The sequence below is a fragment of the Citrobacter sp. C1 genome (assembly GCF_014596895.2).
GTDB classification, from domain to species: domain Bacteria; phylum Pseudomonadota; class Gammaproteobacteria; order Enterobacterales; family Enterobacteriaceae; genus Citrobacter; species Citrobacter gillenii.
The window spans coordinates 2,871,547-2,928,190 of sequence record NZ_CP115035.1; the positions used below are offsets into that span (position 1 = coordinate 2,871,547).

Sequence of the window (56,644 nt, forward strand, 5' to 3'; positions counted from 1 at the left end):
TGGCAACGATGACTCCATCGTGACATCTGATGACTGCGTAGCCTTTTTTGGGCAATCCTAATTTTTCTTTCACTTAAACTCCCCCATGCAAACGGGATAAAAGTAACACCCAAAATAATTAATAAAACCAGTCGTCAGCACTTTCCCAGGTTTCCTGGAGGATAGTCTCTATTTTCTTTTTATCTTCCTTGTCACCACCAAGAACACTTAAGCCATCAGAGCCTGTACGACGTATGCTCAGGCTGCAGTTCTCATACTGATTACCCAGCCTTTTAAGTAACTCTTTCTCCAGCGCCGGCACTGCTCCCTTTGGAAGTTCTTTAGTACGATCAATGGTGAGTTCAACTTTCATATTAGCCTCCACTGCATATACTGTATATTTGTACAGTACACCGATACATTGAAATGATCAATGACTTAAGAGCACAAATTGTTAACCTTAGCCTATAAATGAGATGCAAAAAAAACCCGCCGAAGCGGGTTCAATCCAATGCGGACTTGTTGTTTTGACACCATTGTAAGTATTGAGATATCAACGTCCTTAAATTTGGATAACTGCTTTGATTGGGATTGATTGCGCAACTTTCATATGCTCGTCTCCCCCTGCAACTTTTTCAGGTTCTGTCTAACATACCCAATCAAAATAACAACTGTGTCAGGTATCCCATAATAATCGCCATGCCCAAAATAACGGTCAGAAATGCAGCAATCAAGGGTGTTTTGAACATTGATTTAAGCAGTATTACTTCCGTCAGACTAGCTCCTGCGCTACCAATAATCAGAGCCATTACTGCTCCCGTTCCCATGCCTTTATCCATCAAGACTGATGCCAACGGAATTACTGCCTCAGCACGTATATACAACGGTATTCCAATAATTGCACTTAGTGGAATCGCAAACGGATTATCATTCCCAGCATGAGCAGCAATCCACTCTGCAGGTATAAAACCGTAGATAAACGACCCTATAACAATACCTAACATCAGATAAGGTAATACATCTTTAAATTGAGTCCAGGCATCCTGAAATGCCAGTCGTATCGCACCAGGCTCTCTTACTACACTTTTCGGGAAGAATTGTTTATTTGTTTGGCCCGTCTCGCAGCTCAATTCACAATTTGTGCCCCGAAATGCTGAGAAACTCTTAAACGTTTCTTGTGGTTTAGAACAACTATTAGCCCCTATGTCCTGTTGATTTGATACAGAACAGCAAGCTGAAACACTCTGTAGTTTAGTTTCAGGAGTTTTTCCACTGCTAACACCACAACAGCTAGCCAGCGGTTTTGATGTTTCGACAATATGTCGGTCAAAACCAAGCACATCTAACAAAATACTTGCCAGTACGGAAACTGTTGCAGCTATAACAGCGTATAGCAGGGTAACTTTCCAACCAAAAGTAACCCACATCAGACCAATGATTATCGGGTTAAGCAGAGGTGAAACAAACAAGAATGTAAGTGTTGGACCGAAGCCTGCTTTTGCTGATAACAGTCCGCGTAACATGGGAATTGTAGAGCAGCTGCAAAACGGTGTTACAGCTCCTAACAGCGATGCAAGTATGTAACCTCTCCCCTTTCTCGCCCCTAACATTCTTTGAATCTTTTGGTCCGGAATTTTTTGCCTGATAAGGCTAACACCCGCACTAATCAGAAAAAAAAGCGCAGACAACTCGACAGCAAGAAACAAGAACATCTCTGCCGCGTTAGTAAACATAGAAATCCAGTTATTCATGAAACCCCCTATAAACCATATTTCTAGAATAATCGAATTATTGAGGTTAGATCAACATATTTCTGGTATTATCGAAATATCAATAGATGAGGAAGGTACCATGCAACTAGAAGAAGTAGCTAAAGCTATGAAAGAATTAGGACATCCAACACGTTTGTTTATTTTCAAACACCTTGTTAAAGCCGGTGAACAAGGTTTACCTGTAGGTGATCTACAAAAACAACTTGCGATTCCATCTTCAACACTGAGTCATCATATATCCGCACTTGTTTCCGTAGGTCTGGTCAAACAAAATCGCGAAAGCCGCTCCTTAATCTGCGTTTCTCAATATGACAAGTTAGAGTCGATTATTGATTTTCTACGCGAAGAATGTTGCATCAACAGTCCAAAGATTTAAATCGAGGCAATCCATTGTTTTTATTTGATAAAGGAGCCGCCTAAATAACAGGCGGCTCTCCTGTCGCTTATTTCAATTTTTTGCCTGCATCATCAACGACTTTCTCGCCATCTTCCTTGGCGAAAGCCCCTTTCTGAGCATCAGGAAGGATATCCAGAACAACTTCAGAAGGACGGCACAGTTTGGTTCCCAGCGGTGTTACAACGATGGGGCGATTAATCAGGATCGGATGCTGCAACATAAAGTTAATTAACTGGTCGTCAGTAAATTTATCTTCGGCAAGACCCAGTTCCTCATATGGCTCGACGTTCTTACGTAGTAACGCCCGGACGGAAATGCCCATATCAGCAATGAGTTTGACCAGCTCATCGCGTGAAGGTGGAGTCTCAAGGTAAAGAATAACGGTCGGCTCATTACCGCTGTTGCGGATCATCTCCAGCGTGTTACGCGATGTGCCGCAGGCTGGGTTGTGATAAATGGTGATGTTGCTCATATCAGTATCTCATTACAAAGTGAAAGAGAGACGTAGCGCCAGCGCGGCCAGCGTTACAAACAGCACAGGCAGAGTCATGACGATCCCGGTGCGGAAATAGTATCCCCAGGTGATGGTCATATTCTTCTGTGAAAGTACGTGTAGCCAGAGCAGCGTTGCCAGGCTACCAATAGGGGTAATTTTCGGCCCCAGATCGCAGCCAATGACGTTGGCATAAATCATTGCTTCTTTGATAACGCCCGACGCGGTACTGCCATCAATCGACAATGCGCCAATCAATACGGTAGGCATGTTATTCATGATAGAAGAGAGGAATGCGGTCAGGAATCCCGTTCCCAGCGTGGCTGCCCACAGGCCTTTATCTGCGAGTAAGTTCAGCACGTCAGACAAATATTCTGTCAGCCCTGCGTTACGCAGCCCATAGACCACCAGATACATTCCCAGCGAGAAGATCACGATCTGCCATGGTGCCCCACGCAACACTTTACCGGTGTTAATGCCGTGACCTTTTTTTGCCACAGCAAACAGGATTGCTGCCCCTACTGCTGCAATGGCACTGACCGGAATACCCAGTGGTTCGAGTACAAAAAAGCCCACTAATAAAAGAATTAATACAATCCAACCTGTTCTGAATGTTGCCAGATCTTTGATGGCTTTTGCGGGCTCTTTCAGTCGTGCAATATCATAAGTGGGCGGGATATCTTTGCGGAAAAATAGATGCAGCATCACCAGAGTGGCGACGATGGCGGCGATATCCACCGGCACCATTACCGAGGCATATTCCGTGAATCCCAGTTTGAAGAAATCAGCCGAAACGATATTGACCAGGTTCGATACGATAAGCGGCAAGCTGGCGGTATCGGCAATAAACCCTGCGGCCATCACGAAAGCAAGTGTGGTGCTTTTACTGAAGCCAAGCGCCAGGAGCATAGCGATAACAATCGGCGTCAGAATAAGTGCCGCGCCATCGTTGGCAAACAGTGCCGCGACTGCCGCGCCGAGCAGAACGATATACGTAAACAGAAGGCGGCCACGACCGTTCCCCCAGCGAGAAACGTGCAGCGCTGCCCATTCGAAAAAGCCTGACTCATCAAGCAACAGACTGATGATAATAACGGCGATAAATGTTGCCGTCGCGTTCCAGACGATATTCCACACCACCGGAATATCAGCAATGTGAATCACACCCGATGCCAGAGCCAGTACGGCCCCCAGCGTGGCGCTCCAGCCAATCCCTAATCCCTTTGGCTGCCAGATAACCAATATGATGGTCAGGATAAAAATGGCTCCTGCCAGTAACATATAACCTCCTGAAAGGGCAGCAATGCTGCCCCGAATGATGGTAATAACTAACCCGCGAGTTGTTTGAGTTTATCGATGCCGGTTGGTTCTGACGCCAGTACGGGTACAAGTGCTACACGGCTGGCATGTAGATTTTTAACGCTCTCGATCTGCGGACGTTCCTGCTGCGCTCGCAAGCGGAGCAGCGGTGAACGGGTATCCGCGATGGAAAGGCTGTTATTGATAATCCAGCCCCAGGGGTGAATTCCTGCACGTTCAAGGTCGGCCTGTAAATTTGCCGCCTCAAGTACCGGCGTGGTTTCCGGTAGCGTGACCAGTAACACTTTGGTTCGCTCCGGGTCCTGCAGTTGCATCATCGGTGTGGTGAAATGGCCTTTTTCCCCCATTTTTCTGGCAATCTCGCGGTGATATGCCCCGGTGGCATCAAGCAGCAAGAGCGTGTGTCCGGTCGGTGCCGTATCCATCACCACGAAGCGCTTACCCGCCTCGCGAATCACCCGTGAAAAGGCCTGGAATACCGCAATTTCCTCGGTGCAGGGTGAGCGTAAGTCCTCTTCCAGCAGGCGTTTTCCCGCATCGTCCAGTTCTTTTCCCTTCGTCTCAAGAACATGCTGACGATAGCGTTCAGTTTCCTCGAGAGGATCGATCCTGCTGACCTGCAGATTGTTGAGGCTGCCGTTGAGGGTTGTGCTGAGATGCGCTGCAGGATCAGATGTTGTCAGATGGACATCAAATCCCATTTCGGCCAGTCTGACAGCAATGGCAGCCGCCATCGTGGTTTTCCCTACACCACCTTTACCCATCAGCATGATCAGGCCATGCTCATTACGGGCAATATCATCGACCAACGCAGAAAGTGACGGAATGTCAGGGCGCTGTTGAATGTATTCTTCAGAGAATGACGCCTCTATAGGCTGAGTGGAGAGAAGTCCGCTGAGTGCAGACACGCCGACCATATTGACCGGCTGGAGGAATAACGTGTCAGTTGGCAGACCGGAAAGATCAGAGGGAAGATTGGACAGCGCCTCCTGTTCACGGTCCCATATTGCCGCAGCCAGTGTATCGTTTGCTGCTTCAGTTTTGGGCAGAACGCCGTTGATGACCAGGTACTGATTTTTAAGACCGATGGCGGCAAGCTCCAGATGAGTCCGGGCAACTTCCTGCAACGTGGATTTTTGCAGACGAGCAACCAGAACCAGTCGGGTACGTGCTGGATCAGATAATGCTTCAACAGCCTGGGCATACTGTTCACGCTGTTTTTCCAGACCGGCCATCGGGCCGAGGCAGGACGCACCCTCGGGATTGCTATCAATAAAGCTACTCCAGGCACCTGGCAACTGGAGAAGGCGAATGGTATGACCCGTCGGTGCGGTATCAAAAATGATATGGTCAAACCGGGTCAGTAGAGAAGCATCTGTCAGTAATCCGGTAAATTCATCAAAAGCCGCAATCTCTGTTGTGCATGCCCCCGACAGTTGTTCGTTGATGCTGGAAACGACGTCATCAGGCAGGATGCCTTTAATGGGGTCAACGATTCTGGCCCGGTACTGTTGTGCAGCGGCCTGAGGATCAATCTCAAGAGCCGATAATCCTGGAACAGAAGCTACTGGCTGAATGGTATTGCCAATCGTCTGTCCAAACACCTGACCTACGTTTGAGGCCGGATCGGTACTGACCAGCAGCACCCGTTTCCCCTGTTCTGCCAGACGGATCGCCGTGGCGCATGAAATAGAGGTTTTACCAACGCCTCCTTTACCAGTAAAAAACAGATAAGGGGGGATATTCTGTAAGAAGTTCATATGTCCTCCTGACATACTTAACAACAAGAAGTATTACCACCACAGCAGATTGTTGGCGCTAATCCCACTTTCTCCAGTGGAATGCCAAACCAGCGAGCCAGCTCAGCGCGTTTCGGATAACGCCCAGCCATCACTGTTTCGCCATCCAGTAACAACAATGGCAAACCTTCTGCCCCGGAAGCCTCTATAAACGCTTTGACCTTCTCGTTCTGTACAAAGCTCATCGGTTGTTGTGCGAGATTGAAACGCTCAATTTGTACACCACGTTGTTTGAGCCATTGTACATCCGCAGAAAAATCGACCAGAGCCTGATCAACATCTGTACCGCAGACTCCGGTGCTGCAACACATCGCTGGGTCAAATACCGTTAACGTTTTCATTTCAATACCTCACATTTGAAAAAACATATATGTTCAGGCAAATTTTTTAGATGCAGACAGCCTTCCCGCTACCAGAGCAGTTGGCTGAAGCCAGCTTACGGGCGATGGCCTGAACGTCGTCCTGTTGGCTTAACCAGGCCTGCTCAATAATCTGAGCAGCCCAGGAAGGAATATGCGGGGATAAGCGGTAATGAACCCATTTCCCCTGCTTGCGATCCAGCAATAATCCACTTTCCCGAAGCATCGCCAGATGGCGGGAGATCTTGGGCTGAGATTGTTCCAGCGCAGTGCAGAGATCGCACACGCACAACTCTCCCATCTCTCTAAGCAATAACACGATACCCAACCGGGTTTCATCTGAGAGATTTTTGAAAAGTTGTAGAGAAGTTAGTTCAACCATTTTAATCTCCTGAATTCTCTCCGTAGTTTCCTGCAATAGTTGAGTGCCGTCAACTATCATATTCGAAAATTCAAATATGATAGTTACGTGAATTTCATTTCGTGTTTACAATTTGTTTATTCTTCAATTCGTTAACCCTGCCGCTTTTCGACGCCTGTATTCATCCATCAGTAGTTGCGCTGGCGTTGGTCCCGCCGGATGGTGCGGCGCCGCCAGTTGACGTCGAATTGGTGGCACACTTAGTCCGTTACCAACATGCTTCGACCACTTCGTAAGTAACTTTTCCGCCAGTCGTTTCAGTTCCCCCTCTGTCATTTGTCGTTCAACGCCCGTTCTGCGCATTTCGATGCAGATGTGATACAGCACGGGCTGAGGCCATGGATATTTATCGCTTCCTGAATACCGATATGACTCATTGCGCCAGCGCCGGTATTCCGTCATAACCTGCTCCGATGTCAGTCCGAATGGATTCGCCCCACTCTCTGAAACCAGAGAAACAAACTCAGCCAAGTCAGGCGGCCATGTATTTCCCATCGCGCAGCGCTCCATGCACTGCTGACAGACCAGCCGAATTTGAGGTTCAGTCATCGAACCTATCTGGGCTATCCAGATAGGCGAAGGCTCCGCCCCGTTTTTCTGGGTCCATCGGTTCGAATACACCTCCCCCATGACCTGCCACAGTCGCCAGGCTGTTTCCGTCGCCATCAAGTCCATTCCTGCGGCGCCACTCTGCGTGTGCTGACTGAATTTGCTGAACTGCCCGGGATGCTGTTGGTTCGGATCCTGCTCCCACATGACTGTTACCTCCGGTTTCTGGTTTTACCTGCGTTCTAACCCGGGCTACATGTCGGGCAAATTTTTGTTCCCACTGGATTTGTGTAAAAACTTTCCCTTCCGACTCCCAATACGCGGTGAATTCTGCGAGTTCAGTCAGAAGGTAATCTGGTTCAGGCAGGGAGATACCCCACGATGCAGCGCGCTGTCGGAAGTCTCTGGAGGGAAGCCAGCTATCTGTCATGCTGAATTTCCCGATCGGTTCATCAACACCGTCCAGGTATCGGGGCATGGCCGGGGATGGCAGTACATCCCCATTCGGATTTTTCATCGCGCCCGCGTTAAGAGAGGGGTTTAAGATCTGTTTACTGCTTACTGCTTTCTGGATACCTGATGGCAAAGGTTTAGCCAAAGACTTAGCCTTATCCTTAGGCAAGGCGAAAGCCTTATCAAAAGCCGTCCCCATAGCGTCAGAAACCCCGTAGCAGGCGGCTTTGAGAGCTTCATATGCTTTATCTTTCAGTGAACATTCAGGCAGTAATTCAAACGATCTTGCCCATGATTTGATCACGTTCACTGATGCTGGCGGGTTATGTTTCACCGCGTTAGGCAACCAAAAAACTCTGGCTTTAAGGTCGGCTTCCACCATACCTAACGCTATGGCTTCGCCTAAGGCTAAGTCGAAGGCTTCGACATCCCAGTTTAATTCTTCGGCCATAGCCGCCCTTCCCGCCTTATACAGCCCGGGAATAATCCCTGTGAATGGACCCGTAAGCAGGTAAATAAACAGACTCTGCCCACTTGGCGGGAGTGGTGATAAGGCTCGAAACTTAGGATCATCCCACATGGTGATCTTCACCTTACGGTAAGGCTCGTTACTAGCCTTACTCTTAGGCATGGCCTTAGCCAAAGGATTAGGCATACTTCACCCCGCGAGTTGCAGTAATAATGGTCATTGGTCAAAACTCGATTAAAACAATTGCGGCGCTACGGCGCTTATGCTCGCCAGTAGTGGTCCCGCCGCATCAGCAGGTAACATGTTGAATAATGCGATTGCCGCCTCACGAATTTCCTTCTCGAGCTTTTGTAATGGCGCGCCAATTAATTTCGCATGGTGTGCCTCACTGCATTCTTTGATAGCGTTCGCCACCAGCTCTGCTTCTGTGCTCGCATTACTTAATCCGTGCTTTCTGGCAATCTGAACTGGCATAGCAGCAATAATTGAACCTGACAGTTGCATAACGTAAGCCGTGTACTTTTCCGAACCGCCCTCGTTTTTCAGATATCGGAATAAATTCTGTTTATTAACAGCAATTCCACGGCCATCTACTTTGGCCCACTCTTCAGCCACCAGCTGAGCGATCCGTTCCTGTGCCTGTCCTGGTAATGTCGATTCCCATTCACGAACGGCGACCCAGATTTTTTTGCACTTCATCCAATCCCGGCGACAAACAGAAAACTGATTTTTTGTTTTCTGAGTTCTCACCATCGTCGGGGTATGGTTTTTAAAAGAGATGGTTTGCATGGTCACTCCTTAGGTAATCCATCCGTTGGATTTGGGTATAAGTCGGGTCTAAGTTCGTGGGGGGTAACCCCTGTAGCGCTAAAGACTTGAAGTACCCGTGACGAAGGAACAGTACCTTTTGCTTTCCACTGACTTACTGCCATTCCGCTTACACCAATCGTGCAAGCTAATTTATTGGCCGAGCCAGCTAGTCGAATTGCGTTATCAATGGCTGTCATAACTATCTCCTTTTTAAATTGGGAGTAATAAACCATAGGTTTACATCAATTGCAAACTTTAAATTTATTGTGACTATAAACCAAACATTTACAATGGGTGTATGAAAAACACTGACGATCTCAATAACCAACTGGTAGCCCGCTTAGAAGAAATTACTCAAAGAGGGATCAGCAAAGCTGATATGGCTCGCATTGCAGGAGTTACGCCTCAAGCTGTGAATGGGTGGTTTAAGAAGGGAGTTATCAGTAAGAAGTCCGCCATAGCAATTGCGGAAGCCGCCAACGTGTCCGTTACTTGGTTGTTAGGTGAGAAAGTATCAGAAGATTCAGGTCTCAAGCCTAACGAGAGCAAAATGCTTAACTTGTTTAGGCAGCTACCAGAGGCAGAGCAAGAGCGAATGATCGATACCTTTGCACTGCGGTTAAAGGAAATTGATGATTACGTGGAGAAATATCTTCGTGGTCGTTTTAAGGCTAACGATGTGAACTAAGAGTTTATTCCCATCCATTGAAACCGGCGTTTGCCGGTTTTTTTTCGCCCTTTTGTCAGAACCTCCCTCCCCTTAGTTTTTCACGACTGATAAAGCAAATGTTTGCCTCTACATCAATTGATGATTGACACAAACATTAAACCAATGATTTAATCATTCTATCGAAAACGTCATCGAGGCAGGACGCCCACGAAGTAGCTGCCGGCGGCATACGAATCACCGGATGAGATGACAGGCATTAACACGCAGCAGGTTCAACGTTCCGCCAGCCTGGCGACAAGGGCAACACAAGAGGATAAATCCATGATCGATTTCGCACGTAAACCAGTGCGGTGTCAGGCCGTACATCTAAATCGCATTGAAGTAATCATTCGACTGATTTGCTACACGCTTGCCCAGAAGGGCGACCCGTCTGCCGACCAACAGACTGCTGTTCGTTCATAACGAGTTTGACCAATGGCTGTTGCCAGCCTCATGCCCGGTGCACAGGGCATTGTGATGGTAATACCACCATCGTAACCAAACAGGAGACGAAGACCTGTTCTGGTTAAATTGGAAAAGTGTTCTTTGCCCGTCCCGTGGCGGGCTTTTTTCCGGAGGTTTTTATGTCAGCTAACGATCTGGCATTGCGCTTCAGCAGCGCACCAGCCGAGGCATTAATCGGGGTTTTGCCTGTTCTGGAAGTAAAAGAAGCATTACGTGAAGAAGTTGAAAGTGATGTGATGGATGAAATCTGGACTGAGCACAACTTTGAAATGGAAGCGATGGGTGAACAAGTTGATGAAACAGCCAGGCTCGCTCGTAAGTTTGAATGTGCGGCTGAAGCTCTTGGAACGGCGATCAAACTTGCTCTGACTCTCCCACATAATGAGGCAATGCAGGTTCTGAATGACGCCTTAAACGATAACCCGGGATACGGTCGCGAACCGGCAAAGGATGCATGATGGAGTTTGGAATGAAACGCGTGGTGGCTTCTGTTCAGGTCGTTGCCATCCTCAACAGGATTTACAACGGCAGTCCGGTTTCCATCGCATCTATCAGTAAAGAATCAAAGCTGTCTGTGTCTTACCTCGAGCAGATTTTCTCGAAGCTGCGCAGCAGTGAAATCGTCACCAGCCAGCGTGGCGCTGGTGGCGGGTACCACCTTAGCAAAGCAAACCCCAGCGTGGCTGACGTCGTTCGCGCCGTTACTCACACGCCTGATTCATTTGAGCCCGTGCTGAATGCTCTGGAGTGGGTCCCCGTCGCACAGCTGGCGCAGGGAAAATCCCCTACCCCATAAAGCACAAAACCCGCGCAAGGCGGGTTAAGTACCCGGTCAGCCGACCAAAGCTTTCCGGAACGAGTTTTGACCAATAACCACTACCTTAGGCGGCGATCATCAGCTGCCGGGTATCTTACAATCCTATGGAGCCCGAACGCAATGTTAACGTATGCGTATCTTATTAAAGCCAAAGCGAAAGCAACTGAGGCAAAAAACCTGTTTTGCTGGTTCTCTGCGAAATCAGATTCCCGTGCAGAACGCGAAATCCTCAATATTCTCGAAGACAATGATATTGCCGTCGGTCGTGGCGCCGACTATCAATTACCTGTCCGCACCAACTGGTTTGTTGTTGACGATCTTCCTGAGGAAAGCAAACTTGATGACACATGGTGCGATCGTTACGAACTGGCAGAAGACCAGCAAACGTGGCAACTGAAACAGAAGCCTGATAATGAGAATCAGGAGACTTCCTGTCAGCAAAAACCTGAAACTTCCAGCGACAATGTACCCAACAGCGATGCGCCAGCATTGCTCCGCCCCATATCTCGCCTGCGCCTGTCTCAGCGACTGATTGCGCACCTGGTCAATGACACTGAAGAGAAGGAAATCAGTGAAGCGCAGCACATCCAGATCGGGCAAATGGTACTGAACGAAAATGATCTCTATGTACAAAACCTGTTACAGGCCGTTTCGAATGTGCCAGCGGTGAAAGAGCTTTCTGCTCATGTCGAGTGGAAGCTGACAAGCGCTGTAAAAGAAGTCTTCGACCGTGAGCAGGTCTATACCGTTGCTTCATTTGAGCAATTTATTACCGAATGGATTGAAGAACCAGAAAAGCGAGCTCTTACCGTTCAGGAGTGGGTTAATCAAAAGAAAGCAGGAGTTGCGGGTGATGAACATGCCACTCCACCTGTAACGCCAGAGCTTATTACCGTTGCGACTCTGCCGCTACGCCAGCGCCTCTTAGCTCAGTTTATTTCTGAAGAATATGCTTACCATATTGATACTGAGCAGAAGAAAACCATTCAAGAACTCGAGCTGGATGTGGATAACAGCTATGTGCAGAACCTGCTGCTTGCCGCCGAGAATGTAGAACCATTCAGGAAGGCGCCAGAGATCGATATCTGGAAGATTGTCAGCGCGCTGAAAACCGTTTTTCCGGTTGATGGAAAACGAGTTGAACTGGTCACCGTCATTCAGTTCTTTAAGGCCTGGTTCAATACTGAGCACATTGACCGTGGGCTGCTGGTTAAAGAGTGGTGTAAGGGCAATCGTGTGTCGCAGATTCAGCGCACTGACTCCGGAACCAACGCTGGTGGAGGCAATAAGACCGATCGCAACCCGGAACTTGTCCACACGCTGGATACTCTGGACATTGATATTGCGCTGGCCACACTTCCAATGGATTTCAACATCTACGATATTCCTGGTGGCGTTTTCCGTCGTGCAAAAGAGATCATTTCTAAAAACGAAAGCCCTTTCAAAGAGTGGTCCGCCGCCCTGCGCAAACGCGCTGGTATCCTGGATTATTCCCGCGCCGCTATTTTCGCGCTTATTCGTAGTGCAGAAGAAAACACTCACCATTTCCCGGAACTGCTGAGCCGTTACATCAACAAAAACCTGACTGAAACCGACCACCAGCACCCAACTGAAGAAACTCTGGCGGCAGCCGGTCACGTACCAGAAAAAAGCTGGGAAAACGAGATTAAAGAGAAGTCCACAGCTGAACAGAAGGCAATAACCGAGCAACCAGAAATCGCCAACATGGGCAACGGTGTTTTCTCCATTGATGGCCTGATGGGTAACCAGCCGGCGCCAGCGCTTTCTGTCGTAGACCAGGTACGCCAGCGCGCGGTCGAAGAAAAATTACATCAAGCCAATACCGAGGAAACCACCAGCGATGTGCAGATGGAAAAAACTGACAACAGCGAAATCAAAGCCAATCCTGATGTGCCTCAGGGCGAAGCAGCAGCTTTGCCAGTTGAAAGCACTGATGCAACTGGTGAGCCTCCAGCTTCCCTGAATAATGAACCCGTTCACCATATAGATACGGATCACCTGAACGCTTTTTATACTCACCTGATGGTTGATTTGGAAACTATGGGCAGCGGTCCTGATGCACCAATAGTCTCTATCGGCGCCGTATATTTTGATCCTTCAACTGGTAACACTGGTGCCGAATTTTACCAGGTTGTCAGTCTTGAATCATCGATGTCGTTTGGCATGAAACCGGATGCGTCAACAATTCAGTGGTGGTTGAAACAATCATCTGAAGCCCGCTCTGCAATTCTGGTTGATGAGGCCATGGGGCTGCGTGAAACCCTTGAACTACTGGCTGACTTCATTGCTGAAAATGCTGCTAACGGTAGTCACACTGTTCAGCTGTGGGGTAATGGATGCTCGTTTGATAACGTCATTCTCCGCCGCGCATATGCATTAGCAGAGACTCCCTTCGCTGTTCCGTTCTGGAATGACAGGGACGTAAGGACCATGGTTGAACTGGGTAAATCTGTCGGTATCAACCCGCGCTTCGACATCCCGTTTGAAGGCGACATGCACAATGCGCTTTCTGACGCCCGGCATCAGGTCAAATACGTATCTGCAATCTGGCAGCGCCTGACAAAAAACTGATTTTAGGTTTTCACTTACAGCCAGCTGCAGCATGTACTGTTGTGGCTGGCGGCATCGGAGTTATGTATGTCGCAACTCATTTTCAGCGAAGAGTGGATGGTTGAAGCGCGACTAACAGAAAAGACCGGCTTGTCGGAAAGACAAATTAAAAGTTATCGGTTGAATTTGTGGATCGAAGGCGTGCATTTCAAACATCTGACAGCTCTCGGGGAAACTGACAATTCTAAAGGTCTGCTTTGGTACAACTATCCAAAGATTAACCAATTAGTACAGGATGCATGATGGACTTTCCAACCGGCGTTGAGCTGCATAATGGAAAAATACGGATCACATTTACCTATCGCGGCAAACGTTGCCGCGAAGTCCTTCGCGGCTGGACGGTGAACAGCAGCAACATCAAAAAAGCTGGAAATCTTCGTGCGCTCATAACAAGTGAAATACAGCTCGGTAAGTTCGACTATGCGGAACGTTTCCCGGAATCCAAAGCGCTTAAGAAGTTCATCACAACCAAAAAAATTACCACGTTTAAAGAACTAAGTGATTTTTTTACAGACACCAAAGCCTTAGAGGTATCTGGTGCAACACTGCTATCGCTTACTTCGGTCGTAAATACGTTACTGCGTGTAGTCGGAGAAAATACCCGTCTGGTAGATATTGAGCATGCCGATATTTTGCATTACCGAAAGGAGTTATTGACCGGGACAATTATTAACCCGGCAATGCCGAATCTGACCAGGCAGGGCCGCGCGCCCTCAACAGTCAATAAACAGATGGCAGTTTTATCAGAAATGCTTAAGCTCGCAAACCGAAGCCAGTTTATATTGCATGCTCCTTATGAAGGAGTGTCGCGACTCAAGTTATCTAAAAATGATCCCGACCCACTTTTACTTCATGAGTACCAGGCTCTGATAGCCGCCCTTCCCCGTAGCCAGGCATTAATCATTATTGTTGCCGTACATACGGGGATGAGGCCGGGCGAGATATGCGCCCTGGCATGGGAAGACATTGATTTGGTAAAAGGTGAAATCCACGTATCCAGAAGTTTGACGAATAAGCGAGTATTTGTACCCCCTAAGACAGATGCCGGAATAAGGACGATAACGTTGCTTAAACCTGCTCTGGATGCACTGAAGGAACAATACGAAGTCACCGGCGCTAATCCGAAGCAAGAAATTCGATTTCACCATCGGGAGATCGGAAAAACTGAGCAGCAATCTCTTCGCTTCGTTTTTTCACCGACAGCATATTCGTCAAAAAAAGGCAGTTACTTCTCCAAGAACTCGATTGCCTATGGCTGGAAGCGAGGCACTAAACTTGCCAATATCCGCGAAAGGAATCCTTATCAGTCACGGCATACCTACGCATGCTGGACGTTGATGGCCGGAGCGAATCCGTCATTCATAGCGAGTCAGATGGGACATGAAGATGCGCGAATGGTGTACGAGGTTTACTCCAAGTGGATTGGCGACATGAACCAGGATCAGGTCAACATGCTGAACAATCAGATGCCAACGGCATTGCCCCCAGGACGCCCCCACGGGCAGGGGAGCATGAGAAAAGTTATTTAATTTCATAGCGCTGCTTTCAATCCACATAATCAGCGTTAAACTATTCATACCGTCAATTTAGGGAGAAACGAAGATGCGCGTACTGGTTGTTGAGGATAATGCCTTATTACGTCACCACCTGAAGGTTCAGTTACAGGATGCAGGCCACCAGGTTGATGATGCTGAGGATGCAAAGGAAGCAGATTATTACCTTAACGAACATCTGCCAGATATTGCGATCGTCGACTTAGGTCTGCCCGATGAAGATGGCTTGTCACTGATCCGCCGCTGGCGCAGCAATGACGTTTCGCTCCCCATTCTGGTGTTGACCGCCCGCGAAGGCTGGCAGGATAAAGTGGAAGTGCTCAGCGCTGGGGCTGATGACTACGTGACAAAACCTTTCCATATTGAAGAGGTGGTCGCCCGCATGCAGGCACTGATGCGCCGCAATAGCGGCCTGGCCTCGCAAATTATCTCGCTGCCGCCTTTTCAGGTTGACCTTTCCCGCCGCGAATTATCAGTGAATGATGAGGTTATCAAACTCACCGCGTTTGAATACACCATCATGGAAACGCTGATCCGCAATAACGGCAAAGTGGTCAGCAAAGACTCACTGATGCTACAACTTTATCCGGATGCAGAACTGCGTGAAAGCCACACCATCGATGTACTGATGGGACGTCTGCGCAAAAAAATTCAGGCGCAATATCCGGATGACGTGATCACCACTGTACGTGGACAGGGCTACCTCTTCGAACTGCGCTAATGAACAAATTATTGCGTCATTTTTTCCCGTTATCGCTGCGTGTACGCTTTTTGCTGGCGACCGCTGGCGTTGTCCTTGTGCTTTCACTGGCCTATGGTATGGTCGCGCTGGTGGGTTACAGCGTAAGCTTTGATAAGACCACATTTCGTCTTCTGCGCGGTGAAAGTAACTTGTTTTACACCCTCGCGAAATGGGAAGACGGCAAGCTCCAGGTCGAACTGCCTGAACATCTCGATATGCAAAGCCCCACCATGTCGCTGATCTACGATCAACATGGCAAATTGTTGTGGGCACAACGCGATGTCCCCTGGCTGACGCACAGTATTCAGCCGGACTGGTTAAAAACGAATGGTTTTCATGAAATAGAAGCCGATGTCGATGCCACCAGCACGTTACTGCGCGAAGATCACTCCGCGCAACAGCAGCTTAAAGAAGTCAGAGAAGATGATAACGATGCCGAAATGACCCACTCGGTGGCGGTAAACGTCTACCCTGAGACCGCCCGCATGCCTCAGCTTACCATTGTCGTTGTCGACACTATCCCCATTGAGCTCAAGCGCTCGTATATGGTCTGGAGCTGGTTTATCTATGTATTGGTCGCCAACTTGCTGCTCGTGATCCCGCTGCTATGGGTCGCCGCCTGGTGGAGTTTACGGCCTATCGAGTCACTGGCGCGTGAGGTCCGAGAACTTGAGGAGCATCACCGTGAGATGCTCAATCCCGCCACCACGCGGGAACTAACTAGCCTGGTACGTAACCTCAACCGACTGCTGAAAAGTGAGCGTGAGCGTTACGATAAATACCGCACGACCTTAACCGATCTCACCCATAGCCTGAAAACACCGCTGGCGGTATTGCAAAGCACGCTACGCTCGATGCGCAATGAAAAGATGAGCGTAACGGATGCCGAACCCGTGATGCTGGAACAAATTAGCCGCATTTCCCAGCAAATTGGCTACTACCTGCATCGCGCCAGCATGCGCGGTGGTAACGCCCTGCTCAGCCGCGAACTGCACCCGGTTGCCCCTTTGCTGGATAAGCTAACCTCCGCCCTCAATAAGGTGTATCAGCGTAAAGGCGTCACTATTAGTCTCGATATCTCACCCGAAATCAGTTTCGTCGGCGAGCAAAATGATTTTGTCGAGGTCATGGGTAACGTGCTGGATAACGCCTGTAAATACTGTCTGGAGTTCGTCGAGATCTCCGCTCACCTGTCCGACGATCGCCTACATATTCTGGTGGAAGATGACGGTCCAGGCATTCCACAAGCCAAGCGCGAAGTGGTTTTTGATCGCGGCCAGCGTGTGGATACCTTACGCCCCGGGCAAGGCGTGGGGCTGGCGGTAGCTCGCGAAATTACCGAGCAGTATGACGGGCAAATTATCGCAGGCGACAGCCTGTTAGGCGGCGCGCGCATGGAGGTCATTTTTGGCCGTCAGCATCCGGGGCATAAAGACGAGTAAGTTGTTTGTAATATTTATGTACCGGGATCACTTATCCGGTTAAGCATCCGTTATAATCGGAGCAACCAACAGTCTGCGGATGCGCATTATGGAATACCAATTAAACCTCAACTGGCCCGACTTTCTCGAACGCCACTGGCAAAAGCGCCCGGTGGTCTTAAAGCGTGGTTTTACAAACTTTATCGATCCGCTGTCCCCTGATGAACTGGCCGGACTGGCGATGGAAAGTGAAGTCGACAGCCGACTGGTCAGCCATCAGGACGGTAAATGGCAGGTGAGCCACGGTCCATTCGAAAGCTATGACCATCTCGGCGAGAACAACTGGTCGCTGCTGGTCCAGGCCGTCAACCACTGGCACGAACCGACCGCCGCGCTGATGCGTCCGTTTCGCGAATTACCGGACTGGCGTATTGATGACCTGATGATCTCCTTTTCCGTGCCCGGCGGCGGCGTTGGTCCGCACCTGGATCAGTACGATGTGTTTATCATTCAAGGCACCGGTCGTCGTCGCTGGCGCGTAGGCGAAAAACTCCAGCTAAAACAACACTGCCCGCACCCGGATCTGCTGCAGGTTGATCCGTTCGAGGCCATCATTGATGAGGAGCTGGAGCCGGGTGATATTCTGTATATCCCGCCAGGATTCCCGCACGAAGGCTACGCGCTGGAAAACGCGATGAACTATTCTGTCGGTTTCCGCGCCCCGAACGCCCGGGAGTTAATCAGCGGATTCGCCGATTACGTTCTGCAACGTGAGCTGGGCAGCACCTATTACAGCGACCCGGACCTGCCGCCGCGCGACCATCCGGCGGATGTTCTGCCACAAGAAATGGATAAACTGCGTGAAATGATGCTGGGGCTGATTAATCAACCTGAACATTTCAAACAGTGGTTTGGGGAGTTTATTTCCCAGTCGCGTCATGAGCTGGATGTCGCCCCGCCGGAGCCACCTTATCAGCCCGACGAAATCTACGACGCGCTGAAACAAGGGGATGTGCTGGTACGTCTGGGCGGATTACGCGTTATCCGTGTCGGCGACGAGGTTTACGTCAACGGTGAAAAAATTAACTCACCGCATCGCCCTGCCCTCGAGGCGCTGGCCAGCCATATTGTGCTGACAGCCGAGAACTTTGAAGATGCGCTGGAAGATCCGTCTTTCCTCGCCATGCTGGCCGCGCTGGTTAACAGCGGATACTGGTTCTTCGAAGGGTAAATTAGTAGTGACTGCGCCGGATGGCGCTTCGCTTATCCGGCCCACGGAATGAGGTATCTGTAGGCCGGATAAGGCGCAAGCCACCATCCGGCCTCTACACACTCTTTATTTTTGTTTCGCGGCCAATTCGGCAATACGCACGATCACCTGCACCGCTTTTTCCATTCCTTCCAGCGTCACAAACTCATGTTTACCATGATAGTTGTAGCCGCCGGTGAACAGATTCGGGCACGGTAATCCCATAAACGACAGCTGCGCACCGTCAGTGCCGCCACGAATAGGTTTCAGCACAGGCTCAATGTCGCAATCACGCATCGCCTGCTGGGCAATATCCAGCACGTGGGGGTGCTCAATCACTTTCTCGCGCATATTGTAATAGCTATCTTCAATCACCAGTTCGATATAGCAGTCCGGGTGTAACCCTTTGCCAACCTTTTTGGCGATCTCCATAATTTTACGTTTGCGCGCTTCAAACTGTTTACGGTCAAAATCACGGATAATGTAGTGCATGTCCGCCCGGTCAACGGTGCCTTTCATACTCGCCAGATGGTAAAAACCTTCGTAACCTTCGGTCGTTTCCGGGCTTTCATCTGCCGGAACCTCTGCGTGGATACGAGCAGCCAGCGACAGCGCATTCACCATCACCCCTTTTGCGGTACCAGGGTGCACATTGTTACCAACGATTTTGATATTGACCGACGCCGCGTTGAAGTTTTCAAACTCCAGTTCACCCACGCCACCCCCATCAACGGTGTAAGCCCACTTCGCATCAAATGCGGCGACGTCAAAGTGCTTCGCCCCTTTACCCACCTCTTCGTCGGGCGTAAAGGCCACACGAATATCGCCATGGGGAATGTTTTTATGCTTCAACACAGCCAGCGCGGTCACTATCTCCGCCACTCCGGCTTTGTCGTCCGCACCCAGCAGGGTTTTACCGTCGGTGGTGATCAACGTTTGTCCCAAAAGTTGATGTAACACCGGGAACATCACCGGCGACAGAACTTCGTCACCAATGCCTAACGCAATATCGCCCCCACGGTAGTTTTCAACAATTTGCGGGTTGACGTTTTTACCCGTGAAATCCGGTGAGGTATCGACATGAGAAATAAAGCCAATCGCGGGAATATCACCGGCAACGTTTGCGGGTAACGTTGCCATCAGTGTTCCCTTCTCACTTAATGAAACGTTAACCAGCCCCATTTCTTCAAGCTGTTGTTTGAGCAGCTGTAATAGCTTCCACTGCCCCTCAGTGCTGGGTACCTGCCGCACACCCGATTTGGACTGAGTGTCCAGCGACACGTAGTGTAAAAAACGCTCAAGTAGTTTATCCATGCAGTCACCCTCACTTTTCGTGACAACATTATCAATAAGCAAGAAAAGACAAATATTGCGTCAGGTCATTTTTATCCCCGCAAGTGAGAATATTTGTCTCTGACACCCCTTCTGACTATAAGGGTAAGTCAGTAATTCGCAACAAGGATTGGCGATTACAATGGTTTGCCGTAGAATAATCGCCCTCATTAAGAGTCATCAAGGTGGTTAACCACAAACCCCGCAGCGGTCAGCCATCCGTTGCGTTTACATGGGACAGAGTAAAAAATTGAATAAACAACCGCGTTCGCTTTCTCCACTGGTGCAATTAGCGGGAATTCGCAAAAGTTTCGATGGCAAAGAGGTGATTTCCGACCTGGATTTGACCATCAACAATGGCGAATTTCTCACGCTGCTCGGCCCCTCTGGCTGCGGTAAAACAACCGTTCTTCGCCTGATTGCGGGTCTTGAAACGGTTGATTCCGGTCATATCATGCTGGACAACCAGGATATCACTCACGTACCTGCGGAAAACCGCTATGTGAACACCGTATTCCAAAGTTATGCGTTATTCCCCCACATGACCGTGTTCGAGAATGTGGCCTTCGGTTTGCGCATGCAAAAGACCCCGACTGCCGACATTCAACCTCGCGTCACCGAAGCCTTGCGCATGGTGCAACTGGAAGAGTTTGCCCAGCGTAAACCCCATCAACTCTCCGGTGGACAGCAGCAGCGTGTGGCAATTGCCCGTGCAGTGGTCAACAAACCTCGTTTGCTATTGTTAGATGAATCGCTCTCCGCGCTGGACTACAAACTGCGCAAGCAGATGCAGAACGAACTGAAAGCGCTGCAGCGTAAGCTCGGTATCACCTTTGTCTTTGTCACTCACGATCAAGAAGAAGCGCTGACCATGTCAGACCGTATCGTGGTGATGCGTGACGGCAAAATTGAGCAGGACGGCACGCCGCGAGAAATTTACGAAGAGCCGAAAAATCTGTTCGTCGCCGGGTTTATCGGTGAGATCAATATGTTCAACGCGACGGTGATTGAACGTCTGGATGAACAACGCGTTCGTGCTAACGTTGAAGGTCGAGAGTGCAACATCTACGTGAATTTCGCCGTTACGCCGGGACAAAAACTGCATGTTTTGCTGCGTCCGGAAGATCTGCGCGTAGATGAGATCAACGATGACAACCACATCGAAGGACTTATCGGCTACGTGCGTGAGCGCAACTACAAAGGCATGACGCTGGAGTCGGTTGTCGAACTAGAAAATGGCAAGATGGTGATGGTTAGCGAATTCTTCAACGAAGACGATCCTGACTTCGATCACTCTCTGGACCAGAAAATGGCCATTAACTGGGTAGAAAGTTGGGAGGTCGTACTGGCTGATGAAGAACACAAGTAAATTCCAGAGTGTGGTGATCGTCACCATTGTCGGTTGGCTTGTGTTATTTGTCTTCCTGCCCAACCTGATGATCATTGGCACCAGCTTTTTGACCCGTGACGATGCGAATTTCGTCAAAATGGTCTTTACGCTGGAAAACTATGCTCGCCTGCTCGATCCGCTCTACTTTGAGGTGTTGATTCACTCCCTCAATATGGCGCTGATTGCCACGTTCGCCTGCCTGGTGCTCGGCTATCCGTTTGCCTGGTTTTTGGTAAAACTGCCGGAAAAAGTGCGTCCACTGCTGCTGTTCCTGCTGATTGTTCCGTTCTGGACCAACTCGCTTATTCGCATCTATGGACTCAAAATTTTCCTCAGTACCAAAGGCTATCTCAACGAGTTTCTGCTGTGGCTCGGGGTCATTGATACCCCTATTCGCATTATGTTCACCCCCAGCGCGGTCATTATCGGCCTCGTTTACATCCTGCTGCCGTTTATGGTTATGCCGCTTTATTCCAGCATTGAGAAACTCGATAAGCCGCTACTGGAAGCCGCGCGCGATCTGGGTGCCAGCAAATTTCAGACCTTCACCCGCATCATCATTCCGCTGACCATGCCGGGAATTATCGCCGGTTGCCTGCTAGTGATGCTGCCAGCCATGGGGTTATTTTACGTGTCTGATCTAATGGGCGGCGCGAAAAACCTGCTGATTGGTAACGTGATAAAAGTTCAGTTCCTGAACATTCGTGACTGGCCGTTTGGTGCCGCCACCAGCATTACCCTGACCATCGTGATGGGACTGATGTTATTAGTTTACTGGCGCGCCTCCCGCTTGCTGAATAAAAAGGTGGAACTCGAATGATCGGTCGACTGCTTCGCGGTGGTTTCATGACCGCCATCTACGCGTATCTGTACATTCCAATCATTATTTTGATTGTGAACTCCTTTAACAGCTCGCGCTTTGGCATCAACTGGCAAGGCTTTACCACTAAATGGTACGGCCTGCTGATGAACAACGACAGCCTGCTGCAGGCGGCACAGCATTCACTGACGATGGCCGTATTATCCGCAACCTTTGCCACCCTGATCGGCTCACTGACGGCGGTTGCGCTTTACCGCTACCGTTTTCGCGGTAAACCGTTTGTCAGCGGTATGCTGTTCGTGGTGATGATGTCGCCGGATATCGTGATGGCGATTTCACTGCTGGTGCTGTTTATGCTGATCGGTATTCAACTGGGGTTCTGGTCGTTGCTGTTCTCGCATATCACCTTCTGTTTACCTTTTGTGGTGGTGACAGTGTACTCACGCCTGAAAGGATTCGATGTGCGTATGCTGGAAGCCGCAAAAGACCTGGGCGCCAGCGAAGTCACCATTCTGCGCAAAATCATTCTGCCGCTGGCGATGCCAGCGGTCGCTGCGGGCTGGTTACTGAGCTTTACCCTGTCGATGGATGACGTAGTTGTTTCATCGTTCGTCACTGGACCAGGTTATGAAATTCTGCCGTTAAAAATCTACTCAATGGTTAAAGTCGGCGTGTCACCAGAAGTTAATGCGCTGGCCACCATTTTGTTGGTTCTGTCGCTGGTCATGGTTATCGCCAGCCAGCTTATTGCACGTGATAAAACTAAAGGCCGCTAACAGGCCCATACCCTATGGATTTCGAGTTGCATTGAGGCGGCAAGCTCGTGAGTCCCCAGGAACATAGATAACTATGTTCCTGGGGTGAACTAGCGTAGCCAACAAAAATGCGGCTTGAAAGACGACGGGTATGTTATTCAGGGGACGTTAAATGATGAAACAATGGTCACGCCACCTGCTCGCCGCGGGTGCTCTGGCACTGGGTATGAACACCGCCACAGCCTCCGACAACAACACGCTCTATTTCTACAACTGGACCGAATACGTTCCGCCAGGACTGCTGGAGCAGTTCACGAAAGAGACCGGTATTAAGGTTATCTATTCGACCTACGAGTCGAACGAAACCATGTATGCCAAACTCAAAACGTATAAAGACGGCGCCTACGATCTGGTGGTTCCCTCCACCTACTACGTGGATAAAATGCGCAAAGAAGGCATGATCCAGAAGATTGATAAGACCAAGCTCACCAACTTCAACAATCTCGATCCGGACATGCTCAACAAGCCGTTTGACCCAAATAACGACTACTCCATTCCGTATATCTGGGGAGCAACGGCTATTGGCGTCAATAGCGATGTCATTGATCCGAAAACTGTGACCAGCTGGGCCGATCTGTGGAAACCGGAATACAAAGGCAGCCTGCTGTTAACCGATGATGCGCGTGAAGTGTTCCAGGTAGCGCTACGCAAGCTGGGCTACTCCGGTAACACCACCGACCCGAAAGAGATTGAAGCCGCGTATAACGAGCTGAAGAAACTGATGCCTAACGTCGCGGCGTTTAACTCAGACAACCCGGCAAACCCGTATATGGAAGGTGAAGTCAACCTCGGTATGGTGTGGAACGGCTCGGCATTCGTCGCGCGTCAGGCAGGCACGCCGCTGGAAGTCGTGTGGCCGAAAGAAGGCGGCATTTTCTGGATGGACAGTCTGTCTATTCCGGCGAACGCCAAAAACAAAGAAGGCGCGCTGAAGTTGATTAACTTCCTGCTGCGCCCGGATGTCGCAAAAGAAGTGGCCGAAACCATCGGTTACCCAACGCCAAACCTGGCGGCACGTAAACTGCTCAGCCCGGAAGTGGCCAATGATAAAACGCTCTATCCTGATGCAGAGACTATCAATAAAGGGGAGTGGCAGAACGATGTCGGCTCCGCTAGCACAATTTATGAAGAGTACTATCAGAAGCTGAAAGCAGGACGCTAATCCCCTTATAACCCGGCGACACTTAGCTGCGCCGGGTTATTACCTGCATTCCTGTGTCGGCTAGATCATACCCAGGCTCCGGGGAAAATACCTTTTCTACACCTTTTGACTGATATCACCTACTCTGCCAACGGCTACGCTTACACTATCCCAACTCTGCTTTGAGGCTCCCAATGGCAACGCTATGGATGCTACTTGAGCTGGCTAACCTCATCATATTCACCCTTTTTATACTGCCCCGTCGGCAGCCAGCTGACGCTCGCCCGTTACTGCCGTTCATCGCAACGCAACTGCTACGGCTCACTTTTTTTATACCGATTCTGGCGTTTGGTTACAGCCTGTTTTTCGAGCACCTCATTAGCGCTGTGGATTGGGTATATCTGGCGATTGCCATTATCGGCAATGTGTTAGTCATCAAAGGGAAATGGGATCTGGGCGGGAGTCATACATGGACAGGCTACTATTTACCGAACGCAAAACGCGTCTCGCGCGGCATTTTCGCCTGGATTGCTCACCCAATGTACACCGGAATTATTTTAGTCATTATTTCATGCAGTATGGTCTACATCACCCGGCTGCCCATGTGGTTGAGCGGGTTGGCATTGACCTGCTGTTTTTACATTATTGGATTTTTGATTCTGGCGGCTCTGCGTGAGAACCGCCATCTGACACAAGCTTAAACAAGGAGGGATTTAAACCGATTACAGCCCTTTCAATAACTTCTCAACAAACTCAGGCACCACCTGGCTTGCCGGACCGTAATACTTTTCTTCGAACTCGCTGCCTACCTGGCTCGGCTCAAGGTTAAGTTCCACCGTATGCGCCCCGTGCAGGCGCGCTTCGTGTACAAATCCGGCCGCCGGATAAACATGCCCGGACGTACCGATCGCGATGAACACATCCGCCATCGCCAGCGCCATATAGATTTCATCCATCCCCAAGGGCATTTCGCCAAACCACACGACGTGCGGGCGCAACGGTGCCGGAAACTGGCAGCAATGGCACTTATCTTCCGGGGTCACATCTCCCGTCCAGTCCAGGATCTGTCCGCTTTGCGAACAGCGCACTTTGAGCAGTTCACCGTGCATATGGATGACGTTCTGGCTACCGGCGCGCTCATGCAGGTTATCGATATTCTGCGTCACCAGTAAAAAGCGGTCGCCCAGCTCTGCTTCAAGTTTTGCCAGCGCAATGTGCGCCGCGTTGGGTTGGATTTCAGGCTGTTGTAGCTGAAGACGACGTGCGTTATAAAACGACTGCACAAGTCCGGGGTTACGCGAAAATCCTTCCGGAGTCGCCACGTCTTCCACCCGATGTTCTTCCCAGAGACCATCCGCAGCGCGGAAGGTACGAATACCCGATTCGGCGGAGATCCCCGCCCCCGTCAGGACTAATACTCTTGGTTTTTCCATCAATTCAGGCACCACTCTGTCTCTGAAAAAGATCCGTTGACGCAGGCGATCGCGCATATGGCGTTTATTTTTACGAAAACGGCTTAACCGATGACCCCGACGCGACAGCATAACAACCTCTTTGTATTAATCGGTAAGATGTAGGAAAGCAGCTCCACGCATTCCACCCGCATCACCATGGCGTGCCCGTTCAATACGCGGCACGCGGGCAACCGGCAATAAATGGCGTGGCAAACGGTCTGCCAGTTGCGCCGTTATCGCGGTAAAATTCGACAAACCACCGCCAATGACCACTAAATCCGGATCAACGATAGTCAGAATATTCCCCAGACACACCGCCAGCAAATCGAGATAGCGTTCGACGTGGGCAAGCGCCTGTTCATCACCCTGCTCCCAGAGCGCGATAATTTCACGGGCGTCCAGCGGTTGATGGGTGTAATGCTGATACAGCCAGGCAAATCCGCCACCGGAAAGGTAGCTCTCGATGCAGCCTAACTGACCGCATCCACAGCGACGCAGCGGGAAGTCAAATCCCATTAGCGTTAACGCATCTACCGGCAGGCGTATGTGACCAAACTCACCGGTAATATAGCTGCGTCCGGTGATGGATTTACCGTTCAGCACCAGGCCGCCGCCAACCCCCGTGCCGAGGATTAACCCCATCACTAACGGGTACTGGGTGAATTCATCATCCCAGGCTTCGGAGAGGGCAAAACAGTTAGCATCGTTGTCCAGACGCACATCGCGGTCCAGTCGCGCGCTGAGGTCGGTACGCAGAGGTTTTCCACTGGCAGCAGGAACGTTAGCGGCATATAACGTACCGTCTTCGGTTTCTGGCATACCGGGAATACCAATTCCCACTGAACCTTTAACGCCAAATCGCTGGTCGGCCTCCGTCACCAGGTCGCACACCGCATCGAGGAAAGCATCATAGCTATCGCGCGGCGTAGGAACACGTTTTTCCCATTGCAAACGGCGTTGATTATCGAAGACGCCTAACGCAATTTTTGTCCCGCCAATATCAAACCCGTAGTACATCACCGCTCCTTTTTATTGTTACTGGCCGCTTAGCACTCTCGCAGGATCAATATTACTGGCGCGACGCGCCGGATACCAACTCGCCAACAGACTCAGCAATAATGCTGTAACCAGCACGTAAATAACGTCCAGCCAGTGTAATTCCGATGGCAAGAAGTCAATAAAATAGATATCACCGGACAGGAACTGATGGCCAATAAGCGCCTCAATACCGTTAATAATCGGCGTCAGTTGCAGCGAAACGACGATGCCAATCACGACGCCAATCAGGCTACCAAACAGTCCTGCCAGCAAGCCATACCAGACAAAAATGGCACGGATCAGCCCGTCTTTCGCGCCCAATGTTCTTAATACCGCAATATCGCCGCTCTTGTCTTTTACCGCCATCACTAACGTCGAAACAATATTAAAACAGGCGACACCTATCACCAGCACCATCGCCAGGTACATAATGGCGCGGATCATCTGAATATCACGATACATATAGCCGTAAGTACCAATCCAGCTTTTAATGTAAACGTAATTATTGGTCACTTCACCGGCATCTCTGACCAGCTTATTCGCATTGAAGACGTCGTTAACCTTCAGCGCAATACCCGACACGCTGGACCCCATATCCAGATACTGCTGCGCATCTTCCATTGGGATCATTGCAAAGCTGTGGTCAAGCTGGCCGCTCAACTGCAAAATACCGATGACGTGTAACCGTACGCGCTTGGGTTGCATCAGTTTGTGATCGGCACTGGCGTTAGGGATCATGATTGACACCCAGTCACCCTGCTTCACCTTCAGCGCATCAGCAATCCCTTTCCCTATGATTATCTGCTGCTCACCGGCTTTGAAATTATCCCAGGCATGGTTCTGTACAAACGTAGGCAGCGCACTCAAACGTTGTTCCTGTTTGGGATCGACACCTTTCACCTGCACCGCGCGTAAATTTGCGCCACTTTCCACCAGCCCGGTAAAGTTGATATAGGGCGCCGCAGCGGCAATGCCCGGCACTTTCTGTACTTTATCCAGCGCTTCCTGCCAGTTGTTCCAGGGCTGGTTAACCGCTTCAATCTCGCCGTGCGGGACAACGGCCAGAATGCGGTTGTTCAACTCGCGCTCAAATCCGTTCATCGCGCTCAAACCGACAATCAAGACCGCCACACCCAACGCGATACCGATGGTAGAAATCACAGAGATCAGCGAGACCATGCCCCCACGCCGCCGACCACGGCTAAAGCGTAAGCCAATCAATAACGATAAAGGCGCAGCCATTACTCAGCTCCCATCAGGCTCAGTTCGGCCGTCAGGCGACCATCGCGCATTTCAAGCTGGCGGCTCATGCGCTTCGCCAACTGCAGATCGTGGGTCACCACCAAAAATGCCGTCCCCTGAGAGCGATTCAGCTCACCCAGAAGCTCGAAAATACTGTCAGCGTTGCGCGCATCAAGGTTACCGGTGGGTTCATCTGCCAGCACCAGACGTGGGTTATTGACCAGCGCACGGGCAATCGCCACGCGCTGGCGCTCACCGCCCGACAGCTCAGACGGGCGATGGCTGGCACGATGATCCAACCCTACCGCTTTCAGCATATTGCGTGCACGCTCGGTAATTTCAGCCGGTTTTTTCTTGCCAATAAGTAGCGGCATCGCCACGTTTTCCAGCGCGGTAAAGTCCGGCAGCAGATGGTGAAACTGGTAAATAAAGCCGAGCTTTTGATTACGCAGTTCCGCTTTTGCCGTCGAAGAGAGTTTACTCATCGGCTGTCCGCTAAAAATAACGTCGCCCGACGTTGGCGTATCCAGTCCGCCCAGCAGATGCAGCAACGTACTCTTACCGGATCCAGAGCTGCCGACAATCGCCACCGTTTCACCCTCGCCAACGCTAAAGCTGACATCGTGCAGCACATCAGTTTGCACGGTGCCTTCCTGATAGCGTTTGCACAGGTTGTCGCATTGCAACAGGATCTTATTCATAACGTAAAGCCTCAGCGGGTTGAGTGGCGGCGGCGCGCCAGGAAGGATAAAGCGTAGACAGCAGCGCAATGGCCATGGCCACCAGCGCAATGACGACAACCTGTAACGGCTCAATGGCAACCGGCAGCGCAGCGCCATCCAGTAATGCCCCAATGATCGGCATCAGGTTGTTCAGTTGGCTGGCAAGTAATGCCCCCAACGCGGCACCCAGTAGCGCGCCAATAATCCCGGCGCTGGCCCCCTGCACCATAAACACCATCATGATTTGCCGCGGCGTAAGTCCCTGGGTTTGTAAAATCGCCACTTCGCCTTGCTTCTCCATGACCATCAGGCCCAACGAGGTAATAATGTTAAACGCCGCGACCGCCACGATCAGGCTCAACAGCAGCCCCATCATGTTTTTTTCCATCCGCACAGCCTGGAATAATTCCCCTTTGCGCTCACGCCAATCCTGCCATTTGGTGCCTTGCGGCAGCGTTTGCTGGCTCAACGTGTCGACCTTCAGCGGTTCATTCAGCCACAAACGCCAGCCGGTAATATTGCCCGCCGGGTAGCGCATCAGGCGTGACGCATCCTGAATATTGGTCAACATCTGATAGCCATCGACTTCACTGTTGGCGGCAAAGGTGCCAATTACCGTAAACAAACGCTGGCTTGGCAGACGTCCCATCGGCGTGAACTGGCTGGCTGACGGCACCATAACGCGGATTTGATCGCCACGATTCACGCCCAACTGACCGGCAAGCTGCTCGCCAAGGATGACATTATACTTACCCGGCTCGAGATCGGTTTGCTTCACATTGACCAAATACGGCGTAAGCGGATCTTTTTGCGTCGGGTCGATGCCCAGCATCACGCCAACCGCTACGCTGCGCGCGCTTTGCAGAACCACATCACCGGTTGTCAGCGGGGCAATACGATTGACACCGCTCAGCTTCACCGCGTTTTCCGGCAGCTGTTGCGGGTTCAGAGAACCCTGCTCTGACGAGAGAATGGCCTGAGGCATCAGGCCAAGAATATTATTTTGCAGCTCACGCTCGAAACCGTTCATCACCGACAATACCGTGACCAGCGCCATTACCCCAAGAGTAATGCCAATGGTGGAAAGCCAAGAAACAAAACGACCGAAGCGATCTGCTGCACGCCCACGCATATAACGCAGGCCGATGAATAGAGCGACAGGTTGATACATGAAATCCGTCTGGTTGCTGTTAGCAAAGTCACGAGTATATAAGCGAAAGCGGAATGGGTAAATGACTGAACCGTAAGTGTTCGTCAGCATTATTCTGAAAAGCATAAACAAATCAATTCGCTAAAGTGAACCACCTGCTCATCAAGCCTAATACCTGATCTTTATCTGAAAAAACAAAAATGCAGACGGTTACGCATTACAGCGACGCCTGCCATCCGCAGGATAGCAGGTCATGTTTAACACTACGGATACGTCGACGTAATGATAAAAAAAGAGCTATGGATTAACCAAATCAAAGGGTTATGTATTTGCCTGGTGGTCATTTACCATTCCGTGATTACCTTTTACCCCCATCTCACCAGTTTTCAGCATCCGCTGTCAGAACTGCTGACCAAGTGCTGGATTTACCTCAATCTTTACCTGGCTCCGTTTCGCATGCCGGTGTTTTTCTTTATTTCGGGATATCTGATCCGTCGATACATCGATGGCGTGGGCTGGACGACCTGCGTAGATAAACGGATCTGGAATATTGCCTGGGTACTGCTGCTGTGGGGAATGGTGCAATGGCTGGCACTCACCATGCTCAATCACTGGCTGGCACCAGAACGCGATCTGAGCCAGGCCGCCAACGCCGCGTATGCCGGTTCCGTCGGCGACTTTTCCTGGGGCATGCTGACCGCCAGCACCAGCTTATGGTATCTGTATGCGCTGCTCGTCTACTTCATTCTGTGCAAACTGTTCAGCCGCTGGGCGCTGCCGCTGCTGGCTCTGTTCGTATTGCTCAGTGTGGCGGTCAATTTTTTTCCGACGCCGTGGTGGGGAATGAATAGCGTGATACGTAATCTGGCGTATTACAGTCTCGGGGCATGGTTTGGCAGCACGCTGATGTCAGGGATTAAAGAGGTTCCGCTGCGCCGCCACCCGATCCTGTGCTCGTTGACGATGATTCTGGCGGTCATCGCATGGCTGGCCAACGTTTCGCTGCTGCTTTCATTGGTTTCCATTGTGCTGATCATGAAGCTGTTTTATCAGTTCGAGCAACGCTTCGGTATGCGTGCGGCCAGCCCATTAAGCGTGATCGGCTCTAACACAATCGCCATCTACACAACCCACCGAATTTTGGTCGAACTGTTCAGCTTAACGCTGATTCCCGTCATCAATCATGCTAAATGGTCTGCGCATGCAGAACTGGCCCTGCTGCTGATTTATCCGTTTGTCTGTTTGCTGCTGTGTACTTTGTTTGGCCTGCTGGTACGCAAAATTTCACAAAAAACCGTTGCCGACCTGCTGTTTTCCCCACCCTCTTTATCGGCCGCCTCGCGCTAACCTTAACGCGCTTTTTGCCCCCATCAGGGGGCGAATCAATTTGCTTATGAGAAACGTTTGCGGATAATAAGAACATTGCTTATCAGACGTATATCTAAACGAGATCCTGACAACCTAATGCCTGAACAACATCGTTACACGCTCCCGGCGAAAGCTGGCGATCAGCGCCAGTTAGGTGAACTTACCGGTGCCGCCTGTGCCACGCTGGTGGCAGACATTGCCGAACACCACGCCGGCCCCGTGGTACTCATCGCACCTGACATGCAAAATGCCCTGCGCCTGCATGACGAAATTCGCCAGTTTACTGACCAGATGGTGATGAACCTCGCGGACTGGGAAACGCTCCCGTACGACAGTTTTTCTCCGCATCAGGAAATCATCTCCTCGCGGCTCTCCACGCTATATCAACTGCCGTCCATGCAGCGCGGCGTGCTGATCGTACCGGTCAACACGCTGATGCAACGTGTGTGTCCGCACAGCTATCTGCACGGTCACGCGCTGGTGATGAAAAAAGGTCAGCGTTTATCGCGTGACGCGCTGCGTGAACAGCTGGAAAGTGCCGGTTATCGCCACGTTGATCAAGTCATGGAACACGGTGAATATGCCACGCGCGGTGCACTGCTGGATCTGTTCCCGATGGGCAGCGAGTTTCCCTATCGTCTTGATTTTTTTGATGATGAAATTGACAGCTTGCGTCTGTTTGATACCGATACCCAGCGCACGCTGGAAGAAGTCGACGCCATTAATTTGCTGCCCGCGCACGAATTCCCCACCGATAAAACGGCTATCGAACTGTTTCGCAGCCAGTGGCGCGACACCTTTGAGGTGAAACGCGACGCGGAACATATTTATCAGCAGGTCAGTAAAGGTACGCTTCCTGCCGGGATCGAATACTGGCAGCCGCTGTTTTTCAGCGAGCCGTTGCCGCCGCTATTCAGCTACTTTCCGGCCAATACGCTGCTGGTGAATACCGGCGATCTAGAAACCAGCGCCGAGCGCTTTCAGGCCGACACGCTGTCGCGCTTTGAGAATCGGGGCGTTGACCCGATGCGTCCACTTCTGCCGCCGGAATCACTGTGGCTGCGGGTGGATGAGCTGTTCTCTGAACTTAAACGCTGGCCCCGCGTTCAACTGAAAACCGAGAGCCTGCCGAAAAAAGCGGCGAATACCAACCTCGGGTTCCAGAAGCTGCCAGACCTTGCCGTCCAGGCGCAGCAAAAAGCGCCGTTGGACGCATTACGTAAGTTCCTTGAAGCCTTTACCGGTCCGGTGATTTTCTCGGTAGAAAGTGAAGGCCGTCGCGAAGCTCTCGGTGAACTGCTCGCCCGTATCAAGATTGCGCCGAAGCGCATTTTGCGCCTCGATGAAGCGGTCGATGCCGGTCGTTATCTGATGATTGGCTCGGCGGAACACGGGTTTATTGATAGCAAACGTAATCTGGCGCTGATCTGCGAAAGCGATCTCCTCGGCGAGCGCGTGGCGCGCCGTCGTCAGGATTCGCGTCGCACCATCAACCCCGATACCTTAATCCGCAACCTGGCGGAGTTGCACCCCGGTCAGCCGGTGGTGCATCTGGAGCACGGCGTGGGGCGCTACGCCGGCATGACCACGCTGGAAGCAGGCGGTATCACCGCTGAATACCTGATGCTCACCTACGCCAACGACGCCAAACTGTATGTACCCGTGTCGTCATTACATTTAATCAGCCGTTACGCCGGTGGTGCAGAAGAAAATGCACCGCTGCATAAACTCGGCGGTGACGCCTGGTCACGTGCGCGGCAAAAAGCCGCCGAGAAAGTGCGCGATGTGGCAGCAGAACTGTTGGACATCTACGCCCAGCGTGCGGCGAAAGAAGGCTTTGCCTTTAAGCATGACCGCGAACAGTATCAGCTGTTTTGCGACAGCTTCCCGTTTGAAACCACGCCCGATCAGGCGCAGGCCATTAACGCGGTACTCAGCGATATGTGCCAGCCGCTGGCGATGGACCGTCTGGTCTGCGGCGACGTTGGCTTCGGTAAAACCGAAGTAGCGATGCGCGCCGCCTTCCTTGCCGTCGAGAACCACAAACAGGTCGCCGTACTGGTACCGACCACCCTGCTTGCTCAGCAGCACTTCGACAACTTCCGAGACCGCTTTGCCAACTGGCCGGTACGCATTGAGATGTTGTCGCGTTTTCGTAGCGCCAAAGAGCAAGCGCAGATCCTGGAGCAGGTCGCTGAAGGTAAAATCGATATTCTTATCGGTACCCACAAACTGCTACAAAGCGATGTGAAGCTAAAAGATTTAGGTCTGCTGATCGTCGATGAAGAACACCGCTTCGGCGTGCGGCATAAAGAGCGAATCAAAGCGATGCGCGCTGACGTGGATATTCTGACGCTAACCGCAACGCCGATCCCCCGCACGCTGAATATGGCGATGAGCGGTATGCGCGATCTGTCGATCATTGCCACGCCGCCCGCCCGCCGTCTGGCGGTCAAAACCTTTGTGCGCGAGTATGACAATCTGGTGGTACGCGAAGCCATTCTGCGTGAAGTGCTGCGTGGTGGTCAGGTCTATTATCTGTTCAACGACGTTGAGAACATCCAGAAAACTGCCGACAGGCTGGCAGAACTGGTGCCGGAAGCGCGTATTGCCATCGGGCATGGACAGATGCGCGAGCGCGAGCTGGAACGCGTGATGAACGATTTCCACCACCAGCGATTTAACGTGCTGGTGTGTACCACCATTATCGAAACCGGGATCGACATTCCGACTGCCAACACGATTATCATCGAACGTGCGGACCACTTCGGTCTGGCGCAGCTGCATCAGCTACGTGGTCGCGTGGGACGCTCGCATCACCAGGCCTACGCCTGGCTGCTGACACCGCACCCGAAAGCCATGACCACCGACGCACAAAAACGCCTCGAAGCCATTGCCTCACTGGAAGATTTGGGTGCAGGTTTTGCGTTGGCGACCCACGACCTCGAGATTCGCGGGGCAGGCGAACTGCTGGGTGAAGACCAGAGCGGCTCAATGGAAACCATCGGTTTCTCGCTGTATATGGAGCTGCTGGAGAACGCGGTGGATGCGCTCAAAGAAGGGCGTGAGCCGTCGCTGGAAGATCTCACCAGTCAACAAACCGAAGTGGAACTGCGCATGCCGTCGCTGTTGCCGGATGATTTCATTCCCGATGTGAACACACGACTGTCATTCTATAAACGCATTGCCAGTGCAAAGGGTGAAAATGAACTGGAAGAGATCAAGGTCGAGCTAATCGACCGCTTTGGCCTGCTGCCCGATCCTGCCCGCACGCTGCTGGATATTGCCCGTCTGCGCCAGCAGGCGCAAAAGCTGGGTATCAGAAAGCTCGAGGGTAATGAAAAAGGCGGTACCATTGAATTTGCAGAGAAAAACCACGTCAACCCAGTGTGGCTGATCGGTTTGCTGCAAAAACAACCACAGCACTTCCGCCTGGACGGTCCCACGCGCCTGAAGTTTATTCAGGACCTTGCTGACCGTAAAACGCGTATGGAGTGGGTGCGTCAGTTTATGCGCCAACTGGAAGAAAACGCCGTAGCATAGCCATCAGGCCGGGTGCAGTTCACCATACTCACCCGGCCGGTTGAATTTACAAACTCTTTGCACTTCCCTGCACTTCCCGACACAGCAAACCGCCATAATTCCTGTTTACTTTTACATGATAAAAACCACGTAAAAACAATGGACTTATGGCAATGTTAAACAATAAGCAATTCTCTCGCTGGCTGACGTATTTTACGCTTGCCGCGTCTCTTGCGCTGGCGCTTCCGGCCCAGGCGAACACCTGGCCGCTGCCTCCGCCAGGAAGCAGACTGGTGGGTGAAAATACCGTACATGTTGTCGAAGATAACGGCGGTTCACTGGAAGCCATTGCGAAAAAGTACAATGTGGGTTTTTTAGCGCTGCTACAGGCTAACCCTGGCGTCGACCCTTTCGTGCCAAGAGCCGGTAGCGTATTAACCATTCCGCTGCAAACCCTGCTACCGGATGCCCCGCGCGAAGGGATTGTGATTAATCTTGCCGAGTTGCGTCTGTACTATTATCACCCAGGTAAAAATTCGGTGACCGTGTATCCGATTGGTATTGGTCAACTGGGCGGAGATACCCTGACCCCCACCATGGTAACCAGTATCTCTGATAAACGAGCCAACCCGACCTGGACCCCAACGGCCAATATCCGCGCCCGTTACAAAGCCAATGGTATCGACCTGCCTGCCGTCGTCCCTGCGGGTCCGGAAAACCCGATGGGTCATCATGCCATCCGCCTGGCGGCTTACGGTGGAGTCTATTTACTTCACGGTACCAACGCTGATTTTGGTATCGGTATGCGCGTCAGCTCTGGCTGTATTCGCCTGCGCGACGGTGATATTGAAACCTTATTCCGTCAGGTTACGCCAGGTACCAAGGTCAATATTATCAACACGCCAATCAAAGCCTCTGTTGAACCCAACGGCGTGCGCCTCGTAGAAGTGCATCAGCCGCTGTCGGAAAATATTGATGACGATCCGCAGGTGCTGCCGATCGTACTGAACGCGTCGATGAAGACGTTTAAGAATGCAGCACAAACGGATGCCTCCGTCATGGAACACGCTATGGAACTGCGTTCCGGGATGCCGGTAGACGTAACGCGTCATCACGACGTCAGTCAGCAGTCACTGTAAACAGTTGCCCATAAAAAACCCCCGCTGGATGTTTTTCCGCGGGGGTTTTTTTAGTTAACTCGCAGTGGCATTGCGATGGGTTAAAACTTATTTGTAGATTACCGCTGTACCATGAAGAGTGTTAGGACCGGTCACAGAGGTAATACGGAACGATTTCGCCCCCATTTCATCTGCTTTCTGCGCCAGTTGATCTTCCAGAGAACCTAAGTTAGTCCCCGCATTCGCAGAGATAATCCCTACCTTCTGTTGGCCTTCAGGCGTGGCCTGAACTTCTACAGCGGCAAAGCTGGCAAATGAAAGTGAGCTCAGAACCGTAGCAAGTAGCAGCGTTTTTACGTTTTTCATAATAGTGACCTTATGCAGATGAATGTCTGTCGAAAAGATTAACTTAACGATCGATAGGGAAATCATAGATGTGATCCAGGTCACACGTCAATGTTTTTTTATAACGATCGTTATATAAAATGCAAAGGTCTTATTTTTCATATCAATAGAAACAAATTATTTTTATCGTGAATACACTGGAGAGTGTGGGCAAATATTTTTATAATGATTGTTCAATAAACCCAACCAGGTACGACGGCACCATGACAACTGAAACGACAGGTTGTGCAAAAAAAAGCCGTGGCCGACCAAAAGTGTTCGACAGGGAAGCCGCGCTTGATAAGGCCATGACACTCTTCTGGCAGCACGGATATGAAGCGACCTCGCTCGCCGATCTCGTGGAAGCAACCGGTGCCAAAGCGCCCACGCTGTATGCGGAATTCACCAATAAGGAAGGGTTATTTCGTGCCGTGTTGGACCGCTACATCACCTGCTTCGCTGCAAAGCACGAAGCCCAACTCTTTTGCGAAGAAAAAAGCCTCACCTGTGCGCTGGAAGACTATTTCACGGCAATCGCCAGCTGCTTCACCAGCAAAGACACGCCGGCAGGATGTTTTATGATTAATACCTCCGCAACGCTTGCCGCCTCTTCCCGCGATATTGCGCACACGGTGAAATCCCGCCATGCCATGCAGGAGCAAACGCTGACCCAGTTTCTTCGCCAGCGCCAGCAACATGGCGAAATTCCGGCACACTGCGATCCGCAGAAACTGGCCGAATTTCTGAACTGTATTTTACAAGGTATGTCGATCAGCGCCCGCGAAGGGGCAACTTTTGAGAAACTGATGCAGATAACCCGGACCACGCTGCGTCTGTGGCCTGAACTGCTGAAAGAAGAAACCGCGCCTCTGGCCTGAACTCCGCATTAACCATCTGATAAAAAAAGCCCCCCAGCCTGAGCGAATGGGGGGCTAATTCATGTACAGAGCAAGACTATTTTACGCGTTGTTATTCAGCACCAACTGGCCGTTGTTATCCAGTGGGATTTGCGAGCCAGGGTCTTTATCCATGCGGATTTTGCCCTGCTGATCGCCAATTTTGTAGGTCACGTCGTAACCCAGCATTTTTTCCGATTTGTCATACACTGTTTTACAGCGCTGCTGCGTACTGGTGTAAGTATCGTTTTCCTGCATCGAACCCTGGATCTGGTTCCCGGCATAACCGCCACCTAATGCCCCTGCAACGGTGGCAATATCTTTACCGCGTCCGCCACCAAACTGATGACCGATAACCCCACCCGCAACAGCACCCAGCACTGAACCCGCAATACGATTTTCATCCTGCACCGGCTTACGGTGGGTAACCGTCACGTTACGGCATTCCTGACGCGGCGTTTTTACCGTTTCTTTAATCGGGGTCGCAGAGACAACATGTGCATATTGTGGGCCACGCTCAAACACGTTAAGACTGGCCACCGCTGCCACACCCAGCGCAGCAGCTACGCCAATCCCTATACCCGCCAACATTGATTTATTCACGGGACTTCCTCCTTTTTTGCTATTAGCAACAACTTTGCAACAGGAGATGAAAAATGCCAATCAGATTACGGATGAAAATAGCGGAACAAGGAAGCAAAGCAGCAGGATTCAGAGAACTCTTAAGGAAGGGGCCGGATGAACAGCGTCATCCGGCATCACACATCGATATTAGTGCAGTTTCAGGCGCGGGCGAATTACACGGTTGATGCTACCCACCAGCATCATCAGGCCGGTTTTGAAATAACCGTGCAGCGCAATCTGGTGCATACGGTACAGCGAAATGTAGACAAAGCGAGCAATACGCCCTTCCACCATCATCGAACCGCGCGTCAGGTTGCCCATCAGGCTACCAACGGTAGAGAAGTTAGACAGTGAAACCAGCGAGCCATGATCTTTATACTGATACGCCTTCAGCGGCTTGCCATTCATCTGCGCCAGAATGTTGCTCATTGCGCACGATGCCATCTGGTGTGCAGCCTGGGCGCGCGGCGGGACAAAGCCCCCTTCCGGACGTGCGCAGGAGGCACAGTCACCAATCGCGTACACGTCAGGGTCGCGCGACGTCTGCAGAGTCGGTTCAACCACCAGCTGATTAATACGGTTCGTTTCCAGACCGCCAATATCCTTCATAAAGTCTGGCGCTTTGATACCTGCTGCCCAGACCATCAGATCGGCTTCAATATACTCGCCGTCTTTGGTGTGCAGACCGCCTTCATCAGCGCTGGTCACCATCGTCTGCGTCAGCACACGCACGCCCAGCTTGGTCAGCTCATTATGAGCCGCGCTGGAAATACGTGGCGGCAACGCAGGCAGAATACGCTCACCGGCTTCCACCAGCGTCACGTTCAGCGCTTCGTTGGTTAACCCTTTGTAGCCGTAGCTGTGCAGCTGTTTCACCGCATTATGCAGTTCAGCCGACAGCTCAACGCCCGTCGCACCACCACCGACAATAGCGATATTCACTTTGCCGTTAGCGCCCAAATTCGCCGAATACTTCAGGAACAGGTTCAGCATTTCCTGATGGAAACGGCGAGCCTGATGCGGGTTATCAAGGAAGATGCAATGATCTTTGACGCCCGGCGTGTTGAAATCATTGGAGGTACTACCCAACGCCATTACCAGCGTGTCATACGCCACTTTGCGCTCAGGAACCAGCAGTTCACCTTTCTCATCGCGCAGCTCAGCGATAGTAATAGTCTTCGCTTCACGATCGATATCCATAACCGAACCCAGCTGGAATTCAAAGCCGTGGTTACGGGCATGCGCCAGATAGCTCAGTGCATCAACACCCTCATCCAGCGATCCGGTTGCCACTTCGTGCAGCAACGGTTTCCATAGATGGCTGTGATTTCTGTCTACCAGCGTGATTTTGGCCTTCTTCTTGCGCCCCAGCTTTTTACCGAGCTGCGTCGCCATTTCCAGTCCGCCAGCACCGCCGCCGACAATCACGATCCTTTTCAATGGTGTAGTCAACGTGACCCCCTTAAATTTTATTAACCAATTGTTAATTAAACGTTATAGGCATAGCCTTTAATTAACAACACGTTACGATAATGAAAATGTCCTTCGAGACTGAGAATAACACGAACGGTGCATTGGTCATACCAAATTTGATGTGCATCAAGTTTTGATGCTGAAAAGATAGACAACTGGAATTTTAAAGATAAAAAAACCAGCCCGCAGGCTGGCTTTGTTAAACGTGGGTGAGTGACTAACCTAACGTCTTAAAGGCTTTGATTCGCTGCAAATGTGGGGAGATATTTTTAAATTTATGGGTCTGATCTTCGTCCCATACAATTTCATAGTAGTGACGCAGCTCTTCGGAAGAACGCTGGCTGTTCAGCGCTTCATCATGCCGTGACAGAATGACCAGACACCGGTCGCGATTCTTCTCACGGAAATTGGTCACACATTTTGTGGCGATGTCAGCGTACTCTTCCGGCCTGTCGATTTTTCCTTCCATGTTCTCATTCGGGAACAAGTTAGGGTTAAACACCACCTGGCGAATATCACACAGAAAACCAATCCTTTCTGCCCAGTAGCCGCCCAGACCCACACCGCAAATCAGCGGTCGGTCGTCGACATTAAGCTGCAACATTTTATCTACTTCTTTCAGCAGATGCTGCATATCATGTTTAGGATGCCGTGTACTGTAGCTAATCAGCCTGACATCCGGGTCAATAAACTGTAATTGCAACACTTTCTCGTGGTTGCCCGGACTGTTAGAGTCAAAACCGTGTAAATAGATAATCATCGCATCCTCGCAAACTTGCGTTAATGACCTGCTTTCTCTTCCTGCCAGCGTTCATGAAGCTGGTTGAGCTGGGCGCTGATTGTTTTCCAGCGATCCGAGTCCATCAGTTCCTGACGCGAAAATGAACCTTTATGATACAAACGTGTAACACGCTCTGCATTGATCGGCGACAGATTATCTAACACACTGACTGCCCCTTTACGATTATTGCAGACCAGGATCATATCGCAACCTGCATCCAGCGATGCCTGGCCTCGCTCTGCATAGCTCCCCATGATTGCCGCACCTTCCATCGACAGATCGTCAGAGAAAATCACACCGTCAAAACCAAGCTCCTGACGCAGGACCGTTTTTAGCCAATGCGGTGAACCACTCGCCGGGCGGGAGTCTACTTCGCTATAAATCACGTGCGCAGGCATAATCGCGTCGAGTTTGTTTTCCGTAATAAGCGCCTGGAACACCGACATATCGTTAGCGCGAATTTCAGCTTCCGGTCGCGGATCGGTGGGCGTTTCTTTGTGTGAATCCGCCGTCACTGCCCCATGTCCAGGGAAATGCTTCCCGGTGGTTTTCATGCCTGCCGCGTGCATACCGTCGATAAAGCGCGTCGCCATCGCCAGCGCTTTTAGCGGATCGGCATGATACGAACGCTCGCCAATCGCGGCACTGATATGGCCGACATCCAAAACGGGGGCAAAACTGATATCGATGTCCATCGCAATCATCTCGCTGGCCATCAGCCATCCGGCGTTTTCAGCCAGCTTTCCACCCTCTTCCAGACCGTGCAGTGCGGCAAAGGATTGTGCCGCTGGCAGGCGGGTAAAACCTTCGCGAAAACGCTGCACGCGCCCGCCTTCTTGATCCACCGCCACCACCAGATGATTACGTGACGCCGCGCGGATCTGACGCACTAATTCACGTAACTGTTCCGGGTCGTGGTAATTACGGGTAAAGAGGATTAAACCACCCACCAACGGGTGCGCCAAAATCTCACGCTCTTCCGCGTCCAGCTCATACCCTTCAACATCCAACATTACTGGACCCACACTGCTCTCCTTATCCTTTCATGGTTAGCTGCCGCCAGGTGTCATCGGCCAGCCTGATAAATTGTCGATCGCCAGTCTGTTGCCAGCGATACTCAAACCACCCCGCCTTCAGCATCAGTATCCAGGGTTGCCACTGTCTGATCTGCCGCCACAGAACGTTTGGGTCAATGTGCGCATGGCGGGCATAGGCGTTGACCAACTCGCGATGTTGCGACTCGTCAGCGACCCACACTGCCGCCAGCTCGAGGGCGATATCGCCGTCCCCGGCATACTCCCAGTCAATCAACCGCAGACCTGACACCGTATGCACAATGTTGTCGCCGTGGACATCCATATGCAAAGGCCCCAAACGCAAGGGATGAGGCTCCCGTCTTTTACTCAGACGCTTTAGCACACGTAACCAGCGCGATGTGCGACGCGTCGGATCACAACACTGCCAGTACTGTTCCAGCAACGGCAGCAGACTCACTCGCCAGCCAAAATGGGGTTGTTGGTGAAGATGATACAGTAAGCGCGCGAGTTCGTCGGCTTCCGGTAATCTGGAATCGACTCTACCGTGAAAATAGTCGATGGCCATCCACCCGCGCGTATAAAAACGAGGTTCAGGAGCCAGGCTGTCCGGCAGGCGTTTTAGCGCATGATAGTGGCGTAAAAAATGCGACTCTGGCGCGTCAGGATCGTGATGACGGCGCAGTACGAGGCGATGGGAATGATGTTCAATGACGCAGCTCCCGCCGCTCAAGCCAAGCTTACCAGCTGCGACGGGACGATACTGCGGGAAATAGCGCGACAACACCTCATCGCGCGTCAATGGCTTATTGTTGCTGAACGGCACCTTTACCTGACCAGATTATCTCACCCGTTTGTACCAGCATTAATTGCATTTGCAGTGATGGCGTATTGACGTTACCGGATGCGCTGGAATACAGCACATACTGGGCACCGACGTTACGGGCAATGCCAATCGCTTTGCTGCGCGTGCCTAAGCTGTCGTGCGGTGATAAACCGAGTTGCTGCTTCGCTATCGCCAGTTGCTGCGCCGAAACCAGGGTAAATTTCCCGTTATTCGCCAGCGCATTGCGCAGCGTCTCGGTGGCTTCCCCTGCATTAAGTGAACCGTTAGTGCGGTTGTTCACGCTGTCGACCAGCAGAACGCCCCCGGCTTTTACGCCATCCGCCTGCAGCATTTTGCCCACCATCGGCTGCATCGCCCCGTTCCAGTCATAATGACGTACTCGCGGAGCGGGCTGCGCCGTTTGATCCTCATGTTCAATCGGACCCGGCTGCTGCGGAATGGTCGGCACTGTAGGTACAACTGGCACAGGCTGTTGCGGCTGCGCGGGCTGTTCCGGTACCGGTTTTACTTCATCTACCGGTGCAGGCTCACGTTGCGCCACACAGCCAGAGAGAAATATCGCCAGCGCAGCAACCACGGCGTAGCGATTCAATTTGATCATCAAGATTCACCTCTTACAAATAAAGATAAAGTCTAACCTTGTGCGCCCCCAGAAAATTGGCGCTGCCATACAATGTCACCGACGAACGTGCCGGAATCGTAACGCTACGTGGCGCCTCCAGAGGGTGCATTTCCAGCCCTCTGGCGTCATACCAGTAAAACCGATAATGAACGGTGACGGGTTCTTGCCTTTCGTTATAGAGTCGTGAGGATGCCGAAGGCTGAATATCATACGTGGTTAACGCAGGTTGTTCTGCTGTTATACCCGCGGCCAGTATTGTTGATTCCATCACCAGAGACTGTTCATCACTGACCGGAATTTCGGGGTGTGAACGACAGCCAGCCAGCAACAGTAAGCCCAGCATCAGCGCGATGCATCCTCTGGTCATTATCATAGACCTTTATGTGCAAGCATTGGCCCCAACACACGGCCCCCTAGCAGATGCATGTGGATGTGATACACCTCTTGTCCACCGTGGCGATTGGTATTCATGATCAAACGGTAGCCATCTTCGGCAATACCTTCCTGCTCGGCGATTTTGGCCGCCACGGTGATCATTCGGCCCAGCGCCTGTTCATGTTCTGCCGTTACATCGTTAACGGTTGGGATCAGAACGTTGGGAATGATCAGGATATGCGTGGGTGCCTGAGGTGAAATATCACGAAACGCGGTTACCAGTTCGTCCTGATACACGATGTCTGAGGGAATTTCACGACGAATAATTTTGCTGAATATAGTTTCTTCTGCCACGACGTTTTCCTTTTTCATTAACAGCCCATGCGTTGTGCCATGCTACGCCGAGCGACTCTGCGAGTATAGAGTATGAGCGAGTTACTCACGCTCTTTCAACTTTAACCCCCGATTTTTTAAGCAAAAAGCTCCCCCTTCGCTGTTCTTATAACCATTTACCGCCGCTATTGCTCAGACATAGTACTGAAACAATATTTCATTTATCTCTGTAGCATCTGTTTACACGTTGAATATGAATGCGTATATTTCGCATTTGCATTTACATACAAATTTAATAGTTAACAACAAAAGGGTTCATCACCCGCAACGGTGATTAGAACTTAATATTAATAATTATCAAGGACTTATTGATGTCTTTCACAACATACAACCGGGATTCTCAGCGTCAACCCGCACTCGCCCCTTCCTTGCTTGCAGTCTGTATTGCCATGGCTTTTATTCCCGCTTCAGGCTTCGCCGCCAACGAAGATACGGTGATCGTTGATGGTTCAGCCACCTCAGACTCGGCATCCGGCGAAGAACAGGATTACAGCGTGAAGTCGACGACAGCGGGCACCAAAATGCAGATGACCCAGCGCGATATACCTCAGTCTGTCACTATCGTTAGCCAGCAGCGCATGGAAGATCAGCAGTTACAGACTCTCGGTGATGTGATGGACAACACGCTCGGTATCAGTAAAAGCCAGGCTGACTCCGATCGTAACAGCTATTTTTCCCGCGGCTTTGAGATTGATAACTATATGGTCGACGGGATCCCGACCTATTTTGAATCCCGCTGGAACCTCGGCGATGCACTTTCCGACACCGCCTTGTTTGAACGCGTAGAAGTGGTGCGCGGAGCGAACGGTTTGATGACCGGAACGGGCAATCCTTCGGCCTCCATTAACATGATTCGTAAACACGCCACCAGCCGCGAGTTCACCGGTAATGTGTCGGCAGAATACGGCAGCTGGAATAAACAGCGCTATGTCACTGATTTACAGAGTCCGTTAACCGAAGATGGCAATGTGCGCGCTCGCATCGTCGCCGGATATCAGAATAACGACTCCTGGCTTGACCGCTACAACAGCGAAAAAATGTTCTTCTCCGGGATTGTCGATGCGGATCTGGGTGACACCACCAGCCTGTCTGCCGGTTATGAATACCAGCGTATTGACGTTAACAGCCCAACCTGGGGTGGCCTGCCGCGCTGGAATACCGACGGCAGCAAAAACAGCTATGACCGTTCGCGCAGCACGGCTCCGGACTGGGCCTACAATGACAAAGACATCAACAAAGTCTTTGTCACGCTGAAACAGCGTTTTGCCGATACCTGGCAGACAACCCTGAACGCTACCCACTCTGAGGTTAAGTTCGACAGCAAAACAATGTACATCGATGCCTATGTCGACAAAAACACCGGTATGCTGGTCGGCCCCTATGCTAATTATGGTCCTGGTTACGACAACGTCGGCGGTACGGGATGGAACAGCGGCAAGCGTAAGATCGATGCGGTTGATCTGTTCGCCGACGGTGGCTACGACCTGTTTGGTCGTCAACATAACCTGATGCTCGGCGGCAGCTACAGCAAACAAAACAACCGTTATGTCAATGCCTGGGATAACGTGTATCCGAACGAAGTGGGGAATTTCAATAACTTCGACGGTAATATTCCTGAGACTAACTGGCGTCCACAATCGCTGGCCCAGGACGATACCACCCACATGAAATCGCTCTACGCGGCGACGCGTGTTTCGCTGGCCGACCCGCTGCACTTGATCCTCGGCGCGCGTTATACCAACTGGCGTATCGACACCCTGACCTACAGCATGGAAAAAAATCACACCACACCGTATGCCGGTCTGGTGTATGACATTGATGATAACTGGTCAACTTACGCCAGCTATACCTCTATCTTCCAGCCACAGAACAAACGTGACAGTTCGGGTAAATACCTCTCCCCGATCACCGGTAACAACTATGAGATGGGGTTAAAGTCGGACTGGATGAACAGTCGCCTGACCACCACCCTTGCGGTATTCCGTATCGAGCAGGATAACCTGGCACAGTCTACCGGTACGCCAATTGCCGGCAGCAATGGCGAAACGGCCTATAAGTCGAGCAATGGTACAGTCAGCAAAGGGGTTGAATTCGAAGTGAACGGTGCAATCACCGATAACTGGCAGATGACGTTTGGCGCAACGCGCTACGTTGCTGAAGATAACGAAGGCAAGGCGGTGAACCCAAACCTGCCACGTACTACGGTGAAACTGTTCACCCGTTATCGTCTGCCAGCGATACCGGAGCTGACCGTCGGCGGTGGTGTTAACTGGCAGAATCGCGTTTACAGCGATACCGTGACGCCGTACGGGACGTTCCGTGCCGAACAGGGTAGCTACGCATTGGTAGATTTATTCACCCGTTACCAGGTGACAAAAAACTTCTCCCTGCAGGGCAATCTGAACAACCTGTTCGATAAGACTTACGACACCAACATTGACGGCTCTATCGTCTATGGTGAACCGCGTAACGTCAGCGTCACCGCCAGCTATCAGTTCTGATAAGAACATTGTGCCCGGCGTTGTCACCCCGATGACAACGCCGGTAACCCGACGCCCGCTTGCCCCGAGCTAACTCGCTGATTTCGGCTTCAGATCTTCATCAAACTCCAGCCGTTTTCTGTTGGGTTCCGCTTCGGTCAGCGGTTGCACTTCAGAAAGCGTGTGCTGACAGCGCTCTACCAGTACCTGATATTCACGTGTGCCCTGCTTCTTCCACGTCAGTTCCTGCTCGGTTAGGGTGCGAATCGCTTTTGCCGGACTACCGACAATCAGATGGTTGGCGGGCATCTCAGCCCGTGCTTTCACAAACGCCGACGCGCCGACAATACTGTTTTCACCAATGGTCGCCCCATCGATAATCACCGCGCTCATACCGACCAGCGCATTACGGCCAATTACGCAACCGTGCAGAATGGCACCGTGGCCGATATGCCCGTCTTCTTCCACCACCGTGTCCTGGCCCGGGAAACCGTGCATTACGCAGTTATCTTGAATATTCGCGCCATCTTTCACCACGATACGACCAAAATCGCCGCGCAGGCTAGCGTTAGGACCCACGTAAACCCCTTTGCCGAGGATCACATCGCCAATCAGTACGGCGGTTGGATGAACATAGCTTTCGTTAGGTACGACGGGGATCATTCCGTCCATCTGGTAAATCGGCATGGCTTCTCCTGTTACGCCTCGGCTAATCCACCAAAGCGTTGATAATAGAGCGGCCCCGGCGCGGGCAGTTCGCCCACTGAACTTTCGCCTTTTTCACTGACAAAAGCCTGAGCACCGGGCGCGACGCGTTGATAGATATTGATACACAACTGGCGTGCGGTCTGACCCAGCCAGTGGGCGGGCAGCAGTTCCTCTGGTAACAGCGGATCTTTCAGTACCACCCGACGATAGAAATGGATCAGCAGCAGACGGATCTGGAAGCAGCGTTCCGGCGTCAGCTCACCCGCATCGGCGTCACGCAGCAGCGGCAACAGCGGGCGGAACAATGTGATAAACGCCTCGTACATGGCGTTCTGTTCGGTCAGTTGCCAGCACTCTTCCACACGCTCACGCAGCGCAGCGCGAGAAATGGCCAGCGGTGAATGTGCTTCAAATACAATCACATTTTCCGCCACACCCGCTTCGTGTAGTAGCGACTGCACATCCGCCAGCTTTTGCGACGGCGAGGCCAGCAGGCTTGGCGCAAGGACGCCGAACCCCTGCCAAATCAGCTGCTTTTTGACTTCATTAAGGGTATTTTTTTCTAGCCCTTCAGAAAGTAACAACAGCCAGGTGCCGTCCCATTCCGGGGCACTGGCGCGATAAATTTTGCTTTCGGCGCGTCGTGTCAGGCGTAACCCTTTATCGCTCAACCGGTAGAAGCTGCGCCGGCCAATGCGCACCACGTCCAGCCACTCTTCTTTATTAAGGCGAAACAGCGCGGTGCGCACAAAGCGTTCACCAAAGCCGAGTCCTTCAAGCAGTGCCGCCACGCTGCCGAGCCACACTTCGCCGCCGCGCTGGGATAAGCAGTCACCGTATAACGAAGCGATAAGCGAGGTGCCGCTAATGGGCATCGCGGTCACCGCCTGCTGAATAAAGCTGTCGAGTTTGTCCATATGATTCATTCTGTTGTTATTTATATCCTTTTTGAATCATAGCACAGGAATAATTCCGCGAAACGGCGGGAATTGGTAGGCCGGATAAGGCAACGCCGCCATCCGGCAATCTGTGCGCTTTCGCCTGATGGCGCTGCGCTTATCAGGCCTACGAGTCTTAACCGTTTGCTGCGACTTTACGCAAATCAAACACGCGGCACGCTTTGCCTTCGGAGCGTGGAATGCTGCCGCAGTTAACGATGCTGACGTCGGTAGAGATCCCAACCATCGACTTAATACGGTGACGCAGATGGTGGCAAATCTGGCAGCGCTGCTCGTGACTCAGCGCCAGACCACTCTCTTTTAGCTCCACGCGCACGGAAAGTGAATCAAGATGCCCGCGACGATCCACTTCCAGCTGGTAATGCGGCGCCAGATGTTCAATCTTGAGGATCTCTTCTTCCAGCTGCGATGGGAAGACGTTAACGCCGCGAATAATCAGCATGTCATCGCTGCGCCCGCTGATGCGATCCATCCGACGCATGGTACGGGCGGTGCCCGGCAGCAGGCGCGTCAGGTCGCGGGTGCGATAGCGGATCACCGGCAGCGCTTCTTTGGTCAGGGTGGTGAACAGCAGTTCGCCGTGCTCGCCGTCGGCCAGCGGCGTGCCGTCTTCCGGGTTAACCACTTCCGGGAAGAAATGATCTTCCCAGATAGTCGGGCCGTCGCCGGTTTCAATACATTCCATCGCCACGCCCGGCCCCATCACTTCGGACAGGCCGTAAATATCCAGCGCGGTAATGCCGAGGCGACGTTCAATTTCTGCGCGCATCCCCGCCGTCCACGGCTCGGCGCCAAACACGCCGGTACGCAGCGAGCAGCCGCGCGCGTCGCCGCCCATCTGGCGTTCGAGTTCTTCAATCAGGTTCAGGCAGTAAGACGGCGTCACCATAATCATGTCAGGCTTGAAATCACGAATCAGCTGCGCCTGTTTCTCGGTTTGTCCGCCGGACATCGGGATCACCGTGGCCCCTAAACGTTCCGCGCCGTAATGCGCGCCCAGGCCGCCGGTAAACAGGCCATAGCCGTAGGCGACGTGGATTTTGTCTTTCGCCGTACCGCCCGCCGCACGCAGGGAGCGCGCCACGATATTGGCCCAGGTATCAATGTCGTTTTGCGTATAGCCGACGACGGTCGGTTTGCCGGTGGTGCCGGACGACGCATGGATACGCACCACCTGCTCCATCGGCACCGCGAAGGTGTCGAACGGATAGTTATCACGCAGGTCCTGCTTGGTGGTGCAGGGAAACTTGCTTAGGTCACTCAGCTCACGGAAATCATCCGGATGAACGCCCGCCGCATCGAACTTACGGCGATACATCGGCACATTTTCATAGGCGTGTTTTAACGTCCACTTCAGACGTTCGGTTTGCAGAGCCTGTAATTCATCACGCGATGCAGTTTCAATCGGATCTAATGTTGTTGTTGTTGTCATTTTGTAGGGTATCCGCAGGTCAATTAGCTCACACTCGCTCGAGGATCAGGGCAATGCCCTGGCCCACGCCAATACACATCGTACACAGCGCATAGCGTCCATTGCGTCGATCCAGTTCCAGCGTTGCCGCCAGCGCTAAGCGCACGCCGCTCATTCCCAACGGGTGGCCTAAGGCGATGGCGCCACCGTTGGGATTCACGTGTTCAGCATCATCTGCCAGACCGAGCTGACGCATCACGCCCAGCGCCTGAGCGGCAAATGCTTCGTTCAGCTCAATCACATCCATATCGTTAATATTCAGCCCGGCACGCTCCAGCACTTTACGCACTGCCGGTACCGGCCCCAGCCCCATAAACTTCGGCTCCACACCCGCCGTCGCCATCGCTACGATGCGTGCTCGCGGCGTCAGCCCCTGTACCTTTGCCTGTTCTGCGCTGGCAATAATCATCGCCGCCGCACCGTCGTTCACGCCGGAGGCGTTCCCGGCGGTAATTACGCCGCCTTTACGGAAGGGGGTTTTCAGTGAAGAGAGTTGTTCGAGGGTGGTTTCCGCACGCGGATGTTCATCATCACGCACCGCGCTGACCGCGCCCTGCTTGCCGATAATCTGCACTGGCACAATTTCCTGCGCCAGAATGCCGTCGCGCTGAGCCTGTGCCGTGCGCTGCTGGCTGCGATAAGCAAAGGCGTCCTGGTCTTCGCGGCTGATATTTAACAATTCAGCTACATTCTCCGCCGTTTCCGGCATGCTGTCAGTTCCAAATTGTTGCTGCATGAGCGGGTTCACAAAACGCCAGCCGATGGTGGTATCAAACATCTCCGCCTGACGCTGAAACGGCGAGGTGGCTTTGCCCATCACAAACGGCGCGCGGGACATAGATTCCACGCCACCGGCAATCAGCAGATCCGCATCACCGGCTTTAATCGCCCGAGCGGCAAAGCCAATTGCGTCCAGACCGGAACCGCACAGGCGGTTGATGGTCGTGCCCGCCACCGTGTGCGGATAGCCCGCCAGCAGCGTCGCCATATGCGCCACGTTACGGTTATCTTCCCCCGCCTGATTGGCGCAGCCGAAGATCACATCGTCGATGGCGCTGGCATCCAACTTCGGATTCCGGTTGAGTAATTCCCGCAGCGGAATGGCAGCCAGATCGTCGGCGCGAACGCCGGCCAGCGCGCCGCCGTAGCGACCAATCGGGGTACGAATGCCGTCACAAATAAACGCGTCACGCATTAGACTTCTCCTGTAATAGTGCCGCCGATGCGGTGCGATTTGCCGCGAAACAGGGCCACGATTTTTTGCTGCTGGTTGATAATTTCAATGTCGTAAACGCCGGTCAGCTTGCCCTGCTGCTTGACCCGCGCGGTGGCGGTCAGCAGTTCACCAACAAAGGCCGGACGCAGGAAATCGATACTGGCGGCAGACGCCACCGCCGCCAGCCCCTGACTGTTGCAGGCGTAGGCGAATGCGATATCTGCCAGCGAAAATAGTTGTCCACCGTGGCAGGTTTGATGGCCGTTCAACATGTTCGGTGACACCGCCATGGTCATCTGCGCATAGCCTTCGTCCATTTCGATAATCTTGATACCCAGCGTTTTGGCGCAGGTATCGTTCTCATACATGGCGCGGGCGTTTCGCCAGGCTTCATTACTCATGACGCATCTCCAGTAGCGCTTTTTCGCGCAGCAGCGCACTCGGGCGATAGCGTTCTTCGCCGTAGTGCTGTTGCAGGTTTTCCAGCAAATGTAGGACGCGCCCCCAACCCAGTGATTCCCCCCAGCCAATCGGGCCGTGCGGGTAGTTGACGCCCAGACGCATGGCGGTATCGATATCCTCGGCGCTGGCAACGCCTTTTTGCAGCGCGTCCAGCGCTTCGTTCGCCAGCATCGCCACCGTGCGCCACACCAGCAGGCCCGGATAATCGCCGATGCGCAGTACCTTTTTGCCCTGCTGCTGGAAGAAATAAACCGCTTTGTCGCTGGCGGCTTGTGAATTGGTGGCAGCACTTGCCAGCACCACCGTGTCGCCCGCCGCGTAGTCGTACACCACCACCGGGCGGTTGTGCTGCACACTTAAAGCCAGCGCGGTTTCACCGGTGGTTTCCAGCAACAGCACCTCGTCCAGTTCAGTGACAACGTCACGCTTAATGTTTTTTGCGGCGCATTGCGCTGGCACCGCAGCCAGCGCCAGTTCCGGCGCTGCTTCAACAGGCCAACGATAAACGCCGTGACCGCTCTTCTTGCCCAGACGCCCGGCGATGGCCAGCTCTTGTTGCAGCAGCGACGGTAGAAAACGTCGGTCCTGCCAGAAGGCGTTAAATACCGAACAGGTCACCGCAAAATTGACGTCCTGGCCGATAAGGTCGGTCAGCGCCAGCGGCCCCATCGGGAACCCGCCGCCGTCACGTAATGCGGCGTCAATCACGTCAGGCGTCGCCACCTGCTCTTCCAGCGCTCGCCAGGCTTCGGCGTAAAACGGACGCGCCACGCGGTTGACGATAAAGCCCGGCGTTGAACGGCAGCGCACCGGTTGTTTACCCCAGGCGCTTACGCACTGGCACAGTTGCTCAACCACTTCGGCTGAGGTCGCCAGACCGCTGACCACTTCGACTAGCTTCATCACCGGTGCCGGGTTAAAGAAATGCAGCCCCGCTACGCGCTCGGGATGTTTAATGCCAGCGGCAATGGCGGTAATGGAAATGGACGAGGTATTGCTGGTCAGCAGCGTCGACGGAGAGCAGATCTCCGCCAGTTGGCTGAACAGCGCCAGTTTGATCTCCAGACGCTCGGACGCCGCTTCAATCACCAGTTGCGCATCCGCAAGCTGATTCAGTTCAGTTGCCGGAGTAATACGCGCCAGCAGCGCCTGCGCCTGCTCAGCGCTAATTTTTCCGCGGCGGACGCGGGAATCCAGGCGCTGGGCGATACCGTCAACAGCGCGGGTAATCGCGTCGGCGGAAATGTCATACAGCAGCACCGAATGCCCGGCGCTGGCAGCCACTTCAACAATGCCTGCGCCCATGGTGCCGCCGCCAATCACGGCGACGGTGTGGAGTGTTTGCGTCATGGCTTATTTCCCGCTGAACTGTGGAGGACGTTTGCCAAGGAAGGCGCTGACGCCCTCGCGGTAGTCGTCGCTGCGCCCAGCAAGGCGCTGGAAATCGCGCTCGACATCAAGCTGGTCATCCAGGGTATTGGTTTCCGCCAGCTGCAACGCTTTCTTGATAAGCCCTAAACCGTAGGTTGGCTGGGAAGCCAGATGGCGCGCCAGCGTCAGGCTGGTGTCTTTCAGTTCTGCGTCATCCACCAACTGCCAGATCATGCCCCACTGCGCGGCCTGTTCGGCGCTTAAGCTGTCGCCCAGCAGCATCAGCCCCATGACGCGGGCGCGGGTTGTCACACGCGGCAACACCCAGCTTCCGCCGCAGTCCGGCACCAGGCCGAGTTTGCTGAAAGCCATCACAAATTTTGCAGAACGCGCCGCCAGCACGATATCGCAGCCCAGCGCCAGCGTGGCACCGGCACCTGCCGCTACACCGTTGACCGCGCAAATTACCGGCTTGGGCAGCGCGGCTAAGCGACGCACCAGCGGGTTATAAAAACGCTCCACCGACATGCCTAAATCCGGTGCAGGGCCGCTCGGGTCGACGTTACGATCGTTCAGGTCTTGTCCGGCGCAAAAACCGCGCCCGGCACCGGTGATCAGCAGGCAGCGAATGGTCTCGTCGCGTTCAGCCTGCTTCAGACACTCGGACAACTGCTGGTGCATGGCGTCGTTAAAGCTGTTGAGTCGGTCCGGGCGGTTCAGGGTGATGGTCATCACGCCCTGGTCGATATCGCTAAGAATGAATGCGTCCACGGTTAACGTCCTTTGAAAGCTGGGGTGCGTTTTTCTAAAAAGGCAGCGATGCCTTCGCGACGGTCTTCGGTGGCGCTCAGCACGGTAAACAGCTGGCGCTCCTGTGTTAGCCCAGCCTGCAAGCTCACTTCCTGCGCCAGACGTAACGACTGTTTGGCGGCACGCAGCGCCAGCGGCGAGTGACGGGCGATGGTCGCCGCCAGTTTCAGCGCGTATTCGTCAGAAAGGTTGGCTGGGTGGATATCGCTGACCAGCCCCGCCTGCTGTGCCCGCTGGGCATCAATGCTTTCACCGCTCAGTACCATGCGGCTGGCCAGCGCTTTCCCGACGCTGCGAATCAAACGCTGGGTACCGCCCGCCCCCGGCATGGTGCCGAGGGTGATTTCCGGCAGCCCAAAGCGGGCGTTATCCCCGGCGATCACCAGGTCGCACAGCAGCACCAGCTCGCAGCCCGCGCCCAGCGCGTAGCCGTTGACCACCGCAATCAGCGGCTTGTTAAAGCCATCGATACGCGCCCATAAGCGCGGGCGAATATCATCAAAAGTGGCGGGCAAATCTTTTTCTGCCATTTCGTTAAGGTCTGCACCTGCCGCGAAATAACGGGTATTACCGCTAATCACGCAGACGCTAATACTCTCGTCCGCCGCCGCACTTTCCAGCGCCTCGGCAAGCTGGGTCAGCAGCGCGTTATTCAGTGCATTTCGTGCCTGTGGACGGTTCAGCGTCAGCTGTAAAACGCGGTCGTGACGGGTAATCAGCAGTTCGCTCATGCCATCCCCCGCGCATCAAAATCCACCACCACATCGCCGCTGGTTGGCAGCGCCTGACAGCTCAGCACATAGCCCGCCGCCAGTTCGTCGGCTTCGAGGCTGTAGTTAGCCGCCATCGCCACTTCGCCGCGCACCACTTTGCATTTGCAGGTGGCACAAACGCCGCCTTTGCAGGCGAACGGCAGGTCGGCCCCCTGACGCAGCGCGGCATCGAGAATGCTATCATCTTCCGCAGAGAGCGAAATCAGACGCTCGCGACCGTCCTGACGCAACGTCACAGTACGCCCTTCGGCCTGTACGCCAGTGGCGCGTTTGACGCTGGTGCCCGGCGTATTGAAACGCTCCAGGTGAATGGCTTTTTCCGGCATTCCCAGCGCACGCAGCGTGGTTTCAGCGTCGTCCATCATCGCCGACGGGCCGCAGATAAAGGCATCGTCAAAGCAGCTGAAATCGAGCAGATACTCAGACAGCGCGCGCAGTTTGTCGCCGTCAATGCGCCCCTGTAACAAGTCGCTGTCCATCGATTCCTGGCTGAACAGATGGATCACTTGTAAACGCCGCGGATAGCGATCTTTCAGATCGGCCAGCGCCTGGCGGAACATCATGCTGTGGCTGCTGCGGTTGCCATAGATCAGGGTGAAGCGGCTGTCGCTTTCCATCGCCAGCGTGGCTTCGATAATCGCCATCATCGGCGTGATCCCGGAACCGGCGGCAATCGCCAGATAGTGGGCGCTGCGATCGGCCTGTGGCTGGTGGCCAAAGTGACCCTGCGGCACCATCACCTCGAATTCCATGCCCTGCTGGATATCGCTCTGGGCGAAGCGTGAAAAACGGCCACCGTCGATGGCTTTCACCGCCACGCTGATTTCTGCCGGTGAGCGACTGCGACAAATGGAGTAGCAACGACGCAACTCTTCGCCACCAAGACGGGTTTTCAGCGTCAGATGCTGGCCCGGACGGAAGGCGTAGGCGCTGCGTAGCGCGTCGGGTATGGCAAAGGTGATGGTCACCGCATCGCGGGTTTCCGGCTCAACATTTGCCACGGTAAGCGAATGAAATGTTGTCATCGCGACCTCAAATACATTTAAAGTAATCAAAGGGTTCACGGCAGCTTTCGCAGCGATACAGCGCTTTGCAGGCCGTGGAACCGAATTCGCTAATCAGCGAGCTGCGGGTGCTGCCGCAGCGTGGACAGAGCACATCCTTCGGCATTTCGTCGGCGTGACAGGCGTGGGCCTGCGGCGGGCTGATGCCGTACTGGCGCAGGCGCTCGCGGGCGTCCGGGCTCATCCAGTCGGTAGTCCACGGCGGGTCAAGCTGCAACACAATGTGCACCGGGATGTAGCCGTGCTCGGTCATCACCGCGCGAATTTCACCGAGCAGATGTTCGGTTGCCGGACAGCCGGAATAGGTTGGCGTGAAGCCAATCACCCAGCCGTCGCCGTGACGTTCAACGCGGCGCACCATGCCGAGGTCGGTAATGGTCAGCACCGGGACTTCCGGGTCGGGGATAGCGCTTAGCAATCCCCAAATGCTGTGCACCTCAGCGGGTGCGATGGCGGCAAGACGTTGCATAGCGACCTCCGTTTACCACTGCTGACCGGGGTAAGCACGTTGCAAGTACTGCATCTCTGCCAGCATCGGCCCCAGATGTTCACTGTGCAGCCCCTGTTTCCCGCCGCTACGGAACGCCGCTTCTTGCGGGATCTGCAAACCAGAATCGAGCAGCGCGGTGTGGACCGTCGCCTGCCATTCGGCCTGTAGCTCACGCGGATCGACGGCGATCCCCTGCGCAATTAAAGCGATCTCCAGCTCATCGGCCTGGAACAACTCGCCGGTGAAGCGCCACAGGCTGTCCACCGCTTGCTGCATCAGGTTTGCCGAGTGTTCGGTGCCGTTACCCAGACGCTCCAGCCAGCCGCGACTAAAACGCTGGTGATAGCGCACTTCTTTCAGCCCTTTGGCGGCGATAGCGGCAAGCTGCGCGTCACGGCTGTTGACCAGGCGGCTGAACAGCGCCACGTGCCAGACGTCGATAAAGAACTGACGGGCGAGGGTGTCGGCAAAGTTGCCGTTCGGCTGTTCGACCAGCAGCAGATTGCGGAACTGACGTTCATCGCGACCAAAGGCCAGCGTGTCTTCGTCGCCGCTGCCGTTAAGCTCGGCGGCATAGCTGAGAAAATTACGCGCCTGACCCAGCAGGTCGAGTCCGATATTAGCCAGCGCGAGGTCAATCTCCAGCTCCGGCGCATGACCGCACCACGCGCCTAACCGCTGGGCCAGCACCAGGCCGTTATCGCCCAGACGCAAGGCATAGGTGGCAACGGGATTCAGGTTATTCATCGTTGCCTCACATATGTTCCATGCCGTCTGGCACGGTGTAGAACGTCGGATGGCGGTAGACTTTGCTCTCAGAGGGGTCGAAAAACGCACCGCGTTCTTCCGGTTGCGAGGCGACAATTTCGCTCGCCTTCACTACCCAAATCGAACAACCTTCGCTGCGACGGGTGTAGGCATCGCGCGCGTTTTCCAGCGCCATCTGGTCATCGGCGGCGTGCAGGCTGCCGACGTGACGGTGAGACAAACCTTGTTTGCTGCGGACAAACACTTCGTATAACGGCCAGTATGTTTTGCTCATCTTTATTCTCCTTAGGCGGCGCTGCGGGCCTGCTGTTTTTCGGCATGCGCCAGCGCGGCTTCGCGCACCCATGCCCCCTCTTCCCAGGCTTTGCGTTTTGCGCCCAGACGTTCGTGGTTACAGATGCCACGCCCGTTGATGACTTCGTTAAGTTCCTGCCAGTCAATTTCGCCGTAGCGGTAGTGACCGGTAGCTTCGTCAAGCGTCAGATCAGCATCCGGCGCCTGCATGCCGAGGATTTCCACCTGTGGGACGGTGTTGTCGACAAAGCGCTGACGCAATTCGTCGTTGGAGTGCAGTTTGATTTTCCACGCCATGCTGCGGGCGCTGTTCGGCGAGTTGTCATCGCTCGGGCCGAACATCATCAGCGCTGGCCACCAGAAGCGGTTGATGGCGTCCTGCAGCATCTGACGCTGTTCTTCGCTCCCTGCCGCCAGCGCCATGCAGGCTTCAAAACCCTGACGCTGGTGGAAGCTCTCTTCTTTGCAGATTTTGACCATCGCCCTGGCATACGGGCCGTAGGAGGTGCGACACAGCGCCACCTGATTGACGATCGCAGCACCATCAACCAGCCAACCGATAACGCCGATATCGGCCCAGGTCAGGGTTGGATAGTTAAAAATGGAGGAGTACTTCATCTGCCCGTCGAGCATCTTCTGATACAGATCTTCACGGGCGCAGCCGAGGGTTTCGGCGGCGCTGTAGAGGTACAGGCCATGTCCGGCTTCATCCTGCACTTTCGCCAGCAGAATCGCTTTGCGGCGAAGCGTTGGGGCGCGGGTGATCCAGTTACCTTCCGGCAGCATGCCAACAATTTCCGAATGCGCATGCTGGCCAATCTGGCGAATC

The 56,644-nt window shown here is 52.7% G+C and carries 61 protein-coding genes (2 of these 61 running past the window's edge); 21 read left to right on the forward strand and 40 right to left on the reverse strand.

Annotation, left to right across the window (positions count from 1 at the left end):
* The 3 genes from IB214_RS13920 to IB214_RS13930 all read right to left on the reverse strand — a co-directional run.
* Positions 1 to 73, reverse strand: partial view of a hypothetical protein gene (locus IB214_RS13920; RefSeq protein WP_049268782.1) — the 5' end (the start) only. 173 nt of this gene lie to the left of the window's left edge; only the first 73 of its 246 coding nucleotides appear in the window; the start codon lies at positions 71 to 73; the stop codon falls past the left edge of the window.
* A gap of 45 nt (positions 74 to 118) precedes the next feature.
* Positions 119 to 352, reverse strand: coding sequence for a DinI family protein (locus IB214_RS13925; RefSeq protein ID WP_044700595.1), 234 nt, complete (start codon positions 350 to 352; stop codon positions 119 to 121).
* A gap of 286 nt (positions 353 to 638) precedes the next feature.
* A complete protein-coding gene (locus tag IB214_RS13930) occupies positions 639 to 1,730 on the reverse strand; it encodes a permease (RefSeq protein ID WP_117341957.1) in 1,092 nt (363 codons plus the stop codon).
* Positions 1,731 to 1,830: 100 nt separating this feature from the next.
* Between IB214_RS13930 and IB214_RS13935 the strand changes: the two genes are divergently transcribed.
* Positions 1,831 to 2,127, forward strand: a complete 297-nt coding sequence (locus IB214_RS13935) for a metalloregulator ArsR/SmtB family transcription factor (RefSeq protein ID WP_038641364.1) — start codon at positions 1,831 to 1,833, stop codon at positions 2,125 to 2,127.
* A gap of 67 nt (positions 2,128 to 2,194) precedes the next feature.
* Here the strand turns inward: IB214_RS13935 and arsC are convergent, their stop codons facing one another.
* The 9 genes from arsC to IB214_RS13980 all read right to left on the reverse strand — a co-directional run bounded on the left by arsC (position 2,195) and on the right by IB214_RS13980 (position 9,018).
* Positions 2,195 to 2,620, reverse strand: a complete 426-nt coding sequence (gene arsC / locus IB214_RS13940; protein ID WP_038641366.1) for a glutaredoxin-dependent arsenate reductase — start codon at positions 2,618 to 2,620, stop codon at positions 2,195 to 2,197.
* Between the two features lie 12 nt (positions 2,621 to 2,632).
* On the reverse strand, positions 2,633 to 3,922 hold the full coding sequence (arsB, locus tag IB214_RS13945; protein WP_044711231.1) for an arsenite efflux transporter membrane subunit ArsB: 1,290 nt from the start codon (positions 3,920 to 3,922) through the stop codon (positions 2,633 to 2,635).
* A gap of 47 nt (positions 3,923 to 3,969) precedes the next feature.
* Positions 3,970 to 5,721 carry an arsenite efflux transporter ATPase subunit ArsA gene (arsA, locus tag IB214_RS13950; protein ID WP_048235610.1) on the reverse strand — a complete coding sequence of 584 codons (1,752 nt, stop codon included), beginning with the start codon at positions 5,719 to 5,721 and terminating at the stop codon, positions 3,970 to 3,972.
* Between the two features lie 17 nt (positions 5,722 to 5,738).
* A complete protein-coding gene (arsD, locus tag IB214_RS13955) occupies positions 5,739 to 6,101 on the reverse strand; it encodes an arsenite efflux transporter metallochaperone ArsD (protein ID WP_044711234.1) in 363 nt (120 codons plus the stop codon).
* A 46-nt stretch (positions 6,102 to 6,147) separates the two neighbouring features.
* Positions 6,148 to 6,501 carry an As(III)-sensing metalloregulatory transcriptional repressor ArsR gene (gene arsR, locus IB214_RS13960; protein ID WP_044711237.1) on the reverse strand — a complete coding sequence of 118 codons (354 nt, stop codon included), beginning with the start codon at positions 6,499 to 6,501 and terminating at the stop codon, positions 6,148 to 6,150.
* Positions 6,502 to 6,624: 123 nt separating this feature from the next.
* The gene (locus IB214_RS13965; RefSeq protein ID WP_135912879.1) at positions 6,625 to 7,170 is read right to left on the reverse strand and encodes a replication protein P; all 546 of its coding nucleotides are present in this window, start codon (positions 7,168 to 7,170) and stop codon (positions 6,625 to 6,627) included.
* Complete coding sequence (locus tag IB214_RS13970; protein ID WP_048236453.1) at positions 7,082 to 7,993, reverse strand: DnaT-like ssDNA-binding domain-containing protein; 912 nt, start codon at positions 7,991 to 7,993, stop codon at positions 7,082 to 7,084. Before IB214_RS13970 ends, IB214_RS13965 begins: the two co-directional genes overlap by 89 nt.
* A gap of 252 nt (positions 7,994 to 8,245) precedes the next feature.
* Complete coding sequence (locus IB214_RS13975) at positions 8,246 to 8,800, reverse strand: toxin YdaT family protein (protein WP_048235612.1); 555 nt, start codon at positions 8,798 to 8,800, stop codon at positions 8,246 to 8,248.
* A gap of 2 nt (positions 8,801 to 8,802) precedes the next feature.
* Positions 8,803 to 9,018, reverse strand: a complete 216-nt coding sequence (locus tag IB214_RS13980; protein WP_032949519.1) for a YdaS family helix-turn-helix protein — start codon at positions 9,016 to 9,018, stop codon at positions 8,803 to 8,805.
* Between the two features lie 101 nt (positions 9,019 to 9,119).
* On the opposite strand from IB214_RS13980, the gene IB214_RS13985 reads away from it, so the two are divergent.
* From IB214_RS13985 to roxA, 10 genes are all read left to right on the forward strand, one after another.
* The gene (locus tag IB214_RS13985; protein WP_032949520.1) at positions 9,120 to 9,509 is read left to right on the forward strand and encodes a helix-turn-helix domain-containing protein; all 390 of its coding nucleotides are present in this window, start codon (positions 9,120 to 9,122) and stop codon (positions 9,507 to 9,509) included.
* Between the two features lie 228 nt (positions 9,510 to 9,737).
* On the forward strand, positions 9,738 to 9,953 hold the full coding sequence (locus IB214_RS13990) for a hypothetical protein (protein WP_048235613.1): 216 nt from the start codon (positions 9,738 to 9,740) through the stop codon (positions 9,951 to 9,953).
* A 161-nt stretch (positions 9,954 to 10,114) separates the two neighbouring features.
* The gene (locus tag IB214_RS13995; RefSeq protein WP_135912188.1) at positions 10,115 to 10,453 is read left to right on the forward strand and encodes a hypothetical protein; all 339 of its coding nucleotides are present in this window, start codon (positions 10,115 to 10,117) and stop codon (positions 10,451 to 10,453) included.
* 11 nt (positions 10,454 to 10,464) lie between these two features.
* Positions 10,465 to 10,791, forward strand: coding sequence for an Rrf2 family transcriptional regulator (locus tag IB214_RS14000; RefSeq protein WP_032944383.1), 327 nt, complete (start codon positions 10,465 to 10,467; stop codon positions 10,789 to 10,791).
* 141 nt (positions 10,792 to 10,932) lie between these two features.
* Positions 10,933 to 13,404 carry an exonuclease gene (locus IB214_RS14005; RefSeq protein ID WP_053090400.1) on the forward strand — a complete coding sequence of 824 codons (2,472 nt, stop codon included), beginning with the start codon at positions 10,933 to 10,935 and terminating at the stop codon, positions 13,402 to 13,404.
* A 66-nt stretch (positions 13,405 to 13,470) separates the two neighbouring features.
* Positions 13,471 to 13,686 carry an excisionase family protein gene (gene xisR / locus IB214_RS14010; RefSeq protein ID WP_032943036.1) on the forward strand — a complete coding sequence of 72 codons (216 nt, stop codon included), beginning with the start codon at positions 13,471 to 13,473 and terminating at the stop codon, positions 13,684 to 13,686.
* A complete protein-coding gene (locus tag IB214_RS14015; RefSeq protein ID WP_044700610.1) occupies positions 13,686 to 14,972 on the forward strand; it encodes a site-specific integrase in 1,287 nt (428 codons plus the stop codon). The genes xisR and IB214_RS14015 overlap by 1 nt, the downstream gene beginning before the upstream one ends.
* 73 nt (positions 14,973 to 15,045) lie before the next feature.
* Positions 15,046 to 15,717, forward strand: coding sequence for a two-component system response regulator PhoP (gene phoP, locus IB214_RS14020; protein ID WP_096757402.1), 672 nt, complete (start codon positions 15,046 to 15,048; stop codon positions 15,715 to 15,717).
* Positions 15,717 to 17,180 carry a two-component system sensor histidine kinase PhoQ gene (phoQ, locus tag IB214_RS14025; RefSeq protein WP_117341956.1) on the forward strand — a complete coding sequence of 488 codons (1,464 nt, stop codon included), beginning with the start codon at positions 15,717 to 15,719 and terminating at the stop codon, positions 17,178 to 17,180. Before phoP ends, phoQ begins: the two co-directional genes overlap by 1 nt.
* Before the next feature lie 88 nt (positions 17,181 to 17,268).
* Positions 17,269 to 18,390, forward strand: coding sequence for a [50S ribosomal protein L16]-arginine 3-hydroxylase (gene roxA / locus IB214_RS14030; protein WP_096757404.1), 1,122 nt, complete (start codon positions 17,269 to 17,271; stop codon positions 18,388 to 18,390).
* A gap of 105 nt (positions 18,391 to 18,495) precedes the next feature.
* Here the strand turns inward: roxA and pepT are convergent, their stop codons facing one another.
* On the reverse strand, positions 18,496 to 19,722 hold the full coding sequence (gene pepT / locus IB214_RS14035; protein ID WP_096757405.1) for a peptidase T: 1,227 nt from the start codon (positions 19,720 to 19,722) through the stop codon (positions 18,496 to 18,498).
* 250 nt (positions 19,723 to 19,972) lie between these two features.
* Between pepT and potA the strand changes: the two genes are divergently transcribed.
* The 5 genes from potA to IB214_RS14060 all read left to right on the forward strand — a co-directional run bounded on the left by potA (position 19,973) and on the right by IB214_RS14060 (position 24,607).
* A complete protein-coding gene (gene potA, locus IB214_RS14040) occupies positions 19,973 to 21,109 on the forward strand; it encodes a spermidine/putrescine ABC transporter ATP-binding protein PotA (protein ID WP_096757406.1) in 1,137 nt (378 codons plus the stop codon).
* Complete coding sequence (potB, locus tag IB214_RS14045) at positions 21,093 to 21,950, forward strand: spermidine/putrescine ABC transporter permease PotB (RefSeq protein ID WP_096757407.1); 858 nt, start codon at positions 21,093 to 21,095, stop codon at positions 21,948 to 21,950. The genes potA and potB overlap by 17 nt, the downstream gene beginning before the upstream one ends.
* Entirely contained in the window at positions 21,947 to 22,726 is a 780-nt protein-coding gene (gene potC, locus IB214_RS14050) for a spermidine/putrescine ABC transporter permease PotC (protein WP_003030794.1), read from the forward strand. The genes potB and potC overlap by 4 nt, the downstream gene beginning before the upstream one ends.
* Before the next feature lie 154 nt (positions 22,727 to 22,880).
* On the forward strand, positions 22,881 to 23,927 hold the full coding sequence (gene potD / locus IB214_RS14055) for a spermidine/putrescine ABC transporter substrate-binding protein PotD (protein ID WP_117341988.1): 1,047 nt from the start codon (positions 22,881 to 22,883) through the stop codon (positions 23,925 to 23,927).
* A 173-nt stretch (positions 23,928 to 24,100) separates the two neighbouring features.
* Entirely contained in the window at positions 24,101 to 24,607 is a 507-nt protein-coding gene (locus IB214_RS14060; RefSeq protein ID WP_117341955.1) for a methyltransferase, read from the forward strand.
* Between the two features lie 21 nt (positions 24,608 to 24,628).
* Here IB214_RS14060 and cobB read toward each other — a convergent pair whose 3' ends face one another.
* The 5 genes from cobB to lolC are packed head-to-tail and all read right to left on the reverse strand — an operon-like array spanning position 24,629 to position 29,533.
* The gene (cobB, locus tag IB214_RS14065; RefSeq protein WP_115258740.1) at positions 24,629 to 25,450 is read right to left on the reverse strand and encodes a Sir2 family NAD+-dependent deacetylase; all 822 of its coding nucleotides are present in this window, start codon (positions 25,448 to 25,450) and stop codon (positions 24,629 to 24,631) included.
* A gap of 15 nt (positions 25,451 to 25,465) precedes the next feature.
* Positions 25,466 to 26,377: an N-acetylglucosamine kinase gene (gene nagK / locus IB214_RS14070; protein WP_096757410.1), complete on the reverse strand. Its 912-nt coding sequence runs from the start codon at positions 26,375 to 26,377 to the stop codon at positions 25,466 to 25,468.
* Positions 26,378 to 26,395: 18 nt separating this feature from the next.
* The gene (gene lolE, locus IB214_RS14075) at positions 26,396 to 27,640 is read right to left on the reverse strand and encodes a lipoprotein-releasing ABC transporter permease subunit LolE (protein ID WP_096757411.1); all 1,245 of its coding nucleotides are present in this window, start codon (positions 27,638 to 27,640) and stop codon (positions 26,396 to 26,398) included.
* Entirely contained in the window at positions 27,640 to 28,341 is a 702-nt protein-coding gene (gene lolD / locus IB214_RS14080) for a lipoprotein-releasing ABC transporter ATP-binding protein LolD (protein WP_115258741.1), read from the reverse strand. The genes lolE and lolD overlap by 1 nt, the downstream gene beginning before the upstream one ends.
* A complete protein-coding gene (gene lolC / locus IB214_RS14085; RefSeq protein ID WP_117341987.1) occupies positions 28,334 to 29,533 on the reverse strand; it encodes a lipoprotein-releasing ABC transporter permease subunit LolC in 1,200 nt (399 codons plus the stop codon). The genes lolD and lolC overlap by 8 nt, the downstream gene beginning before the upstream one ends.
* A 261-nt stretch (positions 29,534 to 29,794) precedes the next feature.
* Between lolC and IB214_RS14090 the strand changes: the two genes are divergently transcribed.
* The 3 genes from IB214_RS14090 (at position 29,795) to IB214_RS14100 (ending at position 35,541) form a co-directional block, all read left to right on the forward strand.
* Complete coding sequence (locus IB214_RS14090) at positions 29,795 to 30,859, forward strand: acyltransferase family protein (protein ID WP_117341954.1); 1,065 nt, start codon at positions 29,795 to 29,797, stop codon at positions 30,857 to 30,859.
* A 117-nt stretch (positions 30,860 to 30,976) separates the two neighbouring features.
* Positions 30,977 to 34,423, forward strand: a complete 3,447-nt coding sequence (gene mfd / locus IB214_RS14095) for a transcription-repair coupling factor (RefSeq protein ID WP_115258743.1) — start codon at positions 30,977 to 30,979, stop codon at positions 34,421 to 34,423.
* Positions 34,424 to 34,575: 152 nt separating this feature from the next.
* Positions 34,576 to 35,541, forward strand: a complete 966-nt coding sequence (locus IB214_RS14100) for a L,D-transpeptidase family protein (RefSeq protein ID WP_096757415.1) — start codon at positions 34,576 to 34,578, stop codon at positions 35,539 to 35,541.
* Positions 35,542 to 35,628: 87 nt separating this feature from the next.
* Here the strand turns inward: IB214_RS14100 and bhsA are convergent, their stop codons facing one another.
* On the reverse strand, positions 35,629 to 35,886 hold the full coding sequence (bhsA, locus tag IB214_RS14105; RefSeq protein ID WP_096759426.1) for a multiple stress resistance protein BhsA: 258 nt from the start codon (positions 35,884 to 35,886) through the stop codon (positions 35,629 to 35,631).
* A 242-nt stretch (positions 35,887 to 36,128) separates the two neighbouring features.
* Between bhsA and comR the strand changes: the two genes are divergently transcribed.
* Positions 36,129 to 36,782, forward strand: a complete 654-nt coding sequence (comR, locus tag IB214_RS14110) for a TetR family copper-responsive transcriptional repressor ComR (protein ID WP_096757416.1) — start codon at positions 36,129 to 36,131, stop codon at positions 36,780 to 36,782.
* A gap of 81 nt (positions 36,783 to 36,863) precedes the next feature.
* Here comR and IB214_RS14115 read toward each other — a convergent pair whose 3' ends face one another.
* The 8 genes from IB214_RS14115 to hinT form a co-directional block, all read right to left on the reverse strand.
* Positions 36,864 to 37,403, reverse strand: a complete 540-nt coding sequence (locus IB214_RS14115; RefSeq protein WP_096757417.1) for a glycine zipper 2TM domain-containing protein — start codon at positions 37,401 to 37,403, stop codon at positions 36,864 to 36,866.
* A gap of 168 nt (positions 37,404 to 37,571) precedes the next feature.
* On the reverse strand, positions 37,572 to 38,876 hold the full coding sequence (ndh, locus tag IB214_RS14120) for an NADH-quinone dehydrogenase (protein WP_117341953.1): 1,305 nt from the start codon (positions 38,874 to 38,876) through the stop codon (positions 37,572 to 37,574).
* A 238-nt stretch (positions 38,877 to 39,114) separates the two neighbouring features.
* Entirely contained in the window at positions 39,115 to 39,657 is a 543-nt protein-coding gene (gene ycfP / locus IB214_RS14125) for an alpha/beta hydrolase YcfP (RefSeq protein WP_117341952.1), read from the reverse strand.
* A gap of 20 nt (positions 39,658 to 39,677) precedes the next feature.
* Complete coding sequence (gene nagZ, locus IB214_RS14130; RefSeq protein ID WP_096757420.1) at positions 39,678 to 40,703, reverse strand: beta-N-acetylhexosaminidase; 1,026 nt, start codon at positions 40,701 to 40,703, stop codon at positions 39,678 to 39,680.
* Between the two features lie 10 nt (positions 40,704 to 40,713).
* Positions 40,714 to 41,538 carry a thiamine kinase gene (gene thiK, locus IB214_RS14135; protein WP_117341951.1) on the reverse strand — a complete coding sequence of 275 codons (825 nt, stop codon included), beginning with the start codon at positions 41,536 to 41,538 and terminating at the stop codon, positions 40,714 to 40,716.
* Positions 41,519 to 42,160, reverse strand: coding sequence for a penicillin-binding protein activator LpoB (gene lpoB / locus IB214_RS14140; RefSeq protein WP_096757422.1), 642 nt, complete (start codon positions 42,158 to 42,160; stop codon positions 41,519 to 41,521). Before lpoB ends, thiK begins: the two co-directional genes overlap by 20 nt.
* Positions 42,161 to 42,173: 13 nt before the next feature.
* Positions 42,174 to 42,548: a YcfL family protein gene (locus IB214_RS14145; protein WP_117341950.1), complete on the reverse strand. Its 375-nt coding sequence runs from the start codon at positions 42,546 to 42,548 to the stop codon at positions 42,174 to 42,176.
* A 2-nt stretch (positions 42,549 to 42,550) separates the two neighbouring features.
* Positions 42,551 to 42,910 (reverse strand): purine nucleoside phosphoramidase, encoded by a 360-nt coding sequence (gene hinT / locus IB214_RS14150; protein ID WP_096759427.1) that lies wholly within the window; start codon positions 42,908 to 42,910, stop codon positions 42,551 to 42,553.
* A 350-nt stretch (positions 42,911 to 43,260) separates the two neighbouring features.
* Between hinT and fhuE the strand changes: the two genes are divergently transcribed.
* Positions 43,261 to 45,450, forward strand: coding sequence for a ferric-rhodotorulic acid/ferric-coprogen receptor FhuE (gene fhuE, locus IB214_RS14155; RefSeq protein ID WP_117341949.1), 2,190 nt, complete (start codon positions 43,261 to 43,263; stop codon positions 45,448 to 45,450).
* Between the two features lie 69 nt (positions 45,451 to 45,519).
* Here the strand turns inward: fhuE and paaY are convergent, their stop codons facing one another.
* The 13 genes from paaY to paaA form a co-directional block, all read right to left on the reverse strand.
* Positions 45,520 to 46,116, reverse strand: a complete 597-nt coding sequence (gene paaY, locus IB214_RS14160) for a phenylacetic acid degradation protein PaaY (protein ID WP_117341948.1) — start codon at positions 46,114 to 46,116, stop codon at positions 45,520 to 45,522.
* Positions 46,117 to 46,127: 11 nt separating this feature from the next.
* Positions 46,128 to 47,054, reverse strand: a complete 927-nt coding sequence (gene paaX / locus IB214_RS14165; RefSeq protein ID WP_161959003.1) for a phenylacetic acid degradation operon negative regulatory protein PaaX — start codon at positions 47,052 to 47,054, stop codon at positions 46,128 to 46,130.
* A gap of 157 nt (positions 47,055 to 47,211) precedes the next feature.
* Positions 47,212 to 48,528 (reverse strand): phenylacetate--CoA ligase PaaK, encoded by a 1,317-nt coding sequence (paaK, locus tag IB214_RS14170; RefSeq protein WP_117341947.1) that lies wholly within the window; start codon positions 48,526 to 48,528, stop codon positions 47,212 to 47,214.
* Between the two features lie 28 nt (positions 48,529 to 48,556).
* Entirely contained in the window at positions 48,557 to 49,762 is a 1,206-nt protein-coding gene (gene pcaF / locus IB214_RS14175; RefSeq protein WP_117341946.1) for a 3-oxoadipyl-CoA thiolase, read from the reverse strand.
* Positions 49,762 to 50,184 carry a hydroxyphenylacetyl-CoA thioesterase PaaI gene (gene paaI / locus IB214_RS14180; RefSeq protein WP_117341945.1) on the reverse strand — a complete coding sequence of 141 codons (423 nt, stop codon included), beginning with the start codon at positions 50,182 to 50,184 and terminating at the stop codon, positions 49,762 to 49,764. Before paaI ends, pcaF begins: the two co-directional genes overlap by 1 nt.
* On the reverse strand, positions 50,177 to 51,595 hold the full coding sequence (locus IB214_RS14185) for a 3-hydroxyacyl-CoA dehydrogenase (RefSeq protein ID WP_117341944.1): 1,419 nt from the start codon (positions 51,593 to 51,595) through the stop codon (positions 50,177 to 50,179). The genes paaI and IB214_RS14185 overlap by 8 nt, the downstream gene beginning before the upstream one ends.
* A 3-nt stretch (positions 51,596 to 51,598) precedes the next feature.
* Positions 51,599 to 52,387 (reverse strand): 2-(1,2-epoxy-1,2-dihydrophenyl)acetyl-CoA isomerase PaaG, encoded by a 789-nt coding sequence (paaG, locus tag IB214_RS14190; RefSeq protein WP_117341943.1) that lies wholly within the window; start codon positions 52,385 to 52,387, stop codon positions 51,599 to 51,601.
* A 2-nt stretch (positions 52,388 to 52,389) separates the two neighbouring features.
* Complete coding sequence (gene paaF, locus IB214_RS14195) at positions 52,390 to 53,157, reverse strand: 2,3-dehydroadipyl-CoA hydratase PaaF (protein WP_117341942.1); 768 nt, start codon at positions 53,155 to 53,157, stop codon at positions 52,390 to 52,392.
* On the reverse strand, positions 53,154 to 54,224 hold the full coding sequence (gene paaE, locus IB214_RS14200) for a 1,2-phenylacetyl-CoA epoxidase subunit PaaE (protein WP_117341941.1): 1,071 nt from the start codon (positions 54,222 to 54,224) through the stop codon (positions 53,154 to 53,156). The genes paaF and paaE overlap by 4 nt, the downstream gene beginning before the upstream one ends.
* A 7-nt stretch (positions 54,225 to 54,231) precedes the next feature.
* Positions 54,232 to 54,732 carry a 1,2-phenylacetyl-CoA epoxidase subunit PaaD gene (paaD, locus tag IB214_RS14205; protein WP_117341940.1) on the reverse strand — a complete coding sequence of 167 codons (501 nt, stop codon included), beginning with the start codon at positions 54,730 to 54,732 and terminating at the stop codon, positions 54,232 to 54,234.
* Positions 54,733 to 54,744: 12 nt separating this feature from the next.
* Positions 54,745 to 55,500 carry a 1,2-phenylacetyl-CoA epoxidase subunit PaaC gene (paaC, locus tag IB214_RS14210; protein WP_117341939.1) on the reverse strand — a complete coding sequence of 252 codons (756 nt, stop codon included), beginning with the start codon at positions 55,498 to 55,500 and terminating at the stop codon, positions 54,745 to 54,747.
* 7 nt (positions 55,501 to 55,507) lie between these two features.
* Positions 55,508 to 55,795 carry a 1,2-phenylacetyl-CoA epoxidase subunit PaaB gene (paaB, locus tag IB214_RS14215; RefSeq protein WP_117341938.1) on the reverse strand — a complete coding sequence of 96 codons (288 nt, stop codon included), beginning with the start codon at positions 55,793 to 55,795 and terminating at the stop codon, positions 55,508 to 55,510.
* Between the two features lie 11 nt (positions 55,796 to 55,806).
* Positions 55,807 to 56,644 carry the 3' portion of a 1,2-phenylacetyl-CoA epoxidase subunit PaaA gene (gene paaA / locus IB214_RS14220; protein WP_117341937.1) on the reverse strand. 92 nt of this gene lie beyond the right edge of the window, so only the last 838 of its 930 coding nucleotides appear in the window; its start codon lies beyond the right edge, outside the window — the gene reads right to left on this strand; the stop codon is at positions 55,807 to 55,809.

Coding starts and splice junctions, on each gene's coding strand:
- arsB (WP_044711231.1), bottom strand. CDS start 3,922: ATGTTACTGGCAGGAGCCATTTTTATCCTGACCATCATATTGGTTATC.
- IB214_RS13925 (WP_044700595.1), bottom strand. CDS start 352: ATGAAAGTTGAACTCACCATTGATCGTACTAAAGAACTTCCAAAGGGA.
- xisR (WP_032943036.1), top strand. CDS start 13,471: ATGTCGCAACTCATTTTCAGCGAAGAGTGGATGGTTGAAGCGCGACTA.
- potC (WP_003030794.1), top strand. CDS start 21,947: ATGATCGGTCGACTGCTTCGCGGTGGTTTCATGACCGCCATCTACGCG.
- paaY (WP_117341948.1), bottom strand. CDS start 46,116: ATGCCGATTTACCAGATGGACGGAATGATCCCCGTCGTACCTAACGAA.
- paaX (WP_161959003.1), bottom strand. CDS start 47,054: ATGGACAAACTCGACAGCTTTATTCAGCAGGCGGTGACCGCGATGCCC.
- bhsA (WP_096759426.1), bottom strand. CDS start 35,886: ATGAAAAACGTAAAAACGCTGCTACTTGCTACGGTTCTGAGCTCACTT.
- paaF (WP_117341942.1), bottom strand. CDS start 53,157: ATGAGCGAACTGCTGATTACCCGTCACGACCGCGTTTTACAGCTGACG.
- IB214_RS14060 (WP_117341955.1), top strand. CDS start 24,101: ATGGCAACGCTATGGATGCTACTTGAGCTGGCTAACCTCATCATATTC.
- comR (WP_096757416.1), top strand. CDS start 36,129: ATGACAACTGAAACGACAGGTTGTGCAAAAAAAAGCCGTGGCCGACCA.
- IB214_RS14005 (WP_053090400.1), top strand. CDS start 10,933: ATGTTAACGTATGCGTATCTTATTAAAGCCAAAGCGAAAGCAACTGAG.
- arsC (WP_038641366.1), bottom strand. CDS start 2,620: ATGAGCAACATCACCATTTATCACAACCCAGCCTGCGGCACATCGCGT.
- phoP (WP_096757402.1), top strand. CDS start 15,046: ATGCGCGTACTGGTTGTTGAGGATAATGCCTTATTACGTCACCACCTG.
- pcaF (WP_117341946.1), bottom strand. CDS start 49,762: ATGCGTGACGCGTTTATTTGTGACGGCATTCGTACCCCGATTGGTCGC.
- paaE (WP_117341941.1), bottom strand. CDS start 54,224: ATGACAACATTTCATTCGCTTACCGTGGCAAATGTTGAGCCGGAAACC.
- lpoB (WP_096757422.1), bottom strand. CDS start 42,160: ATGATCAAATTGAATCGCTACGCCGTGGTTGCTGCGCTGGCGATATTT.
- IB214_RS13985 (WP_032949520.1), top strand. CDS start 9,120: ATGAAAAACACTGACGATCTCAATAACCAACTGGTAGCCCGCTTAGAA.
- mfd (WP_115258743.1), top strand. CDS start 30,977: ATGCCTGAACAACATCGTTACACGCTCCCGGCGAAAGCTGGCGATCAG.
- IB214_RS14090 (WP_117341954.1), top strand. CDS start 29,795: ATGATAAAAAAAGAGCTATGGATTAACCAAATCAAAGGGTTATGTATT.
- IB214_RS14145 (WP_117341950.1), bottom strand. CDS start 42,548: ATGACCAGAGGATGCATCGCGCTGATGCTGGGCTTACTGTTGCTGGCT.
- paaK (WP_117341947.1), bottom strand. CDS start 48,528: ATGACAACAACAACAACATTAGATCCGATTGAAACTGCATCGCGTGAT.
- roxA (WP_096757404.1), top strand. CDS start 17,269: ATGGAATACCAATTAAACCTCAACTGGCCCGACTTTCTCGAACGCCAC.
- phoQ (WP_117341956.1), top strand. CDS start 15,717: ATGAACAAATTATTGCGTCATTTTTTCCCGTTATCGCTGCGTGTACGC.
- paaD (WP_117341940.1), bottom strand. CDS start 54,732: ATGCAACGTCTTGCCGCCATCGCACCCGCTGAGGTGCACAGCATTTGG.
- pepT (WP_096757405.1), bottom strand. CDS start 19,722: ATGGATAAACTACTTGAGCGTTTTTTACACTACGTGTCGCTGGACACT.
- ycfP (WP_117341952.1), bottom strand. CDS start 39,657: ATGATTATCTATTTACACGGTTTTGACTCTAACAGTCCGGGCAACCAC.
- lolE (WP_096757411.1), bottom strand. CDS start 27,640: ATGGCTGCGCCTTTATCGTTATTGATTGGCTTACGCTTTAGCCGTGGT.
- IB214_RS13980 (WP_032949519.1), bottom strand. CDS start 9,018: ATGACAGCCATTGATAACGCAATTCGACTAGCTGGCTCGGCCAATAAA.
- IB214_RS13990 (WP_048235613.1), top strand. CDS start 9,738: ATGACAGGCATTAACACGCAGCAGGTTCAACGTTCCGCCAGCCTGGCG.
- arsA (WP_048235610.1), bottom strand. CDS start 5,721: ATGAACTTCTTACAGAATATCCCCCCTTATCTGTTTTTTACTGGTAAA.
- IB214_RS13935 (WP_038641364.1), top strand. CDS start 1,831: ATGCAACTAGAAGAAGTAGCTAAAGCTATGAAAGAATTAGGACATCCA.
- lolC (WP_117341987.1), bottom strand. CDS start 29,533: ATGTATCAACCTGTCGCTCTATTCATCGGCCTGCGTTATATGCGTGGG.
- paaB (WP_117341938.1), bottom strand. CDS start 55,795: ATGAGCAAAACATACTGGCCGTTATACGAAGTGTTTGTCCGCAGCAAA.
- arsD (WP_044711234.1), bottom strand. CDS start 6,101: ATGAAAACGTTAACGGTATTTGACCCAGCGATGTGTTGCAGCACCGGA.
- nagK (WP_096757410.1), bottom strand. CDS start 26,377: ATGTACTACGGGTTTGATATTGGCGGGACAAAAATTGCGTTAGGCGTC.
- IB214_RS13965 (WP_135912879.1), bottom strand. CDS start 7,170: ATGGGGGAGGTGTATTCGAACCGATGGACCCAGAAAAACGGGGCGGAG.
- IB214_RS13975 (WP_048235612.1), bottom strand. CDS start 8,800: ATGCAAACCATCTCTTTTAAAAACCATACCCCGACGATGGTGAGAACT.
- paaI (WP_117341945.1), bottom strand. CDS start 50,184: ATGAGTAATGAAGCCTGGCGAAACGCCCGCGCCATGTATGAGAACGAT.
- IB214_RS13970 (WP_048236453.1), bottom strand. CDS start 7,993: ATGGCCGAAGAATTAAACTGGGATGTCGAAGCCTTCGACTTAGCCTTA.
- paaC (WP_117341939.1), bottom strand. CDS start 55,500: ATGAATAACCTGAATCCCGTTGCCACCTATGCCTTGCGTCTGGGCGAT.
- IB214_RS13930 (WP_117341957.1), bottom strand. CDS start 1,730: ATGAATAACTGGATTTCTATGTTTACTAACGCGGCAGAGATGTTCTTG.
- lolD (WP_115258741.1), bottom strand. CDS start 28,341: ATGAATAAGATCCTGTTGCAATGCGACAACCTGTGCAAACGCTATCAG.
- IB214_RS14000 (WP_032944383.1), top strand. CDS start 10,465: ATGAAACGCGTGGTGGCTTCTGTTCAGGTCGTTGCCATCCTCAACAGG.
- IB214_RS14185 (WP_117341944.1), bottom strand. CDS start 51,595: ATGACGCAAACACTCCACACCGTCGCCGTGATTGGCGGCGGCACCATG.
- potB (WP_096757407.1), top strand. CDS start 21,093: ATGAAGAACACAAGTAAATTCCAGAGTGTGGTGATCGTCACCATTGTC.
- IB214_RS14015 (WP_044700610.1), top strand. CDS start 13,686: ATGGACTTTCCAACCGGCGTTGAGCTGCATAATGGAAAAATACGGATC.
- arsR (WP_044711237.1), bottom strand. CDS start 6,501: ATGGTTGAACTAACTTCTCTACAACTTTTCAAAAATCTCTCAGATGAA.
- potD (WP_117341988.1), top strand. CDS start 22,881: ATGAAACAATGGTCACGCCACCTGCTCGCCGCGGGTGCTCTGGCACTG.
- potA (WP_096757406.1), top strand. CDS start 19,973: ATGGGACAGAGTAAAAAATTGAATAAACAACCGCGTTCGCTTTCTCCA.
- fhuE (WP_117341949.1), top strand. CDS start 43,261: ATGTCTTTCACAACATACAACCGGGATTCTCAGCGTCAACCCGCACTC.
- IB214_RS13995 (WP_135912188.1), top strand. CDS start 10,115: ATGTCAGCTAACGATCTGGCATTGCGCTTCAGCAGCGCACCAGCCGAG.
- cobB (WP_115258740.1), bottom strand. CDS start 25,450: ATGCTGTCGCGTCGGGGTCATCGGTTAAGCCGTTTTCGTAAAAATAAA.
- IB214_RS14100 (WP_096757415.1), top strand. CDS start 34,576: ATGTTAAACAATAAGCAATTCTCTCGCTGGCTGACGTATTTTACGCTT.